This is a genomic window from Rhodohalobacter barkolensis (genome assembly GCF_002834295.1).
Lineage (GTDB): Bacteria > Bacteroidota > Rhodothermia > Balneolales > Balneolaceae > Rhodohalobacter > Rhodohalobacter barkolensis.
In genome coordinates this window covers 1-57,671 of record NZ_PISP01000003.1, presented here as the reverse complement: position 1 = coordinate 57,671, position 57,671 = coordinate 1, and the positions used below count along the sequence as shown (strand labels likewise).

General features: G+C 43.2%; 46 protein-coding genes (1 of these 46 running past the window's edge). 26 read left to right on the top strand and 20 right to left on the bottom strand.

Features of this window, described 5'->3' with window-relative positions; genetic code table 11:
• Both CWD77_RS10245 and clpB read left to right on the top strand, forming a co-directional pair.
• Positions 1-421, top strand: partial view of a hypothetical protein gene (locus CWD77_RS10245; protein WP_101073486.1) — the 3' portion only. 29 nt of this gene lie to the left of the window's left edge; 421 of the gene's 450 nt are visible here — the last part of the coding sequence; its start codon lies beyond the left edge, outside the window; its stop codon occupies positions 419-421.
• A 253-nt stretch (positions 422-674) separates the two neighbouring features.
• Complete coding sequence (clpB, locus tag CWD77_RS10240; protein WP_101073485.1) at positions 675-3,311, top strand: ATP-dependent chaperone ClpB; 2,637 nt, start codon at positions 675-677, stop codon at positions 3,309-3,311.
• A 157-nt stretch (positions 3,312-3,468) separates the two neighbouring features.
• Here clpB and CWD77_RS10235 read toward each other — a convergent pair whose 3' ends face one another.
• Positions 3,469-6,222: a TonB-dependent receptor gene (locus CWD77_RS10235; RefSeq protein WP_101073484.1), complete on the bottom strand. Its 2,754-nt coding sequence runs from the start codon at positions 6,220-6,222 to the stop codon at positions 3,469-3,471.
• On the opposite strand from CWD77_RS10235, the gene CWD77_RS10230 reads away from it, so the two are divergent.
• The gene (locus CWD77_RS10230) at positions 6,223-6,405 is read left to right on the top strand and encodes a hypothetical protein (protein ID WP_101073483.1); all 183 of its coding nucleotides are present in this window, start codon (positions 6,223-6,225) and stop codon (positions 6,403-6,405) included.
• Positions 6,406-6,612: 207 nt separating this feature from the next.
• Here the strand turns inward: CWD77_RS10230 and CWD77_RS10220 are convergent, their stop codons facing one another.
• Together CWD77_RS10220 and CWD77_RS10215 are read right to left on the bottom strand one after the other, a co-directional pair.
• Positions 6,613-7,713 (bottom strand): aminopeptidase, encoded by a 1,101-nt coding sequence (locus tag CWD77_RS10220; protein ID WP_101073481.1) that lies wholly within the window; start codon positions 7,711-7,713, stop codon positions 6,613-6,615.
• Between the two features lie 4 nt (positions 7,714-7,717).
• Positions 7,718-8,341, bottom strand: a complete 624-nt coding sequence (locus CWD77_RS10215; RefSeq protein WP_101073480.1) for an ABC transporter ATP-binding protein — start codon at positions 8,339-8,341, stop codon at positions 7,718-7,720.
• 148 nt (positions 8,342-8,489) lie between these two features.
• Here CWD77_RS10215 and CWD77_RS10210 point away from each other — a divergent pair, with 148 nt between their 5' ends.
• Positions 8,490-10,196, top strand: a complete 1,707-nt coding sequence (locus tag CWD77_RS10210; protein ID WP_101073479.1) for a hypothetical protein — start codon at positions 8,490-8,492, stop codon at positions 10,194-10,196.
• 22 nt (positions 10,197-10,218) lie between these two features.
• Positions 10,219-11,769: an acyl-CoA carboxylase subunit beta gene (locus CWD77_RS10205; protein WP_101073478.1), complete on the top strand. Its 1,551-nt coding sequence runs from the start codon at positions 10,219-10,221 to the stop codon at positions 11,767-11,769.
• Positions 11,770-11,779: 10 nt separating this feature from the next.
• On the opposite strand, the gene CWD77_RS10200 is transcribed toward CWD77_RS10205, so the two are convergent.
• Complete coding sequence (locus CWD77_RS10200; protein WP_101073477.1) at positions 11,780-12,217, bottom strand: CBS domain-containing protein; 438 nt, start codon at positions 12,215-12,217, stop codon at positions 11,780-11,782.
• A gap of 149 nt (positions 12,218-12,366) precedes the next feature.
• Between CWD77_RS10200 and CWD77_RS10195 the strand changes: the two genes are divergently transcribed.
• Both CWD77_RS10195 and CWD77_RS10190 read left to right on the top strand, forming a co-directional pair.
• A complete protein-coding gene (locus CWD77_RS10195) occupies positions 12,367-13,713 on the top strand; it encodes a replication-associated recombination protein A (protein WP_101073476.1) in 1,347 nt (448 codons plus the stop codon).
• Positions 13,714-14,100: 387 nt separating this feature from the next.
• Positions 14,101-14,664 carry an NADPH-dependent FMN reductase gene (locus tag CWD77_RS10190; protein ID WP_101073475.1) on the top strand — a complete coding sequence of 188 codons (564 nt, stop codon included), beginning with the start codon at positions 14,101-14,103 and terminating at the stop codon, positions 14,662-14,664.
• Here the strand turns inward: CWD77_RS10190 and CWD77_RS10185 are convergent.
• From CWD77_RS10185 to CWD77_RS10165, 5 genes are all read right to left on the bottom strand, one after another.
• Complete coding sequence (locus tag CWD77_RS10185; RefSeq protein ID WP_101073474.1) at positions 14,650-15,354, bottom strand: response regulator transcription factor; 705 nt, start codon at positions 15,352-15,354, stop codon at positions 14,650-14,652. The genes CWD77_RS10190 and CWD77_RS10185 overlap by 15 nt on opposite strands.
• A complete protein-coding gene (locus CWD77_RS10180; RefSeq protein WP_101073473.1) occupies positions 15,347-17,071 on the bottom strand; it encodes a sensor histidine kinase in 1,725 nt (574 codons plus the stop codon). Before CWD77_RS10180 ends, CWD77_RS10185 begins: the two co-directional genes overlap by 8 nt.
• 160 nt (positions 17,072-17,231) lie before the next feature.
• The gene (locus tag CWD77_RS10175; RefSeq protein WP_133120216.1) at positions 17,232-19,256 is read right to left on the bottom strand and encodes a M1 family metallopeptidase; all 2,025 of its coding nucleotides are present in this window, start codon (positions 19,254-19,256) and stop codon (positions 17,232-17,234) included.
• A gap of 51 nt (positions 19,257-19,307) precedes the next feature.
• Positions 19,308-19,688, bottom strand: a complete 381-nt coding sequence (locus CWD77_RS10170) for a response regulator (protein WP_101073471.1) — start codon at positions 19,686-19,688, stop codon at positions 19,308-19,310.
• A gap of 131 nt (positions 19,689-19,819) precedes the next feature.
• Positions 19,820-21,244: a GWxTD domain-containing protein gene (locus tag CWD77_RS10165; RefSeq protein ID WP_101073470.1), complete on the bottom strand. Its 1,425-nt coding sequence runs from the start codon at positions 21,242-21,244 to the stop codon at positions 19,820-19,822.
• 147 nt (positions 21,245-21,391) lie between these two features.
• On the opposite strand from CWD77_RS10165, the gene pyk reads away from it, so the two are divergent.
• Both pyk and porW read left to right on the top strand, forming a co-directional pair.
• The gene (pyk, locus tag CWD77_RS10160; RefSeq protein ID WP_101073469.1) at positions 21,392-22,831 is read left to right on the top strand and encodes a pyruvate kinase; all 1,440 of its coding nucleotides are present in this window, start codon (positions 21,392-21,394) and stop codon (positions 22,829-22,831) included.
• A 34-nt stretch (positions 22,832-22,865) separates the two neighbouring features.
• Entirely contained in the window at positions 22,866-25,439 is a 2,574-nt protein-coding gene (porW, locus tag CWD77_RS10155; RefSeq protein WP_101073468.1) for a type IX secretion system periplasmic lipoprotein PorW/SprE, read from the top strand.
• A gap of 8 nt (positions 25,440-25,447) precedes the next feature.
• Here porW and CWD77_RS10150 read toward each other — a convergent pair whose 3' ends face one another.
• Positions 25,448-26,542, bottom strand: a complete 1,095-nt coding sequence (locus tag CWD77_RS10150; RefSeq protein WP_101073467.1) for a quinone-dependent dihydroorotate dehydrogenase — start codon at positions 26,540-26,542, stop codon at positions 25,448-25,450.
• A gap of 98 nt (positions 26,543-26,640) precedes the next feature.
• Here CWD77_RS10150 and CWD77_RS10145 point away from each other — a divergent pair, with 98 nt between their 5' ends.
• From CWD77_RS10145 to CWD77_RS10130, 4 genes are all read left to right on the top strand, one after another.
• Complete coding sequence (locus CWD77_RS10145) at positions 26,641-27,912, top strand: anthranilate synthase component I family protein (protein ID WP_101073466.1); 1,272 nt, start codon at positions 26,641-26,643, stop codon at positions 27,910-27,912.
• 112 nt (positions 27,913-28,024) lie between these two features.
• Positions 28,025-29,500 carry an AAA family ATPase gene (locus CWD77_RS10140; RefSeq protein WP_206017999.1) on the top strand — a complete coding sequence of 492 codons (1,476 nt, stop codon included), beginning with the start codon at positions 28,025-28,027 and terminating at the stop codon, positions 29,498-29,500.
• A gap of 171 nt (positions 29,501-29,671) precedes the next feature.
• The gene (locus CWD77_RS10135; RefSeq protein ID WP_101073464.1) at positions 29,672-30,157 is read left to right on the top strand and encodes an Lrp/AsnC family transcriptional regulator; all 486 of its coding nucleotides are present in this window, start codon (positions 29,672-29,674) and stop codon (positions 30,155-30,157) included.
• Complete coding sequence (locus CWD77_RS10130) at positions 30,141-31,358, top strand: trans-sulfuration enzyme family protein (RefSeq protein ID WP_240596765.1); 1,218 nt, start codon at positions 30,141-30,143, stop codon at positions 31,356-31,358. The genes CWD77_RS10135 and CWD77_RS10130 overlap by 17 nt, the downstream gene beginning before the upstream one ends.
• Before the next feature lie 73 nt (positions 31,359-31,431).
• Here CWD77_RS10130 and CWD77_RS10125 read toward each other — a convergent pair whose 3' ends face one another.
• Positions 31,432-32,442, bottom strand: a complete 1,011-nt coding sequence (locus tag CWD77_RS10125) for an acetamidase/formamidase family protein (RefSeq protein ID WP_101073463.1) — start codon at positions 32,440-32,442, stop codon at positions 31,432-31,434.
• Positions 32,443-32,624: 182 nt separating this feature from the next.
• Here CWD77_RS10125 and CWD77_RS10120 point away from each other — a divergent pair, with 182 nt between their 5' ends.
• Positions 32,625-33,905, top strand: a complete 1,281-nt coding sequence (locus CWD77_RS10120; RefSeq protein WP_101073462.1) for an acetamidase/formamidase family protein — start codon at positions 32,625-32,627, stop codon at positions 33,903-33,905.
• 134 nt (positions 33,906-34,039) lie between these two features.
• On the opposite strand, the gene CWD77_RS10115 is transcribed toward CWD77_RS10120, so the two are convergent.
• The 3 genes from CWD77_RS10115 to CWD77_RS10105 are packed head-to-tail and all read right to left on the bottom strand — an operon-like array spanning position 34,040 to position 35,905.
• A complete protein-coding gene (locus CWD77_RS10115) occupies positions 34,040-34,852 on the bottom strand; it encodes a TPM domain-containing protein (protein ID WP_133120215.1) in 813 nt (270 codons plus the stop codon).
• Positions 34,845-35,306 (bottom strand): TPM domain-containing protein, encoded by a 462-nt coding sequence (locus tag CWD77_RS10110; protein ID WP_101073461.1) that lies wholly within the window; start codon positions 35,304-35,306, stop codon positions 34,845-34,847. The genes CWD77_RS10115 and CWD77_RS10110 overlap by 8 nt, the downstream gene beginning before the upstream one ends.
• An 11-nt stretch (positions 35,307-35,317) precedes the next feature.
• Positions 35,318-35,905, bottom strand: a complete 588-nt coding sequence (locus CWD77_RS10105; protein WP_101073460.1) for a LemA family protein — start codon at positions 35,903-35,905, stop codon at positions 35,318-35,320.
• A gap of 168 nt (positions 35,906-36,073) precedes the next feature.
• Between CWD77_RS10105 and CWD77_RS10100 the strand changes: the two genes are divergently transcribed.
• Positions 36,074-36,784, top strand: coding sequence for an HAD family hydrolase (locus CWD77_RS10100; RefSeq protein WP_101073459.1), 711 nt, complete (start codon positions 36,074-36,076; stop codon positions 36,782-36,784).
• 68 nt (positions 36,785-36,852) lie between these two features.
• On the opposite strand, the gene CWD77_RS10095 is transcribed toward CWD77_RS10100, so the two are convergent.
• Positions 36,853-37,494, bottom strand: coding sequence for an outer membrane beta-barrel protein (locus CWD77_RS10095; RefSeq protein WP_101073458.1), 642 nt, complete (start codon positions 37,492-37,494; stop codon positions 36,853-36,855).
• Between the two features lie 172 nt (positions 37,495-37,666).
• Here CWD77_RS10095 and CWD77_RS10090 point away from each other — a divergent pair, with 172 nt between their 5' ends.
• Positions 37,667-38,860 carry a phosphoglycerate kinase gene (locus CWD77_RS10090; protein ID WP_101073457.1) on the top strand — a complete coding sequence of 398 codons (1,194 nt, stop codon included), beginning with the start codon at positions 37,667-37,669 and terminating at the stop codon, positions 38,858-38,860.
• 123 nt (positions 38,861-38,983) lie between these two features.
• On the opposite strand, the gene CWD77_RS10085 is transcribed toward CWD77_RS10090, so the two are convergent.
• Complete coding sequence (locus CWD77_RS10085) at positions 38,984-41,092, bottom strand: ComEA family DNA-binding protein (RefSeq protein ID WP_165779131.1); 2,109 nt, start codon at positions 41,090-41,092, stop codon at positions 38,984-38,986.
• Positions 41,093-41,102: 10 nt separating this feature from the next.
• Entirely contained in the window at positions 41,103-41,930 is an 828-nt protein-coding gene (locus CWD77_RS10080) for a hypothetical protein (protein ID WP_133120214.1), read from the bottom strand.
• A gap of 39 nt (positions 41,931-41,969) precedes the next feature.
• Between CWD77_RS10080 and porD the strand changes: the two genes are divergently transcribed.
• Positions 41,970-42,890, top strand: a complete 921-nt coding sequence (porD, locus tag CWD77_RS10075) for a type IX secretion system protein PorD (RefSeq protein WP_101073454.1) — start codon at positions 41,970-41,972, stop codon at positions 42,888-42,890.
• 77 nt (positions 42,891-42,967) lie between these two features.
• Here the strand turns inward: porD and CWD77_RS10070 are convergent, their stop codons facing one another.
• Complete coding sequence (locus tag CWD77_RS10070) at positions 42,968-46,588, bottom strand: invasin domain 3-containing protein (protein ID WP_101073453.1); 3,621 nt, start codon at positions 46,586-46,588, stop codon at positions 42,968-42,970.
• A gap of 161 nt (positions 46,589-46,749) precedes the next feature.
• Here CWD77_RS10070 and CWD77_RS10065 point away from each other — a divergent pair, with 161 nt between their 5' ends.
• Genes CWD77_RS10065 through rfbB form a run of 4 tightly spaced genes read left to right on the top strand, consistent with a single transcriptional unit; the run spans position 46,750 to position 49,916 of the window.
• The gene (locus CWD77_RS10065) at positions 46,750-47,457 is read left to right on the top strand and encodes a sugar phosphate nucleotidyltransferase (RefSeq protein ID WP_101073452.1); all 708 of its coding nucleotides are present in this window, start codon (positions 46,750-46,752) and stop codon (positions 47,455-47,457) included.
• Position 47,458: 1 nt separating this feature from the next.
• On the top strand, positions 47,459-48,325 hold the full coding sequence (gene rfbD, locus CWD77_RS10060; RefSeq protein ID WP_101073451.1) for a dTDP-4-dehydrorhamnose reductase: 867 nt from the start codon (positions 47,459-47,461) through the stop codon (positions 48,323-48,325).
• Positions 48,322-48,870, top strand: a complete 549-nt coding sequence (gene rfbC, locus CWD77_RS10055; protein ID WP_101073450.1) for a dTDP-4-dehydrorhamnose 3,5-epimerase — start codon at positions 48,322-48,324, stop codon at positions 48,868-48,870. Before rfbD ends, rfbC begins: the two co-directional genes overlap by 4 nt.
• 38 nt (positions 48,871-48,908) lie before the next feature.
• Positions 48,909-49,916 carry a dTDP-glucose 4,6-dehydratase gene (gene rfbB / locus CWD77_RS10050; protein ID WP_101073449.1) on the top strand — a complete coding sequence of 336 codons (1,008 nt, stop codon included), beginning with the start codon at positions 48,909-48,911 and terminating at the stop codon, positions 49,914-49,916.
• Between the two features lie 7 nt (positions 49,917-49,923).
• Here rfbB and CWD77_RS10045 read toward each other — a convergent pair whose 3' ends face one another.
• Positions 49,924-50,520 (bottom strand): Dph6-related ATP pyrophosphatase, encoded by a 597-nt coding sequence (locus CWD77_RS10045; RefSeq protein ID WP_101073448.1) that lies wholly within the window; start codon positions 50,518-50,520, stop codon positions 49,924-49,926.
• 81 nt (positions 50,521-50,601) lie between these two features.
• Between CWD77_RS10045 and CWD77_RS10040 the strand changes: the two genes are divergently transcribed.
• Positions 50,602-51,066 (top strand): EVE domain-containing protein, encoded by a 465-nt coding sequence (locus tag CWD77_RS10040; RefSeq protein ID WP_240596763.1) that lies wholly within the window; start codon positions 50,602-50,604, stop codon positions 51,064-51,066.
• Positions 51,067-51,157: 91 nt separating this feature from the next.
• On the opposite strand, the gene recG is transcribed toward CWD77_RS10040, so the two are convergent.
• Positions 51,158-53,224: an ATP-dependent DNA helicase RecG gene (gene recG, locus CWD77_RS10035; RefSeq protein WP_101073447.1), complete on the bottom strand. Its 2,067-nt coding sequence runs from the start codon at positions 53,222-53,224 to the stop codon at positions 51,158-51,160.
• 190 nt (positions 53,225-53,414) lie between these two features.
• Here recG and rpsL point away from each other — a divergent pair, with 190 nt between their 5' ends.
• The 4 genes from rpsL to tuf are packed head-to-tail and all read left to right on the top strand — an operon-like array spanning position 53,415 to position 57,669.
• Complete coding sequence (rpsL, locus tag CWD77_RS10030) at positions 53,415-53,789, top strand: 30S ribosomal protein S12 (protein WP_101073446.1); 375 nt, start codon at positions 53,415-53,417, stop codon at positions 53,787-53,789.
• Between the two features lie 24 nt (positions 53,790-53,813).
• The gene (gene rpsG / locus CWD77_RS10025; protein ID WP_420821212.1) at positions 53,814-54,284 is read left to right on the top strand and encodes a 30S ribosomal protein S7; all 471 of its coding nucleotides are present in this window, start codon (positions 53,814-53,816) and stop codon (positions 54,282-54,284) included.
• Positions 54,285-54,312: 28 nt separating this feature from the next.
• Positions 54,313-56,457: an elongation factor G gene (gene fusA / locus CWD77_RS10020; protein WP_101073444.1), complete on the top strand. Its 2,145-nt coding sequence runs from the start codon at positions 54,313-54,315 to the stop codon at positions 56,455-56,457.
• Between the two features lie 24 nt (positions 56,458-56,481).
• Positions 56,482-57,669, top strand: coding sequence for an elongation factor Tu (gene tuf / locus CWD77_RS10015; RefSeq protein ID WP_101073443.1), 1,188 nt, complete (start codon positions 56,482-56,484; stop codon positions 57,667-57,669).
• Positions 57,670-57,671 lie beyond the last annotated feature (2 nt).

Here is a 57,671-nt window from a genome sequence, read left to right as displayed (position 1 = left end):
TGTACTCGCAGTCATTTTTTCCATTGTTATGGCAGGTGATGCTTTTTCTCAACATTCAGGTTACAAAGTATTTACTGAAGAGTTATCTGAAAAATTAGAAACCAGCCTGGTTTATGGCCTGTCCTCTGATGTAAATGGAGTGGTAGAGTCCGCGCTATTCGATATGTTGCATTATAGAATTGTCTATCCGGAGTTTTATTCTGAAAAAGTATTGAACAGAGCACAGGAAATTTCTGAAAGTACTGAATCAGGTGTACTGGAATCCAAAGCAGAAATGGTGATCTATTTTTATAGAAATCAAAACAGCTTCCCGGATTCGGAAAAGCTACTGGCGGAAGTTGATCATTTGAACAAAGATAAAATATTTGAATACCTGAGAAACGGTGAAAATTCCGGCCGGTATACTACTACTCAAGAGTAATAGCCTAATCTTTGGTCATAATTTATTGGGGTAATCCAAACCGCCTGTTGCTTTCGACTCGATTGTGGCAGGCGGTTTCTTTTTTTAAATGAAATTGAGGCAGGACTGTTTAAGAGAATCCTGCCATTCATCTCTCAAAACGGTCATTTAAGCTCATTCAAAATGTGTGAACTGTAATTCCGACAGGTTCTATGCTGCAGGTACGGTTTTAGCTTCACATCTTTATAAAAAGAAAGTTCAAACAGGAGCATAGATGAATTTCAATAAATTTACGATAAAAGCTCAGGAAGCTGTTCAGGCGGCATTGGAGATCGCTCAAAATGCGAACCATCAGGCTGTGGAGCCGGCGCATATTTTAAAAGCGCTCCTATCCGATTCGGAGAATGTTACCATCCAGGTTCTGAAGAAGATAGGTGTATCCACATCAGGATTGCTGGAACAGCTTGAGAAGAAAATTAAAACCTTCCCGGTTGTAAAAGGTGCATCGGTATCCGGGCAATATCTTTCCAATAACACAAAGGCACTCTTCGACAAAGCTCAAACAGAAGCGACAGATCTTGGTGATGAGTATATCAGTTCAGAGCATATCCTTCTGGGTCTGATTGGAACCTCTTCCGAAAGCAGTGATTTGCTGAAATCGCAGGGAGTAAAAAAAGATCAAATTTTAAAGATTTTGAAAGATGTTCGGGGCAGTCAAACCGTAGACGATCCCAATGCAGAGAGTCGCTATCAGGCGTTGAAAAAGTATGCCAGGAATTTAAATGAACTGGCAGAGAAAAATAAACTGGATCCGGTAATTGGCCGCGATCAGGAGATACGTCGTGTGATGCAGATTCTCTCCCGCCGGACTAAAAATAATCCGGTTCTGATTGGTGAACCCGGTGTTGGTAAAACAGCAATTGCTGAAGGACTTGCCCTGCGAATTGTTCGAGGTGATGTACCTGAAGGATTGAAAACGAAACAGATTGTTGCCCTGGATATGGGAGCGCTAGTGGCCGGGACTAAGTTCCGCGGTGAGTTTGAGGAGCGCCTTAAAGCTGTGGTTAAAGAGGTGATGGATTCAGACGGTGAACTGATTCTCTTTATTGATGAGATTCATACCCTGGTAGGGGCAGGAGCCACTGAGGGTTCAATGGATGCGGCAAATATTTTGAAACCTTCACTGGCCCGGGGCGAACTGCATGCAATTGGTGCCACCACGCTAACCGAGTACAGAAAGTATATTGAGAAAGACAAAGCATTGGAGCGCCGACTTCAAACTGTATTTGTCGGTGAGCCATCAATTGAAGATACGGTGTCGATTTTACGCGGACTTCAGGAGCGATATGAAGTTCACCACGGTGTGCGAATTACGGATGCGGCCATTGTTGCAGCGGCCGAACTATCACACCGGTACATATCTGACAGGTTTCTGCCTGATAAGGCCATTGACCTGATCGATGAAGCCGCATCAAGACTTCGGTTACAGATTGACTCTATGCCTGAAGAGCTTGACAGTATCGAGCGGCAGATTCGTCAGCTCGAAATTGAGCGTGAGGCATTGAAGCGCGAAAAGGATGAGGCCAAACTGAAATCGAATGAGAAAGAACTGGCCGATCTGGAAGAGAAACGCAAATCGATGCGGGCACAGTGGGATCATGAAAAAGGATTGATCCAGAAAACCCGGGAGCTGAAACAGGCCATCGAAACTGCACGTAATCAAGCCGATAAAGCAGAACGTGAAGGCGAGTATGAGAAAGTGGCAGAGCTGCGTTACGGAACCATTACACAGTTGGAGAAGGATCTTGAAGAAACAAAAGCCAAGTTGGATGATGTTCAGGAAGGTCGGTCTCTTCTGAAGGAGCAAGTTGAGGCTGAGGAAATTGCAGATATTGTTTCGCGATGGACCGGTATTCCGGTTACCAAGATGCTTTCCAGCGAACGGCAAAAACTACTCAAGCTGGAGGAAGAACTCCATAAACGGGTGATTGGTCAGGATCAGGCCATTGAGGCGGTCTCTGACGCCGTACGACGTGCAAGAGCAGGTCTGCAGGATGAGAATCGCCCGATCGGTTCATTTATGTTCCTGGGATCTACCGGTGTGGGTAAAACAGAGCTTGCCCGATCATTGGCTGATTTCCTCTTCAATGATGAGGATGCCATGATTCGGATTGATATGAGTGAATATATGGAGAAACACAGCGTCAGTCGTTTGATTGGTGCGCCTCCGGGCTATGTCGGTTATGATGAAGGTGGTCAGCTGACCGAAGCGGTTCGCCGAAAGCCATATTCTGTTGTGCTGCTTGATGAAATTGAAAAAGCACACCCTGATGCCTTTAATATTCTGCTACAGGTTTTGGACGATGGACGCCTGACCGATAATAAAGGTGTAACGGTCGACTTCACGAATACCATTGTGATCATGACCAGCAATATCGGTTCTCACCTGATCTCTGAGCAGATTGAGAAGAGCGGGGGAGAAATGGATGATTCAACGTACACAGAACTGCAGGACAGGTTGTTTGAGCAGCTGAAGAAAACCATACGGCCTGAATTTTTGAACCGGATTGATGATGTGGTTGTTTTCCATCCGCTCGATCAGCGACATATCCGACAAATTGTGGATATTCAGCTTAAAAGGGTTGAGGGTATGCTGACTAAGAATAACGTATCCCTTTCTGTATCGGATAATGTGAAAGACTGGCTGGCTGTTCGCGGTTATGACCCGGTATACGGTGCCAGACCATTGAAGAGAGTGATCCAAACTCAAATCGTAAATCAGCTGGCTAAACAGTTGATTCAGCGGGAGGATGACTCGCAGGGAGTTGAGTTTGAAGCTACAGTAAGTAAAGACGGGAATAAACTGGAGTTCGCTGAAGTATACAGTGACGCGGAAGCGTGGGCAGATTAAATAAACCCGGCAGACCGCTATACGCGGATATAATGATATAGATTTAGGGTCACCCGTCTGCCCGCACAAAGCGTGCTGACGGGAGTTTGATCCAATAAAAAACCTCCAAGGTTTTCGAAACCTTGGAGGTTTTTGTTTTATGGGTCAGGCCCGGGAATTAGATATTAATTGTAAGTCGGGAATAGACATAACGTCCTTCAAATCCTGAAGGCGAAAATCCGGAATACTGGAAGATTCCGTTAAAGCTGTTACCCTGGAATGTTTTGTCCGGATAGACATCAAAGATGTTGTTTCCGCCTAATGAGAATCGAACGGTTTCACTGATGTTATAAGTGAACTCCAGATCTGTCGAAAATACATTTCCGTACACCTGGTCTTCATCAGGGTTTGCTCGAAGCACTTCAATTTCACCGTATCGGACAGCGCGAAGCATCACCGACCAGTGGTCACGAGAGTAGTTGGCCATAAAGTTGATGTTGCTGCTTGGCTGACCTACCTCGAACCGCCCAATCTCTACACGCCCAAACAACGGTACGTCTGTAAGGCCCTGAAGTTCGGAGGGCGTATCGATTTCATCTTTATTGGTAATTTCAGTCTCATTGAAATTCATCCCCAGTGTAAAGCGCAGGGTTGAATTATCGGCGAGATTGAAACCGTATCGAGCGATGATATCTATACCCTGTGTTTCCGTATCCACAGCATTTGTGAAATATCGCCCGCCTGTTGCATTAATTCCCTGATTCTGCAGGAATGTTGCCAGGTCTTCACCGGTAAAGTTTTCGGTGAATACTACTCGATCGTCTATGGTAATGCGATAGACGTCGGCTGTTAGAGAGAAATTACCGCGTTCGAACGTGGCACCTGCACTCAGGTTTACAGAAGTTTCAGCCTCTAAAGATTCGGCTCCCAAAGCTTGCGCGGCAGTAGAATTTACAGGGAAAGTTCCCACTTCAAAAGGTGTTCCATCAATGAATACGGTAGCGATGGATGTAAAGTACGATTGGGCAAGCGATGGAGCACGGAACCCTGTGCTGGCGGCTCCCCTTACAGCGAGTCCTTCCACAAGTTCAAACCGGGTCGAAAGCTTACCTGTAAGTGTATTTCCAAAATCGCTGTAGCTTTCAAATCGTCCGGCTAATCCCAGAGTCCACGGATCAATGATGTCCGTTTCCAGATCGGCATAGGCTGCGATACTGTAACGATCTTCATTCTGTTCATTACGCGGTGAGAATCCTGGAAATACCTGTGCACCGGGTGCAGCTCCGTTCCCGCCATCGGCATATGATTCTGCATCACCTCTGATGATTCTATAGAGTTCGTATCGAAATTCACTACCCAAAGCAATACTCAATGGCTGGGCGGTTCCGATATCAGCTGTTCTCACAAAATCAAGATTTGTGGTTGCCTGATCAAATGCCAGTGTTCCGGCTTTGAACGTGGTAGGGCTGCCAACTCCAATGGATGTGTTCACCGAGTTGGTTACACCGTATTCCAGAGAGTTATGGCCATAAACCTGACTGAAGTCGTAACTCCAGTCACCGGCTCGTCCTTTTAAACCGGCAGCAAAAGATCCATCATATACATTGGATGTGATTAAAGGTAGAAATCCATCGGGATAGTATTCGGGGACATTTCTGCCGTCCAGAGCACGCCGATAAAATCCTCCGGTTTCACCTTCACGCAGGCTGATCCCGCCAAAGGCATAAAGTTCAACATCATCGGCAACTTCCATATTACCGCTAAAAAATCCACTCACATCCAGAAGATCACCTGAACCATAACGGTGGTTGATGCGATCAAACGTAAATTCACGTGGATCGGGATCACCATTCACTTCCGGATAATTTGGTCTTGGGTCAATTCCGGCCCGATTTGTAATTCCCCGATCACGATACTGGCCTGATACATAGAGCTGACCATTGTTTGGGAGTTCAAAACCGTATCCAAGATGGAGGTTTACAGTTTTTCCATCATGATGCCATACATCTTCTTGGCCCGGGTAGTATGGAGAACTTTGAAAACCGGCAGTTGATCCACCATCTGGCAGAGCTTGATTAGGGGCGTAGCCTCTCTCTTCCTGAGTCAGGTTTTGCCCGTAAGAGAAAGAGGCATCCAACCCTGTAGAATTTTTAAGAACAATATTGATTACACCCGCAATGGCATCAGATCCGTATTGAGCCGCCGCTCCATCCCGTAAAACTTCAATTCGTTCAATCATATTCACAGGTATGGAGTTCAAGTCAACACCGGTAGCACCGCGACCTACAGAACCATTTACATGAAGAATGGCGCTTGTATGTCGTCTTTTCCCGTTAATCAAAACCAGGGTTTGATCCGGTCCTAAACCGCGAAGTGTGGCCGGACGAACATGATCTGTACCGTCTGTAATGGAAGATTCAGGGGAGTTAAACGATGGAACCAGCGCGCGAATCACGGCTGTAGTTTGAGAAAAACCAGTCGCCTGCACTTCTTCGGCACTGATTACATCAACAGGTACGGGTGATTGTGTGATGGTTCGGCCCTGACGACGTGTACCCAAAACAACGACTTCATCCCCGCCCACAGTAGCCGTTTCTAGAGTGATGTTTACCGTGAGTGTTTCACCTGACAATATTGAGATAGACTGACGATTCGTTTGATATCCCAGAAAGCTGACCTGCAGTGTGTAATCGCCGGCCGGCGCGTTAATTGAATATTCACCATCGGGATTTGTTGATGTACCAATATTTTCACCAACCAACACTACATTGGCACCCGGTAACGGATTATTGTCGGTATCTGAAACGACACCTTCTACGGTTCCGCGTTGAGCAAATGCTTGTGTAGCTGTAAACACAAACAGGAATGCCAAGGAACTAACTACCTTTAAATAAGTGCGATACGTTTTGTTTTGTAAGAGCTTTGGTATCATATGAAGAGATATTTAATTGCGATTTATCTGTTGAAGCAGACTATTGGAATACAGATGAGGCAACTCCCAAATGGTCTTACTTCTTCTATACAGACTGCAGAAATGTACCCTGATGCAGCCGGTATTTTTATAAAAAGCAGATTTCAAGATAAATCGTTCAATCCAAAAGCGTATAAAGACTAATAAGGTTAGGGGCTTGAAAGAAGTAGTTAATAAAAATAAGCAAAGAGGGTGCGTAAGGAAATCTGTTCAGCCGGATTTAAAGTGGGGGTTGAAATTCCTTTATCCGTCTGACCGCCTAAAGCGTGCTGACGAGAAAATTAAATTCAATAAAAAACCTCCAAGGATTCTGAATCCTTGGAGGTTTTTGTTTTTAAAGCTGACCTTTTGCTAAACCAAAGATTCAGGATTTAACCCTTTCAGTTCGTCCTTTACAAATTGTCTTCCTTTTCGAATCAGCTCTCCATCCAGGTACACATCCGCTCCGATGCAGACCAGATCCCAATGGATATTACTCTCATTTCCATTGGGAGCAATTTCGTAGTCATTTCCAAGGGTAAGGTGATTTGATCCATAGATTTTTTCATCAAACAGGATGTCGTACATCGGCTCGCTGATAATCGGGTTCAGCCCAAAACTAAACTCACCGAATCGTTTGGCACCTTCATCCGTGTCGAGAATTTCTTCAAGGGCAGAGTTATTTGATGAATCAAAATCTGTGACGACACCATTTTCAACTTCAAGCTTTACAAATTCAAACGGCTTTCCTTGGTAGACGGATGGGGCATAAGTGATGTGGCCATTAATAGAGTCGATGATGGGTGACGAAAACAGTTCGCCGTCCGGAATATTCCGTTTCCCGAAACAGGGAATCCAGTTTTGCCCTTTTACTGAGAAACTGATATCTGTTCCTTCTCCCTTAAGTTCAATGAGATCTGTTTTCCGAAGAAGTTCTTCGAGCGGCTTCATAGCCTGCTCCAGTTTGTTGTAATCGAAAAGGCAGGCTTTATAGTAAAATTCTCGAAACTTCTCGGTGGGCATTTTGGCGTTCATGGCAAAAGCTGCGGATGGATATCTCAGTACAGCCCAATTTGTGTGATTTACACGCTCTTCGAAGTGAACCGGATTCAGGAATTTCTGTGAATAGGCTCGGTTCGATTCTTTAGGTACCTCAGAATTTTCGTAGATATTTTCAGCTGCCCGGATACCGATAAAAGCATCCATCTGTTTCATCAAAGGCAGCTGGTCGGTCTCGGTTTGATTTTCCCAAAAATGATCATCACCCTTTTCAAGCAGCAATCGGTTAATTTCAGGATCCTCAATTTTGATAAAGGGATGCGCTCCTTTGTTTCTAACCTCTTCGGTGAGCGCCCGAATTAATCCGATACCGTTCAGCCCCACAAGCTGAAGCATAATATTTTCTCCCTTTTTCAGTTCTACACTGTGGTTAAGAAGTTGCAGAGCTAATTTTCGGTCTTCTGAAGTATACATAGAGTTAATTTTTAAGATTGTTCAGGTCGATTTGATGGTCGCACATGTCGAGTTCATCCGTTTGATTGGAGGCGATGATAACCATTCGTTCATCTTCACGAAAAGATTGAACAAGGGATTGAATTAAAACTTTACCTTTTTCATCCAGGTTTGAACCGGGTTCATCCAGCATTAGAATGGATGGATTTTTTATTACGGTTGATGCTAATTTTACCCGTTGCTGCTGACCTGTTGAAAGGTTACCGTAGAGGGAATTACGAAACTTTTTTACTTCGAATCGGCTCAATAGGGCATTAAGATCTTCTATAACAGAGTTTTTTTGAAGATTCACTAAAAAACGTAAATTTTCTTCGACGGTTAGTTCTTCATATAGTTGAATATATGGAGCTGCAAAACCGAGATAGGGACTAATTGCTTTAGGTAAAAAATCAGCACCATCTATATTCCAGAAAATATTTCCGGATGTAGGTTTTAATAAACCGGATAACATTTTTAAAAGTGTTGATTTACCGGACCCATTTGAACCGGCGATCCCCAAAACGGAGGATTGGTAGTGAAAGTCGATGCCCGTAAGTACACGCTTTGTACCATATTTTTTTTCAATATTTTGCGCTTTAATCTCAATCATGATTGGAAGGTAAATTTAAAGAGATGCAAAATGAAGAAAAAAGAGAGGTTTTATGAAATTGAATCAAAATTGGTTGCAAAGTTATTGAAGAAAAGTTTTTATAATAGAGATCTAAATACATTTACAGAATAAGTAAATATAAAAGGATATGGAGCGAATAGTACGCCACATCACTGAGAAGCTGACAGCTCAGCTACCCCGATTCAGAGAGTTTTACACCCCGGACGATCTTCAGGTTCTGGACATTCCTCCTTTTATCACAGAGAGAGTGATCCTTGAAATGCACCAAAATTTGAGTGAATCCGTAGGTCCGCCTGAAACAGAATGGGCGGATATGGATGGTGATTCAGTTCGATTTGCATGGAAAAACTTTCTGGAAGCGATTAAAGCAGAAGTACGAATGCCTTCATCTTATGCGGCTCCTCTTTTGGAAACCGCTGTTGCCGATGCATTGGAACTGGCAACACAACCTCGCAAAGCTATTCCGGAAATTCTATTTGGCAGCGACACCTCACTCTCGATTGAAAAACTGAAAAAGAGAATTCGATATGTAACAATCGGCAGACCGCTTGCGGCCGCATTGATCCGTTACATGGAAAAGAAGAATAAAACCGAGTTGGTTATAGATGATTGTAAAAAAATCATTGGCCAGATTGATGAAAAATTAATCTCCTCCTTTAATTCCCTGGATTGGGCAAAGGAACTGGAGCCTCTTTTTGTTCTGGCCGGCCCATCCGTAGATACAGATCTGTTTCGGGTCTATTTTGAAGATAAAGGGCGTAAAAAAATCTCCAGGGTTTTTGATCGGCTGAATAAGTCACTGAATCGTACCGAATTTATTGAAGTTATGTCTTCACCCGAGCAGCTGCTTGATGAGGATGAAGATGTTGTAAAAACTCAAAAACCTGATACCGACAAAAAGACTGGACCTAAACCTCCGGTTCAGGAAACGCAGGTTACTGAGAAAGGAGATGATGAGAACGAAGATGCCGAAGATTCTATTCTGAACTCATTTCAGAAACGAAGAGGGGATTCACTGCCGGAAGAAGACGAAGAGGCAGAAATTTCCAAAGACAGTGATGAGTCAGAAGAGGAGCTTCACTCAAAATTTCGATTAGATCAGGAAGATCAGGAGAATGAGGAGGAGAATCTCTATAAAGAGATGAATTTGAAGAAATCATCCTCCGACTACAGAAGTGGGAATCTTACCCTTGATGAAGAGGAGGAAGATGAGGATCCCAAAAAACTTCACACCGATCTTTTAAGTAAGTGGAAGGCTATTTCCGGCGATGATAACGATGATGAAGATCATGTGGATGAGGATAAAACTACATCAGAATCTGAAGTAGAAGACTTGGCCGAAACCGATAGACCTGATGACGAAGATGATACAGGTGTGAAGTCGATTGAGCTTTACAACGAAACCGATGATGAAGAAGACGTGCCAATCTGGAGAGCGTTTTTAGAAAGAGAAGATCTCAGCAGTGTTGCTTCAGAAGAAGATCGCAGGAAGAAAAAATCGGATAGAGATGACAAGCTTGAAATGGCTGATAAACTCGCGGATCGCTTTTTTGGCAGTTACGATGAAGACGCTGACGAAAGTCTGGAAGCAACGGCAGAAGCGTTGATTGAGTTTTTATCTGATGAGAAAAATCGGTTTATAAGTGAAATCTTTAGCGGATCAGAAAAGGCTTACGAAGAGTCTCTTGAAGACATTGCGCTTTTAGATGATTGGAAAAGTGCATCGAAGTTTATTAAAGATGAGATTTTCAATCGTAACCATATCGATATATTCGATGAAGTTGCTGTTGATTTTACCGACAGACTTCATACCTTTTTCAAGGAGCGAAAATAATAAAGAATTTTAATTGCAGATAATGTCTGAAAACGAAAAAGTAGAACGGCTATTCAAACTTAGGGAAGAATCAAAAAAGGGTGGCGGAGAAAAGCGGATCGAAAAGCAGCATGAGAAGGGAAAGCTCACTGCCCGTGAACGTATAGATATTCTGCTCGATAAAAATAGTTTTGAAGAGATAGACGCCTTTGTAACTCACCGAAGTTCTGCGTTTGGGCTCGAAGATCAACAGTTTCTGGGCGATGGTGTAGTAACCGGGTACGGGAAGATTGACGGCCGGCCAGTTTATGTATTCAGTCAGGATTTTACAGTTTTTGGCGGATCACTTTCAGAAACACATGCCGAAAAGATCTGTAAAGTAATGGACTTGGCTATGAAAAATGGCGTTCCTGTTATTGGATTGAATGATTCTGGCGGTGCGAGAATTCAGGAAGGCGTGAGTTCACTTGGTGGATATGCAGAGGTGTTCTGGAGAAACTCAATGGCCTCCGGTGTTATTCCTCAAATTTCAGCGATTATGGGGCCCTGTGCCGGCGGGGCGGTTTACAGTCCTGCACTGACAGATTTTGTATCGATGGTGAAAAATACCAGTTATATGTTTGTAACCGGTCCAAACGTGGTCAAAACCGTAACTCATGAAGAGGTTACTTCCGAAGAGCTTGGAGGAGCTTCGGCCCACGGTGTAAAATCAGGAGTGGCACATTTTGCAGAAGAGAATGATGCCGTTTGTTTGAAAAATATTCGAAAGCTGATCAGCTATATTCCGCAAAACTGCGAAGAGAAAGTCCCCGGTATGCCGTCTAAGGAGCCCGATGCTGCCAAGGCCGGTGCATTGGATGATCTGGTGCCTCTTAACCCTAATAAGCCATACGACATCAAAGATGTGATTGATGGGGTAATGGATAAGGATACATTTTATGAGGTTCACGAACGGTATGCGGATAACATTGTGGTCGGTTTTGCGCGACTGGATGGTCGCACGGTAGGGATTGTGGCTAATCAGCCACTTTCATTGGCGGGAGTATTAGATATTGATGCATCACTTAAGGGTGCTAGATTTGTACGATTTTGTGATGCTTTTAACATTCCATTGGTTGTGTTTGAGGATGTACCCGGATTTTTGCCCGGTACGGACCAGGAGTGGGGTGGAATCATCAAGCATGGAGCTAAATTACTCTATGCGTTTTGCGAGGCAACTGTGCCCAAAATGACGGTTATTACGCGTAAAGCCTATGGCGGCGCGTATGATGTAATGAACTCGAAACATATTCGGGCAGATTACAATATTGCATGGCCAACTGCAGAAATTGCCGTGATGGGAACCAAAGGGGCTGTCGAAATTATATTCAGACGAGAAATTGCGAAAGCTGATAATCCTGAAGAGAAGCAGAAAGAACTTGAAGACCGTTACAGTGAAGAGTTTGCTCATCCCTACAAAGCGGCAGCCAGGGGCTTTATCGATGATGTGGTACTGCCTTCGGAAACCCGGGTTAAATTAATCAAGGCGTTTGAGCTGTGTCATAATAAAGCAGATCGTGTGCCTAAGAAAAAGCACGACAACCTGCCTCTTTAATTGAATTCAGTTAGCCCGGGTAGTTGCCGGCGATATAATTTCGAAGTGAGTTGATTTCAACTTTTTGGTTATCAATTACCGACTTTACAACATCACCAATCGAAATAATACCGGCCAGGTCGCCATTGTCTAATACAGGTAAATGGCGGATCTTTTTTTCAGTCATAAGCTGCATACAGAGGTTGATGCTGTCTGAACTGTTAACACAAAAAACGGACCGAACCATAATATCTTTTACAGGTGTAGATGTGGATGTTCTTCCTTTCAGTATGATTTTGTTTCGGTAATCCCGTTCAGATATGATCCCTTTTATTTTACCCTCATCAACAACCAAAAGAGCTCCGATATTTAAATCGGCCATTTTTTTGATGGCATCATAAACCGTTTCATTAGGATGAACGGAGTAAACCTTTGAACCCTTTCGGTTTAAAATATCTTTAACTGTCATATAACCTCCCTTTTTAAGTTAAGTACTAACTATCAATAAGCAGATTTTATCCATTATGCAAGGATTTACTCATTTTTAGTTGAATATCTGCTCAGCGAATTTGCAGTGTAATTTTACTATCATCTGCTAAAGAATAAAATTTTTGGAATATGAATCTATTTGAAGATGACTCCGGTAAGGCGGACGAAAAACCTGATTATGAAAATCAACCTCTGGCAACCCGAATGCGTCCGGTATCGCTGAAGGAGTTTACAGGACAGGATCATTTGGTAGGTGAGGGTAAGATGCTTAGGCGAATGATTGAGAGTGGTGTCATAGGGTCATTAATTTTTTACGGTCCTCCAAGTTCCGGAAAAACAACTCTTGCTAATGTTATTTCAAAAGAGATAGATGCCCGTTTTGAGGTAATCAACGCTGTATTGGATGGGATTAAGGAGTTGAGAAACGTGGTGGCAAAGGCAGAGCATCAAAAAAAAGCAAACGGACGAAAAACGATTCTTTTTGTGGATGAAATTCACAGATGGAATAAAGCACAGCAGGATGCCCTTCTGCCACACCTGGAGTCAGGAATTATAACATTGGTTGGAGCTACAACAGAAAACCCATTCTATTCACTTGTCAATCCATTATTGTCGCGCTGTCAGCTATTTGAGCTGCATCCTTTAACGAAGGAGAATGTGATGGTTATGATTGATCGGGCATTGACTGATCAAGAAAGAGGGTTGGGCTATATGAAGATAAACGTTGCAGCAGAAGCGAAAGAGCATTTTGCTGAGTACGCAGGGGGTGATGTAAGGAATGCACTCAATGCCCTCGAAGTGGCGGCACTATCAACAGCCAGGGACGAGGGTGGTGTTGTAAATATCACATTAGATATCGCCAGGGAGTCCATTCAGAGAAGAAGTGTTCGGTATGATCGATCAGGTGATGAACACTATCACTATGCTTCAGCATTTATAAAATCGATGAGGGGCTCTGATGTGGATGCTGCACTATACTGGATGAGTGCAATGCTGGATGGAGGTGAAGATCCCAACTTTATCTTTAGGCGAATGCTCATTTTTGCATCAGAGGATGTTGGAATGGCAGATCCCTATGCACTTACAGTCGTAAATGCTGCACACGAATCCTTCATGAAAACAGGGATGCCCGAGGGGTTATACTTTCTGGCGCACACAGCAATATTTTTGGCTTTATCTGCCAAGAGTAACAGCACCAAGTCAATTTTTGAGATAAACAGCATCATTGAAAATAAAGGTGTACTGAGTGTCCCTGATCATCTTAAAGATAAAACAGCAAATAAACTGGCTTCTCGATATTTGGATGTAAAAAATTCATCAGAAGATTATAAATACCCTCATAATTTTCCACACAACTGGGTTCCTCAGCAATATCTTCCCGATGATCTGAAAGACAAATCCTGGTACAGCGCGGATGGTTCAGGTAGAGAGAAAAAACTTTGGGAAAGGCTTAAGAAAATTAAGGGCGAAGAGTAAGGGGTTTTAAAAATAGCAAAGCCGGAATTATCCATTCCGGCTTTGCTGAGTATTGGAGCTATTGCTCGATGTCTACCATAACATGAGCTCTTGAATAATTTCTGATATAACTTATCAAGTCTTCAGTCAAATGATAAAGTGAAATAGCCTGTTATACAAATTAAATTAAGTTAAAAAATCATTACGCAATTATTATTTAGTTATATGGATCAGAAAAGCGCTTTTTTTAAGTCTAAAAAAGTTCTCGCTCATAGGTTTCAATACTGATTTATGGCAAATATAAGAGGTGAATTATCAGCAGATTGGTTTAATCTGTGCGAGACTATTGAACCAAATTTGAAACAGATATGTTGAAGACTTAAATAAAAGTTTCAACAACAAATACACATGAGTTTAATACACATTTTGTCTTCAACAGACAGACCAAATTCTAACGCACTTAAAGTATCAGGGTATGTAGAAAATTATTTGGCTGAAAAAGCAGAAACGAAAATCTTTTCCCTGATGGATTATCCTTTTGAGGATGTTGTTGGTGGGAAGTATGGACAAACACCCGATTCCGTTAAAGAGTTTAATGAGGAATTTTTAAAAGCTGACGGTTTTCTTTTTGTGATTCCGGAGTATAACGGAGGTTTTCCGGGTGTCTTGAAGTTATTTTTCGACTATCTTCCATTTCCCGACGCGATGGAGATGGTTCCGGTAAGCTTAATTGGTGAGGCGGCCGGAGCTTTTGGCGCCCTCAGGCCGGTAGAGCAGTTTGAGCAACTTTTAAAGTATAGAAAAGCTTATATCTATCCTGAAAGAATGTTCATTCAGCGTGTAAATGATACATTCGACCCTGATGAAGGTTTAAATAACGATGTGCTTCAGAAGCTTCTTTTAAGCCAGTTAGACAGTTTTCCTGACTTTGTGGAAAGAATAAATTCTTTGGGCTTATCAGTTGACGCGTAGCATGTAACCTACTCCGTGAAGAGTTACCAGGTAACGTGGGTCATCGGGCTGCATTTCAATTTTAGCTCTCAATTTTGAAATATGAACATCTACAGTACGTGTGTTGGTACTGTATTCATATCTCCATACATTTTCCAGTAGATCGTCTCTGGAAATTGGCTTATTTGCTTTAGAGACTAAATATTGGATCAGCTCAACTTCTCTGGTGGAAAGTTCATGCTCAACACCGTTTGGTTTGATGACTTTTGACTCTTTCAGGTCTATTTTTACATCTCCCAGCTTCAGCATTTCGACGGGACCTGTTTTGGAATATGCATTGGCGCGACGAAGACGGGCTTTAATTCTGGCTAAGAGCTCCTTAACCCCGAATGGTTTTGTCATGTAATCATCAGCTCCGATATTTAAACCCGCTACTTTATCGATCTCCTGATCACGAGCTGTAAGCATGATAATGGGAAAGGTGTATTTCAACTCCCGAACTTCTTTACAGATGTCATAACCGCTTGTCCCCGGCAGCATGATGTCCAACAGCATTAAATCAGGTTCAACGGATTTGACAGTGTCTACGGCTTTATCTCCCTCTTGGACAACAGTCACATCATAACCCTCAGTTTCCAGAGTGTCTCTAAGTGTAAATACGAGGCTGGGCTCGTCTTCTACGATGACAATTTTCTTTTGTTTTTCAGACATATTGTTTTGAGTCTATGTTTTTAATTTCATCGCCGACAGAACCGGTGCTGAAGCTTGTGTCAAAGTCGTCCTGACCTTTAATGAGCGCCGGAAAACTAACTATAAATGTTGAGCCTTTTCCTTCAGTACTTTTAACCTGGATTGTACCGCCATTCAATTCAACCATATTTTTTACAATGGCCAAACCCAATCCATGACCTTTAGTTTTTGCAGTCAGGCTATTTTCAACACGGTAAAATTTTTCGAAAATGAGTCGTTGAGATTTTTTAGCAATCCCATCGCCCTGATCCGCTACGGATATTTCTACAAAATCATTCTTCTCTTTCAGGCTGATATCAATCTGTTTTTTGTCTGAACTGTACTTAATAGCATTTTCAGTTAAGTTGTTCAGGATCGTTTCAAGATGATCCGGATCGATCATAACCAGTGGAAGATTTGGATCGCTGTTTAAATTAATCTCAAATCCTTTGGATTGAATGTAGTTTTTATTGGATTGCACAAAATCTGTGACAAGAGCATGTAACTGGTGGGGTGCCTGTTCAACAACGGATTGTCCGGAGTCAACTTTTGCAACATCCAGTAATTTCTCGATCATTTTCCGTAGTCGGACCGATTCATTATAAATATGCTCACCGTAACTTTTTAGTCGCTCTCCATCTTTAACCCGCCCGTCAGATATATTTTCGCCGGCTGCCTGCATAACGGCAAGCGGTGTTTTTAGTTCGTGTGTAATGTTTGCCAAAAAGCCAGCCTGACGTTGAGCAAGTTCCCGTTCGCGCTGAGCGTTTATAAACATGAATACCAAAGCTCCAAATAAAACAACAACAGCAAATACCAATACTATCAAGTTACGGGTAAGAGAAGCGTTGGTTGCTGCAACGGTAGGCGACTGTAAAAAGGACGCATGGAGAACCCAGTTTTCCAGCATTTCAGGAAAACGTTGTCTCATATCAATTTCATGAACATCCCGGTTGTAGGTAAACTGATCGTCACTGCTGGATAAAATATCATCCTGAATCCAGTCGCGAAGCCACACAACGATACCGGTTTTGTCTGTTGGCCCAAACTGCTCTTTTAACTGTTTTGCAATCACTTCATTGATCAGATAATCTCTGTTGATTGTAAAGTTTAAATGCCCGATTACGGATCGCTTTTCTAAATTAATGAGAGCGAGGTTCATACTGCGATGAGCATCGAAGGTTACTTTATTGTTGAAACGGTAATCATCAATCAATGCTTTTACCCTGGAATTGGAGATCCCAAAGCCGTCACAAACTAAATCGGGTACATCCTGAACCAGGGTGAACATTTTTAAATCTGCATCAAATTTGTAAAGCGGCTGATCGCTATCATAGCAAGCATCAGAGTCGCTGGGGTTGTAGTAAATATCGTCATACAAAGGCTCTTCTGAAGCCATGACCAATACTTCAATAAAATGAGTTGGGAAATTTCCGCTGACCGACCAGCTGTTTTCGAGTTTTTCGATATCTAATTTTCGAAGCTCTCTGAAGGGACCGCCAAACTGATGACGAACCTGTAGCGTGAACTCGTCAAGCTGACTCTTTTTATTGTCTTTTGCAGACTCAATGGTAGACTCTCGCAGGGCGTAAAGGGAGTAAACGTTCATTACGGTAAGTGCCAGCACTGCTACAATTCCCAAACTCAGGAACAGCCACCTCACAGTATTGCGTTTACGCATTTTATTAAAAAACGGCATAGTTTATGATTGTTTTCAGAACTTAGTCAAAATAGAAACAACGGTTCTATTCTACACAAGATATAATACATTTTTACAAATGACAGATTCATCAAAAAAGATCGAGAACCTCTTTATTCAAACGAAATGGGAGTGAAAATATTCACTGAGCCATTATCTTTTACTGTGAAGCTTTCCAGACATTATTTGATGAATTAACATCAGGGAAATGATTTTGAGGGTCAATTTCAACTCTTGTGATCTCAGAATCTGATTCAATCGTAATTTCTTTCGTTCTGTAGCCATCAAGCCAATGGTCCACGTCTATTCGTTCTTGAAGTACATCTCCATTCGAAAGCGTAATTTCAAGCAAAACCGGCATGGGTACATCTCCTTTGTCTTCAATGGTAATGGTATGTTGATTACCTGAAGATGTAACGTTTGCTACAGATTGATCAAGAGTCCACGTTTCGTAGTACCATGCTCGCCAGAACCACGACAAGTCTCTTCCGGATACATCTTCAAACGTTCTGAATATGTCCCAAGGGTAGGGGTGCTTGTATTTCCATCTTTCAATTAACTCGTGATGAGCTTCTAAAAACAGCTCGTTACCCAAAACTCCCCGAAGAGCAGCTAAAACGGATGCCGGCTTAGGATAGGATGCTACGCCATATGCAGGTCCGGGATAGTGGAAATCAGACCATCGCATCATTTCACCTTCAAGATCGGAGCCTGCAATCTGCAGATATCCACCAAAGATGTCATTGTTATCGAATCTGTCTCCGTAAAAATCTTTATTTGCTTCGTTTGTATGGAAGGTAGTATAACCTTCATCAATCCATGTATAGCGCCGTTCATTCGTGCTAAGAATCATAGGGAACCACATGTGCGCCAATTCATGAGCAGTAACACCATAGAGCGGAACAGCACCTGCATTATTATAATCTCCGATGATAGTCATCATAGGAAACTCCATACCTCCTCCGATAATATCAGCTCCCTCAACGGAAGTCATATGCGGCCAGGGATATGGAACCGTGGTGTAATCAGACAGGAACTGAATAGAGTGTTGTGCATAAGTGGCCTGCTCTTTCCAAAGAGGTGCTTCTTCTCTAAAAAACGTATTTATTCTGGAGTAATCTGTTTGTCCATCATCGTCAAGATCTCCAACATCTGTTCGGGTAGCGTCCCAGCGAGATTCCAGTGTAGCACTAAAGGCAACATCTCTGATCTGTTTGGACGAAAACTCCCAGGTGAGCATGTCCTCATCTGTTTGAATTGTGGCATCAGACAGCTCATCAAAATCTGCAATAATTATGGGTTCATCGCTATTACCGGCTTGATTGTATCGCTCAAGTGTCCTTTGCGATAGGGTTTCTTCGGGATTCAAAAACTCACCTGTTCCCATTACCAGCCACTCTTTCGGCATGGTTACTGATAGTTCATAGTTGGCAAAGCCATGATAGAACTCCGCATTTCCAACAAACGGATCTTCCATCCAGCCATAGACATCATCATAAACGGCAATTTGCGGATACCAGTAAGCTATGAAATATAGATTATCCCGGCTTCTCCCCATTCTGCCGGAAGCGCCTTCCTGAGGTATTTCAAATGACCATTCAAACTCAAAATTCATGGATTGACCTGATTCCAATACACCATCAGGAAAGATGTAAAGACGTGTTCCTTCTAAAATGTAACCGGATGCGTTTTGAGTCCACCTCTGGAACATGGAAATTGGCTCAAAGTCCTGCCCATTTACATGAACCCTGGATAAATCACTTCCACCGGTGATTTCAGTCATTTCTTTTTTTGGAGTACCCTCTTTATGAAGGTTTTGTGCTAATTCTACAACAATTACTTCAAGATCATCAGGTGAGTTATTGATGTACTCTACACTGGACTCTCCATAAAGTGTATGCGATTCGGGATCGATTTCAGCCGAGAGATCGTAGGTAGCGTAATTTTGCCAATAATTCTCACCGGGTTGGCCACTACTGGTTCGAGTACCGTTTTCTACTGCTTGCAGATAAGCATCCGGAACTTCAATTGGGTACGGGATAGGCCTTTCTGCTTCCGATACCGTTATTTTGGATGATTCTGAAGTGTCTTCAGATGGGGATTGAACTTGTTCGGAAGTTGCACAGGAAAGGCTGAAGATAAAAAGTGCAGAAAACAGTGCACTAAAAAGAGATTTCTTGATCATGTTAATACTGCTTAAGAGTTGCAATGATGGTAAAAGGTATACTTTTGAATCTTATGAATCAGAAAGGATTCCCGCTTTAGCCAAGCTGGCCTTCAGTTCATTATATTCAATGGGTTTGATTAAATAGTCAGCGTAATCGGTCTGTTTTGCACGTTCTTGATGGACTTTATCGGAGTTACCCGTAATATAGATAACCGGTACTGAAGAGAATTTTCGGATTTCGAGCATTGCTTCTATACCGTCCATTTCTCCTTCCAGTGAAATATCCATGAGTATAAGGTCGGGATTCACTTCCTTTGCTACTTCAATGGCTGTTTTTCCATAAACCAATTCTCCTTCCGTTTCAAAGCCAAGTTTGTCCATATAATTTTCATAGAGGAGGCTTAAGATGAGATCATCCTCAACGATTAGAACCTTTTTCTTATCAGACATGCGCAGATACGTTTATTGAGATTATCCAAAGATTGTAAGCTAATATAAAATTCTTTTATACAGAAAAAAGGTAAAGAATTTTATTAATAAGTTATTGAGAGAAAAGAGACTAATTAAGCTTATTCCATCTTTTATAAGCGATTTGTTAATATGCCGCCTGTAAGCCATAATTGAACTTGCCTGTACTGCACATTAAAGTACCCCTGATTTCTCTGAAGCAAATAGTTGTCGAATGGGAAAAACTCGTTTTTCAAATTAGGTCTCTGAAATGTAAAGTTATACTGGGGGTCGTTTCTATCGTAGGAATAGGACCATTGCATGGTGTTCAGGTATCGGTCTACATACCAGGGTGGGCCAAATAGTACGTATATCATTCCCATATCTGTTTTCCAGCCCTCTTTGAACGTGGTGAACTGTTTATTGGCTTGTTCTACCCGGTCGTAGTAAAGATTAATGACAGACCGGGCCTGATTCATATTTCTGACATTAGAGAGCCAGAAACGATCAACGGCTTCTTTTAAAGAATCCGGATCTTGAATTTCCATCATTCGTTCATGGTCTCGCCGATCCATCAGATAGATTAGCGGCTCTGCAAGCTCACGGGCAGACATTACAGAAGGATAATTTTCACCTACAACCGAAAAGTCGCGCCCGCGATACAGTGTCTCGCCATCAATATCTGTGGTTTCAACTTCAAAACGATAGGTACCTCGCTCAAGAAGTGGATATTTAAATTCTATGAGTACGCTGCCGGGCTGATCCAGCCTTCTAACGTTGGAATCAATTTCCTCAGCACGCCGCATGTCTACACCAATATATGGAAGCGATGAAGGACTGTAGTTGTTGAAATTCATAGGCCGGGCATACGATGTGTCGGCAGGATATTTGAGCAAACGGGCATCAATGGTTAAAGGATCGTCCAAATCATTATTTGTAACCTGAAACTCAAATTTCAAACTGTCAATCTTGGCAGGGATGGTATACGTGGTTATTGGAGAAAATTGCTCTTGAACTAGTTCCAGATTTTTACCGGACAATCTGATGGTTGTAAGGTTGATTTCAGGATCCTCTGGATTGGGTATAGTTGCTTCGCTTTCTTGGCTCGAAGCTCTTCCTGAGGATTGATCCAATACTGTAATATTAACTTCAAATGTGCCGGGTACTACTTCGATGATCTCTTCATTGGTAAAGACTTCCTGACTGATATATGTCCCTTCAAAATCTGATTCAATTTCAAAATCACGCCGAACTGTTTTTGTGAAATCGCCATCTAATTGAAGTATCCGGATTTCGAGAGTGATATTTGCCAGACGTTTATCATCTTCTGTGCTGTAGATCAAACTGCCCAGAACTACATCTGTGGTAACATTGATTAAGGGTTGATCCTGTTCACTTAAAAAACCTATGGAAGAACTTCTTAACTCCGGGTAACCATCTTGAAATTGAAATAATGAACCTCTCTCCACATCGGGATTTGATGAACGAACACATCCTGACAGCATAATCCCCAAAAATAGTAGTAGTCCCGTAAGTAATTTTTTAAGATGCGTATTCATAGACTTATATTTTTCTTTTTAACCCGACGAATTCTTGAATCGTTCTTAACTTTCACGTTAATAACATCAAAATGGGTTTATAATTGCTTACATTAAGCAACGTTTTAATATCTATATAAAAAATCATTCTTAAACAACCACATATTTATGCTAAGCGGTGCGCGCAGAACGAAGATTGTATGCACGTTAGGTCCCAGCAGTAATACCAAAGAGGATATCGAAAGACTCTACAGGGCTGGGATGAATGTTGTACGAATTAACTTTTCTCATGGAACTCACGAAGGACACAAACAGACCATTGGCTATGTTAGAGAAGTTGCCGAAAAGGTAGGTTACGCTATTCCTGTTTTAATGGATCTGCAGGGTCCGAAAATAAGGGTAGGTCAAATGAAGGATGGCGCTCAGGTTATCAAAACCGGCGACATGGTCAGGCTAACTTCCGAAGAAGTGGTAGGAACATCAGATTTGGTGCCTATAGATTATCCGAACCTGGCGGATGACTCTCAGGTAGGGAATCAAATTTTGATAGATGACGGACTGCTTGAGTTGCGAATTGTGAAAAAGGGGAGTGATGGTATATTAGCCAAAGTGGTTGTCGGTGGTGTGCTTAAATCTCGAAAGGGTGTTAACCTTCCGGATGTTGATATTTCGATGTCTTCGTTGACTGAAAAAGATAAAAAGGATCTTGAATTTGGCTTGAAAGTAGGAGTGGATTATGTCGCGATGTCCTTTGTGCGATCTGCACGGGATATTCAGGATGTCATTTCAAGAATCAGAGCTGCGGGCAGTAATGCTGCTATCATTGCCAAAATTGAAAAGCCTGAAGCGGTCAATGTAATTGATGACATCATTGAAGAGACAGATGGCATTATGGTAGCTCGCGGAGATCTGGGAATTGAAATACCCAGTGAGCAGGTTCCGCTGGTTCAAAAGAAAATTATTGAGAAGTGCAGGGTTGCCGGTAAGCCGGTCATTACAGCCACTCAGATGTTGGACTCCATGATTAACAACCCTCGAGCAACACGAGCCGAAAGTTCGGATGTTGCAAATGCCGTTCTGGATGGGACGGATGCGGTTATGCTTTCAGGAGAGACAGCTGCAGGTAAATACCCTGTAGAGGCGGTTAAAACCATGGATAAAATCATCAAGTCTGTTGAAGGAAATGCGGCAGGTTTGTATTACAGCCTTAAATACAGAAAACCGGATTGGAAAGAGAAGCAGATTATTGAATCGCTAGCCTATTCATGTGTAATGATAGCGGATAATATTGAAGCGAAAGCGATCAGTACAATTACACATTCCGGGAATACCGCCAGACGCATCGCTAAATTCAGGCCCCGTGTACCGATTGTAGCGTTTACGGAAAGCCTCATTGTTCGCCGACAGCTTAACCTTGTTTGGGGCGTGCAATCTGTTCGCTTAAATGAGATTTTTGACACGGATATCAGTGTAAAACTGATGGAGGATTACCTCAGGGAAAATGGTTTTGTAAACAGCGGTGATCGGGTGATTATCGCTACCGGCATGCCTGTAGCTAAAAAAGGCCGTACTAATATGATTAAGGTTAGTACTATCGATAAGGAGTAGATACGCAAAGAGGAATGGCAACGTTACGTAAATTGTGAAAAAGCATCTATATATCGTTCTGTTTGCCTTCCTGCTAACCGGCTGTGTTTCACCGTTAAAGCAGAGCTGGAACAACTTTACTGCATACTACAATACATTTTATAATGCTAAACAATCGTTTAGTGAAGGAGTAGAACTTAATAAGAGGCAACAACCGGAAATTGATCCTTCCCGGCCCATTCGAATCCATCCCTCTCCAACCGATGCCGGTCACCCGGAGTTTGAGCGCGCAATCGAAAAAGGTGCTTCTATTCTTCGTGATCATTCTCAATCGAGTTACGTAAACCGTGCAGTCTCGTTAATTGGGCAATCGTACTTTTATAGGCAGGAGTACTTTTCAGCACTTGAAAAGTTTCAGGAATTAAGTCAATTGTCTGATGGCGAAGAACTTCAAAAGGCGATTTTATGGCAAGCCCGAACCTATCTGGAGCTCGAGCTCTATGGTGAAGGAGTTCGTTTTATAAATCAGGAACTGGACTTTATTGATGAATGGAATCCGGCGATATTGGCCGAGCTAAGATCGGTTAAGGCTCAGTTACACGCCTCGAACGGTGAATGGGGTGAAGCTTCAGAAGCACTTCATAGTTCTGTTGGTAGTCTGGATGGGAATCGTCTGAAAGCCAGAGCATATTTTTTACATGGGCAGGTTTTGGAGCGAATGGGTAACAACTTTCAGGCTTTAGCTGCATATCGACTGTCGTCAGAGATCATTTCAGAATACGATATCGAATTTAATTCGAAGCGAAAATTGGCTGAAATGTATCGTAAAACCGGAGATTTTGATTCTGCCCTTCAACAATTCAGAAGTTTGGAGAGGGACGATAAATTTATCGACTATCATGTTGAGTTACGGTATGAACTCGCCAGAACATATCAGGAAATTGGAGAGGCGCAGGCATCTGTAAATCGATATAAGCGAGTTCTACATGATCGATTCGATCCACCCTCGAATCGTATAAAAGCTAAATCTTACTATGGTTTGGCAGAGATTTATCGCGATCAATACAACGACTTTCAGATGGCGGCTGCTTATTTTGATTCGGCCAACTCTCAATCGGTAGACCTCACCGAGATGTATGAAGATGTTGATGCCGAAAATATTGCAAGGGCTTTTGGCGAATATGCCTCATTAAAACAGGAAATCAGTAGAATTGACAGTCTTCTGCATCTGGCATCACTTGATCCGGCTGAGTTGGATTCTGTTTTGAAACGGGTTGAGGAACAGCAACTCGCTCAAACCGAAGCAGATCAACAGGCAAACATGGTTGTGTCGGCTAATGAAAGTGAACAGCTGGCAGACGTAACAGAATCCGTAGAATTTGGATTTTTGAATAGCAATGATCCCACGCGGCAGGCTCAGGCCAGCATGCGCTTTAGGTCAATTTGGGGGGATCGGCCTTTAACGGATAACTGGCGTCGCGAAAGTGCCATGATTGTTTCTATAGCTGATGAAGTTGATGAACAGACAAACCAAGCCCAAGAGGCTGTGGCGGCAAATAATAACGGTGCGGCGGGATTATCATCAGAAATAGGTGTAGATATTTCTGAAATTCCTTTTTCGCCCCAAGAGGAACTGATTGTGCAGCAAAACCGGGAAGGTTTAACTTATCGTCTTGGGAATTTATTTTTTCTGTCACTAAATATGCCGGACAGTGCTCGCGTCTATTTTTCAGATGTAATTGAATCTGAACACAACCCTGATTTAACCCCCAGAGCGATCTATTCTATGATTGAATTGGAAATAGAAGAGGGAAACCGGGACCGGGTTCAGGAGTACTCAGATTTACTGTTTCAAAAGTATCCCGAGAGTACTTTCTCAAAAAGACTGGCCGACAGATTGGGAATTGGTCAATTGGATGAAAATCGGGATTCGTTAAATACGACTGAAGTTTTATACTCTTCACTAAGTCGAAATATTGCAGACACTTCATATGCCGAGAAAGCCAAACAGCTTAAAGAGCTCGCAGATGAAACACCGGATGAGGAGAAAAAAGTTATCATTCTGTTTGAAGCTGCTGAAAACTATTTGAAGGCTGCCCGGGAAGAGTCTGAAAATGGTAACGTGGAATTTGATTACGAAAGTGAATATTGGGAAGAAGCCGGGGAATTACTTCTTCAAATTGAAGAATTAGCTCCTCAAAGCGAACGGGCAAAAATGGCGGGTTTGCTGTTGGAAGAAATTCGGAAAACTGAAGAGGCTGCAGCTTACGAACAGGGTGAAGAAGGTGTTGTAATCGAACGATTTCCTGAAGATCGCTATCCTTCAGATCCTGCAGGTGAATTGCCCGTATGCAGAGATGTTGGAGTACAGCTAAATCTTGCAGGCGGTGAGGCACGGATAATAGATGAGATGAGCTGGAATAAAGAAGTGAGAGATAGTCTGCCGGATACGATCTCCTATCGGTTTGCCATCAATCCTGATGGATCCATCGAAGAGTTCAATTTACTGACAGAAGGTGTATCACCTGAAGCCGAGGGTGATTTAAACCGTGCAATTCAGAATCTTGTATTCGATCCGGTTGGCGGTGATCACTCCATTCGCTGTAAAGTTAATTTCCCGATTCGTTAAAAATCAAATTAACTCTGTAAATCCGGAGACTTTGTTCTGATCTGATAGATATGTTCCAGATCATGTGTTAACAGATAATCAGCAATTTCTCGGTTTATCTGTTTTACAACAGATGGACCTTCATAGACTAAAGATGTGTAAATTTGGATCAGATCAGCCCCGGCTTTTATTTTTTCAATAGCATCTTTGCCTGAACTGATTCCGCCAACTCCAATAATAGTTTTCTCTCCTTTGGTTTGGCGGTAAATCTTTCTGATGATTTCAGTACTTTTTTTACGAATTGCTTTTCCGCTTAAACCGCCTCTTCCGATGGAATTGATTTCATCAGACGAAGTTCTCAGGTTCTCCCTCAAAGACGAGGTATTCGTTGCCACATAGCCGCTAATAGCGTGATTTTCACTTACCGATATCAGTTCAGAGAGTTGAGCATCGTCTAAATCGACTGAAAACTTAATCAATACCGGAGGAAGGCTGGAATCTTTATTGAGCTCCAGTGTTTGTAGCAAGGATTCGAGCACTTCAGGATCTTCAAATGTTTTTCCCTCAGCAGTATTCGGGCAGGATATATTCAGGGTGATGTAATCAGCGATCTCCTTTACAAGCTCAAAGCTGGTATAGTAGTCCTCAAGTGCTTTTTCCCCATAAATATCCGGATTGTGTGTCTTGGCGATATTGACTCCGACAGGGATGTTTAAATCAAGATTTTTTAACCGTTTTGAAATCGTTTGAGCACCATCGTTGTTTAATCCCAATCGGTTGATTAGTGAGGAATCTTCTGGTAGACGAAAACTTCTTGGTTTTGGATTTCCCGTTGAGGGTAAGGCGGTAACACTGCCTATTTCCAGAAAACCGAACCCCAGCTTTTCCATGATGGGAGCCATGGTGCAGTTTTTGTCAAATCCTGCTGCCAAACCTACCGGATTCTTAAAATTTAAACCCCAGATATTTTGGTTTAATGATGGATTGGAATATGAATAGAGGGTTTTTGCAGCACGAAGAAACATCCCCCTTTTGCTATAATTAGTGGCTGTCTTCACTGCAAGTTCGTGGGCATAATCTGCAGGAAGCTTAAATAGTAAAGGCCTGACTAAAAATTTATACATACATCAAATTAATGAATATTGGGATGCCTAAGGTAAACAGAGATTAAGAGGATTGAAACAGGTATTAAAATGCCAGAAAAACTTTTTATACTTGTTGAATGGAAAAAAGGACTTCGGATATTATCGACAAAATTGCGGACTACTACCGGGACGAGAAGTATATTTTGCTGGAGTCTCAGATGCCGGATCATCCGTCATCTGAAGTAAGTTATATAGCCATAAGGCCGAAAAGCGAGATTTTTGGTTATGGAAGCGTGATTACGAAAAGAAGCGGAGATACAGAGCAGGCAATCGATGATAATCCATGGCAAGCGATCCGTACCTATCATGATGAAAGTGAAGGAACTGTTTTTGGGTATTTTGGATACGAATTGAAAAATTATATTGAATCGCTTGAATCAAAAAACATAAGCTTGCTCGAAGTCCCGGATTTCTATTTTATGGAGCCGGAAATTTTGATTCAGGTGAAGGGCGGTGAGGCAAGCTTGGTCCGGGGAGAAGCCGACCTGAAACGTTTGCAGGACCATGAGCCTGCAAGACCAACCGGTTCAATAAGTGAGATTAAACTTCTTGAGAGAAAGAGTACATACATCCGGAAAGTGAGGAAAATTCAGCAAAAGATTCGGGAAGGCGATTTTTATGAATTGAACTATTCCTATCCTATGGAGGCCTCAATTACAGGTAATCCATTTTGGTTATATCAAAAAAGCCGGGAGATCAATCCGGTGCCATTCGGGGCTTATATTCAGGCAGGGGATTTTCAGGTTTGCTGCGCTTCACCGGAGCGCTTTTTAAAAAAATCGGGAAGCAAAATCATCAGTGAGCCTATTAAAGGGACAGCACCACGTTCTGATGACCCGGCCACGGATCAGCAATACAAAGAGGAGTTGTTAAACGAAAAGAATAAAGCAGAAAATCTGATGATTGTGGACCTGGTTCGGCACGACCTCTCCATGATTGCTGAAACGGGTTCTGTCCGGGTTTTAAAGCTCTTTGATATTCAGACGTTTGGAACGGTTCATCAGCTCATATCCTCAGTTGAAGCACGGACTTTGGATTATGTGCACCCTGTGGATGTGATCAAGGCTTGCTTTCCGATGGGTTCGATGACCGGCGCTCCAAAAATTGAAGTGATGAAAACCATCGAAGATTTGGAAATCTATCGCAGGGGGATTTACTCAGGGGCTATCGGTTATATCACTCCTGATGGAGATTTTGATTTCAATGTTGTCATTCGTTCAGCCATGATAAAAAAGGGGAAGCTGATCTACCCCGTTGGAGGGGCAATAACAGGAGATTCTGATCCGGAAGCTGAGTGGGAAGAGACCCATATTAAAGCCCGTACAATGTCGCAGATTGCAAAAAAATAATTAGCTGATGTTGAAATTGTTTAATGCTCAATTGAGTTATAGAACACTGTAGAGTTAAGAAACGGAATTATTCTTTTTCTGATAAACAATTCATCAAATAAAATTATTAGGCATGAAGACACTCGGCGAACTTAAGAAGAGCGGTTATAAACCTGTTTCTGTAAAAGATGAATTGAGAAAGAATATGATTCTCAAAATGAAGAGTGGAGAAGAGCTCTTCCCGGGGATTTTGGGATATGACAAAACGGTTCTTCCTCAGCTGCAAAATGCGATTTTGGCTCGCCATGATATTATTTTACTTGGACTGAGAGGGCAGGCAAAAACCAGGATTCTTCGCCTTTTGGTAAATTTTCTGGATGAAAAGGTTCCGGTGATTGAAGGTTCAGAAGTGAATGATGACCCGCTGAATCCAATCTCGAAATACGGGAAAGAGATGGTGGCAAAGCATGGAGATGATACTCCGATTTCCTGGCTTGCACGGGAACAGCGATATGGTGAAAAACTGGCCACACCCGATACAACCGTTGCCGACCTGATTGGTGATCTGGACCCGATTAAAGCGGCTTCCAAAAAACTGACCCTAGCCGATGAAGAGGTGATCAATTTTGGACTGATACCGAGAACCAACCGCGGAATTTTTGTAATTAATGAGCTGCCGGATCTGCAGCCCCGAATCCAGGTGGCACTGCTCAATATCATGCAGGAACGGGATATTCAGATCCGGGGATTTAATGTCAGGATTCCCCTGGATGTGTCGCTCGCGTTTTCTGCCAATCCGGAAGATTATACAAACCGCGGAAATATCATTACACCGTTGAAAGACCGAATTGATTCACAAATTATCACGCACTATCCGAAAGAGCTGAAGATTGCTTCAGAGATCACGCGACAGGAATCGTGGAGCCGGCGCAACGGTGAGGTTGAGGTGGAAATTCCCGAATTGTACCGAAATGTTCTTGAATATGTGGCATTCGAAGCGCGCGACAGTGAATATATTGATCAGAAAAGTGGCGTTTCTACCCGGATGACCATTACAGCCATGGAACAAGTGGTTTCTGCTGCGGAGCGAAGAGCGATAAGCAATGGAGAATCGAAAGCCAAACTTCGTGTGACTGATCTCTACTACATGATTCCGGCATTGACCGGGAAGCTTGAGCTTGTTTATGAGGGAGAGCAGGAGGGAGCCGTCAATGTGGCAAAGCATCTGTTAGGAAAAGCAATCCGAAGAGCATTTCTGGATGTTTTTGAAGATCCATCGGGTAAACAGAGCGAGAAGCAGATTAACCCTTACAAAGAGATCCTGGATTGGTTTGCTGATGGCAATGAACTAAGCATCCCTGATCTGATGAGTGAAAAGTCTTATCAAGAGGTACTTAAATCTGTTGACGGACTTAAAAAATTGGTAACAGAAAAGAATTCGTTGCCTGAAGAAGATCTCTATGCGGTGATGGATTTGATCATCGAAGCACTTCATCAATTCTCAAAACTTGGAAAGGAAGATGTGGATGACCACCGTTCCTACTCCGATATGCTGGGAAGCATGCTTGGCGGCATGGGAGATTTTGATGAAGATGATTTTGACCTCTGATTAAAAAATCAAACAGCTTATAATAACCCTTGAAAGCTGAATTTGGGGAGTGATATACTGTAGTTTTATCCTTCCGGAGAATCTAATCTGAAGATTTAATACCTTTCCGTCCTTTTTAACTTAGAATTATATTCTTTAAATTGACTTATATCAAAGAATATAATTCTAATTATGTCTGTAAAGTTGGATGATATTGACAGGCAGATCATAGATCTGCTGCAAGAGAACGGCCGGATGCCCAATAATGAACTGGCAAAACGGGTCGGCCTGACTACCACTCCAACCTTGGAGCGTGTAAAACGTCTTGAGAGAGAGGGCGTAATTAAAGGATATACGGCCTGGATTGATAAGAGCTCAATTGATAGGGGCCTGACTGTGTTTTGTAATATCAAACTTTCTGTTCATCAGCTTGGAAAGATGGAGGAGTTTTCGAAGCACATTCATGGTGTACCCGAAATTCTGGCTTGTTACAATACCACAGGAGAATATGATTATCTGCTGCATGTAGTGGTGAAAGACACAAATGAGTATGAGCGATTCCTCCGGACAAAACTGACTCAAATTCCCGGAGTAGAGAGAATTTATACCGGCATTGTTCTGTCGGTGATTAAAGAACAATCTAAAATAACGGTGATGGAAAATGGAGACTCTGTATAAACAGAAAGCGACGATGGAAACAATTTGTGCACAAGCGGATCATCCCGATAAAGATCCGTACGGTTCGCACGCAATGCCTCTTTATCAAACTTCAACCTTCACTTTTAAAAACGTTGAAGCCGGCAAGCGATTTTTTGCACACGAAGAGGGTGGAGCAACCCACAGCTATTCGAGATTGGGAAATCCTACTGTGGAGAAAGCAGAAAAAGTTATAGCGCAGCTGGAAGGAATCGATCTGGATGAGAAAACGGAAGGAATGATGTTCGGCTCCGGAATGGCAGCCATTACAACCGGACTGATGGCGATTGCCGGAGGGAAACGAATTCTGGCTCAGGAAGCGCTATACGGATGCACGTCTCAGTTTTTACAGGAAGAGGCCGGACGGTATAATATGGCGGTAACCAACCTTGATCCGAATAATCTGGATCAATTGATGGATGCATTTCAGGAACACGATGATATCGCGCTGGTCTACCTGGAAAGCATCGCCAACCCAACTATGAGAGTTTGTGACCTGGAGATTATTACTCAGATTGCCCATCAGAACGGTGCAATGGTCATGGTGGATAACACCTTTGCGACACCGTACCATATTCGACCTCTGAACTGGGGTGTGGATTTGGTGGCACATTCAACAACGAAATATCTTAATGGTCATGGAACCGTTGTAGGCGGGGCACTGGTTGCCAAAGAGGGGTTTTTTGCTGAAACGGATATGCATATCTACCGGAAGAATTTCGGGGGTATATCCGGACCGTTTGATGCCTGGCTGACGCTGATGGGTTTGAAAACTTTTCCACTGCGAATGAAGCAGCACAACAGAAACGGGTTGAAAGTTGCCGAGTTTTTGAATAATCATCCAAAAGTGAATCAAATATGGCATGCCGGTCTGGAGAATCATCCCGACAAGGAGATTATTGATAAGCTGATGATCAACGGCTATGGCGGAATGATCGCCTTTGAATTGAAAGGCGGTCTGGATGCCGGCGTTGAGCTGATGAACGGTGTGAAGTTATGCTCTCTGGCTGTGAGCCTTGGAACGGTGGATTCACTTATTCAACACCCGGCTTCGATGACACACTCTGTTGTTGATCCGAAGATTCGTGAGGAAGCAGGAATTACCGATGGTTTGGTACGCCTGAGTGTCGGGATCGAGTCAGCCGACGATATTATTGCGGATTTGGAGCAGGCTTTGGGGTGAGAGTTATTAATCCAAATTTTAAAACCCTCCAAGAGTTTGGAACTCTTGGAGGGTTTTTAATTTAATTAACTTGTTATTCCATCCCGATCACTTCTTTTGGCATATGCATGGTTACCAGCATGTGTGGCACATCCACCACTTCTGCGATTTTTAGATCTCCGGCAAGTGATGCCAGCGCGTATGCATCGTACCGATCCATACCGTGTTCAGCCACCAGGTAGTCGATCATATATCGGGTGGCTTTTTCTGCGGCTTCGTCTATTGTTTCACCAAAAGCGGTTACGGCATAGTAGTCGTCCGATTCATATTCCGGTTCCGGAATGGATCGTCCACCTTTCAGAACTTCAACTTCATAGACTATTCTCATGGGGGCTTCAATAGCTGTTCCGCAAACTTCGCCCATTCCCTGAGCCGCATGCGTATCCCCAATGGAGAAAAGAGCTCCTTCAACAAATACCGGGAAATAGATTGTAGTCCCTTCTACCATGTGTGGGTCATCCATATTCCCGCCGTTGTAGCGCGGAGGAATGGTGGAGAGCATTTCGTCTGTATCAGGTGCAACTCCCATCACGCCCGGAAATGGCTTGAGCGGAATGCTGATCTCATCTGAAAATCGAGCGCTGCTGCCGCCATCTTCAAACGTGAATGTTTTAAGCCAGGGCTGATCAAACTCATCTGCCAGGAAACCAAATCCGGGAATGACGGCGGTCCAGCCCCAATCGCCCAGTTCAATGTTGTGAAGAGTAACTTTGAGTACATCGCCGGGTTCGGCCTCTTCAACATACACGGGACCTGTGAGCGGGTGGATTGGATCAAAATCGAGATTATCAAGATCCTCTACAGTGGATTCGGGTGTAAGCTGACCGTCGGAGGCCTCTTCGGTGTACACTTCAATAACAGAACCTGAAGGAACGGTTAAAACAGGTTCAATCAACCGGCTCCAGCGACTATGGGTTTGATCATTCGTCAGTGAATATTGAGGTTCGGGGTAGTCTCTTGTTTCTGACTTTTCTGTTTGACTCTGTTCAGTTCTGCAACCGGCAAGGAGTCCCGCAATGAGTAGGGAAAGTAAAAGTCGTGTCATGGCTGATAAATTATATTAAGGTTGGTCTGATGAGAGAATATGCGAAAAAAGAAGAAGAGATTGTAAAAACCCGGTAAAACCGATGCGTGCCATGAACGAAGCGTATATTCATCAAGGTTATTAATGTATAAAGTAGCTGTATAAAGATAGAAACGGTCATTAAAAATGAGTAAGGAGCAAACATGATTTATGTCAATGAGTTTACCGATGGAATTTTGAATCCCAATGAGGAGATGCGATACAAAGTGAAGGATGGAGGGTTGATTCTTGCAAATACGGCTCCCGGTTGCTGGGGACCAATGATCACTCCAAAACTAAAAGGCGGACACGAAGTAACCAAACCGGTTTATGTTGAAGGAGCTGAAGTGGGTGACGCGATTGCTATTCATATACAGTCGATTCAAGTAACATCCATTGCAACTGCATCGGGAAATGATAAAACCGTTGAGGGGCATTTTTTGGGAGATCCGTTTGTTGCTGCTAAATGTCCGGAATGTGGAGAAATGAATCCAGATACAGAGATTAAGGGGATTGGGAAAGACGCAATTCACTGTAAAAATTGTGGTGCGGTCATTACTCCTTTCGTTTTTACCAATGGGTACACCATGGTTTTTAATGACGAGAAAACAGTAGGGATTACTTTGGATAAGACCGGTTCAGAAAAAGTGGCGAAAAATGGTCATCACTACATGGAAACTCCCGAAAACTCCATTCAAAACCCGATTGTGTCACTGGCTCCAAGTGATATCGTTGGCATGGTTGCCAGAATGCGTCCGTTTTTGGGCCAGCTGGGTACAACTCCCGCTAGGCCATTTCCCGATTCACACAATGCAGGAGATTTCGGCCAGTTCCTGATCGGTGCACCGCACGATTATGCACTGACTGCCGAAGAGCTGGAAGATCGAACCGATGGCCACATGGATATCAGCCGTGCCCGCGAAGGTGCTATTGTAATTTGTCCGGTGAAAGTTCCGGGAGGTGGTGTTTATCTGGGTGACATGCACGCTATGCAGGGCGATAGCGAAATAGCCGGCCACACAACAGATGTATCCGGAGTTGTTCAGTTGAAGGTTGATGTACTTAAAAATGTAAAAATAGATGGACCGATCATCCTGCCTGTTGAAGAAGATCTGCCACATTTGGCCAAGCCATTCAGCGAAAAGGAGAAACTGAACGCAAAACGACTTGCTGAACAATGGGGAGTGAAAGATCTGGAAGAGGCGCTGCCGCTTCAGTTTGTAGGAACCGGTGCAAACCTGAATGATGCTACCGATAACGGCATGAAACGTGCATCCGAATTGCTTGGGATTTCAGTACCTGAATTAATGAACAGGATAACCGTAAACGGCAATATAGAGGTAGGCCGGCATCCTGGTGTGGTGACGGTTACGTTTCTGGTGCCTAAAAAATTACTTGATAAGGCCGGAATTTTGGATATGGTTGAGAGACACTACCAAAATTAGATAGTACTTCAATTAGTCTCTCGGTGTAAATATTACAACCCTCGTTATCGATAGTCACAACGGGGGTTGTATTTTTTTGCAAAGGGTTTTGTATTTTATTCAGGCTGCTTGAAAATAAGTAAGCTACCTTCTTTCTACCAACCTCCGCCGGCGCCACCGCCTCCGGAACCAAAACCGCCTCCACCCCCGAAACCGCCAAAACCTCCGCCTCCACCGCCAAATCCACCGGAAGAACGACCACCTCCGCCGAATCCACCTCCCCAAACAACAACTCCGCCTGAGCCGATTGTATGGCGTTTTCTTCGGCGCATACCTTTTTTCGGTGGGCCGCCAACAGCGCGGACAATGGTGTAAATCACGAGCAGAATAATAATTAAGGCAATGATGTCAAGGCCGGGAGAGTCGTCATTCTGCATCATTTCAACGGCATCATACTCACCGGCGGCAAGCTGCATAATGGTTGTGCTTGCATCATCGAGTCCGCTATAAAAGTCGTTTCTTCGGAAATTAGGCCTGAGAATTTGATCAACGATTCGTCCGGCCATGAGATCTGTTACGGCTCCCTCGAGTCCGTAACCTACCTCAATCTGCATCTGTCGATCGTCCACGGCAACCAGAATTAACACACCGTTTTGGCGTTCACCTTCCCACATCCGCCAGCTGTTGAAAATTCTATTGGCAGCTTCTTCACGGGTAACTCCCTGTAGATTATCCAAAATAGCAATGGCAATCACATTGGATGTACTGTCGCGATAGGCGCGCAATTTACGTTCGAGCTGCTGTTCCTGATTCGAATTCAAAACATCGGCATAGTCGTTGACGTGCCCGGTGGGTGTCTGCGGAAAGTTTTGAGCGGTTACTTCACTATTACCGATTATGAAAAATAGAATCAAAAATAGAATCAAAAATAGAATGGTGAATATTGCAGCGGGGTGTCGATTAATCATCGTCTTTATCAACTCTGTTATCCTTAAAACTTATCTCGTTACCCAGTTCATCGGGATCATCTCCTGCACTTGGGAAATGTATTTTGAGCTTTTCCCCGATATCCCCGACAACCTGCTCAATTCCCTGCTCAAAGTTTTCTTTTTTGAATTCAGAAATCAGACTGTCAATCTCATCTTGCCAGAAATGGTCGTCAACCAGCTTGCTGATTCCTTCATCCCCAAAAACGGCTACTTTTTTATCATCGGTAGCAATGTATAGTATTACTCCGTTTCGGGCTTCTGTTTGATCCATACCCAGCTCATGAAATAGTACCTTTGCACGTTCAAGCGGATCTTTTTTACACTTGAATTCAATGTGTACTCTTATTTCGCCGCTTGTATTCTTTTCAGCTTTTTCAATTGCTTGTACAATCCGTTTCTCATCTTCTTCGGATAGAAATTTTCTTGCAGGCATAGTAGTAATGATTAATCAAATGAGACTTCAGGGGCTTGTTCCGCACCTTCAATAGCTTCGAAATAGGCTTTTTGCTGGTGGCCGAATATTCCTGCAACCAGATTAGCAGGAAAACGGCGAATGGAGGTGTTGTATTCCTGAGCAGCTCTGTTGAATCTCATTCGTTCAGTAGAAATACGATTTTCTGTACCTTCGAGTTGAGTTTGAAGATCACGGAAATTTTGCGTTGCCGTTAGCTCCGGGTAGCGTTCAACAGTAACAAGCAGCCTGGAAAGTGCACCGCTTAACTGCTGCTGTGCCTGATCAAACTGCTGAAGTGCTGCAGGGTCATTCAGATCCCCGGCGCTCACGTTGATAGATGTGGCACGGCTTCTGGCTTCGATTACCTGTGTGATGGTTTCCTGCTCAAAATTAGCCGCTCCCCGGACAGTGCTGACAAGGTTTGGTATCAAATCTGCCCTGCGCTGATATTGGTTTTCAACCTGTGCCCAAGCCTGATTCACTCCCTCTTCTTTTTCAATCAGTGAGTTATTCAAGCCAACCGCGTAAATCACGATAAAAGCGATAACCCCAGTTCCAATCCAAGTCTTAATATTCATTGATTTTAGGTATTTAATTTCTGGTTACAAGATTAGATGCGAATATACGAAACTGATTTGGGTTTGATTCATGTTAATTGACTGTATCATCAATTTGTTATAAAAGGCCGTACCTTACAGCCTAATTAAAAAACTGCTTAACAGAATAAATTTTCTTTTACCTCACTCATGAAACCATCTTTTGTCTATTTTGACCTCGACAATACACTTTTAGATCACATATCTGCGGAGGGAAAAGCACAGCAAACCACTTACGATAAATACCCCGAACTTCAGCAAGTATCCATCGATGATTGGCTGGCGAGATATCAAATCGTTAACCACAATCTTTGGGAAAGTTATCAAAGAGATGAAATTAACCGTTATGAGCTGCAGCAGGCTCGTTTCAGGGATACCATGGAACAGCTTGAACTGGATACCGGTAGAAGTGAGGAGATTGGGCATTTCTACATGAATAACTATCGGGAGTTTTGGTCCTGGGTTGAAGGCGCTCAAACTGTATTAGAACAGGTAAGTTCGAAGGTGAAATCCGGAATCATTACGAACGGATTTAAAGAGACGCAGGAGCTAAAATTTGAGAAATTAAATCTGAAGGATTACTGCAGTCCTCTATTGATTACTGAAGAGATCGGTAAGTTAAAACCACATCCAATTGTGTTTGATGTGGCAACGGAGAAAGCCGGGGTTGCGCGAGAAGAGATTCTCTATGTGGGAGATTCCTTTTCATCCGATATTGTGGGTGGAAATAATGCCGGTTGGAAAACAGCTTGGTTTACGGCATTAATCGACAAAGAGGCCTCCCGAAATGGCAATACAGATGTATCAGCAGATTTTGAATTCGACAATTTTGCAGAATTGCTTGACTATTTGGATATGTGATGTAGTACATCTTTCAAAAAAAGTAGAATCGAATGCCTGCTGAACTACCTTGATTTATAAACCCCGATTTAGTTGAAGTAGATTCGAAACCCGAGACCGGCGCTTAATCCGCTGTTATATAAGGATCGATCGGTCGTGTAGTATGTCCTTTCAGACGTTTCTCCGTTCGGGCCTACTGTCTCAACGCTTGATTCCTGCCTGACACTGCTCAGAACGGCTCTATAGGTTGTTTGTAAAAAGAGTGAAAAGGGATCTGCCAGTTGATATTCCAGGGAAATGAACCCGATGAACGATGCGTGGGTATCATCGGAGCACTTATTGTCTACATCAAAGATTGTGTCGAGGATGGATCGCCAGGTGGTTCGGCAGGATCGATCCGCCATTTTAAACTCCTGAATACCCACACCCGGTTTTAAACGAAGATCATCGGTTATCTGAAATACCGCCGCGGCTGAGAGTCCAATCACATAAGAGACGGCAGCATCGTAACCGCGGCTGTAGAGGAAACTGTATTCCATTCGTGTGTAGTCCTCATCAAAATAGGAGGCTTGCAACCCGATCGATCTGTTGTTCGCGAAATTCCGGTCGTTAACGGTCAGATTCGGAGCGTAGCTTCCGGTTAAACTCAGACTAAAACCTGAGTGGGATTGTCCGGCCGCTTCATACAACGGAATTAATATGAAAAGTAGCAGAAAGTAGTGAAATTTCATGGCCGATCGTTTCGATTAAACGCCGATTCACTGTATTTTAATAATAGGAACGCCACAGTCATCAAGCGAACGATTTAGATAAATTCTCTGATTTCTATAATGTGGCAACAGTGAACAAGTTTGAATAAATAGAATTTAGTAAATCAGATTAAAAAAAAACAAATAGATAACAATGGCTAAACTAACTTTAAAGGATGTAGAACTGAAAGGCAAAACAGTTCTGATGAGAGTGGATTTTAATGTGCCTATTAAAGAAGGAAAAATTTCTGATGACAATCGAATTACCCAGGCTTTAGATTCTATCAATTATGTGGTGGAACACGGTGCGAAATTAATTCTGACAAGTCATTTGGGGCGTCCGGCCGGTGAGCCTGATCCAGAATTTAGTCTAAAACCGGTAGCAGATCATTTAAAAGGATTGGTTGACGTGCCTGTTCATTTTGCCGTTGATTGTATCGGTGAGGAAGCGGATGCCGTAATTGAAGCAGCAGGTGAAGGAGAAATTGTGCTGCTCGAAAATGTTCGGTTTCATGCAGAAGAGAAGAAAAACGACCCTGAATTTGCTAAACAACTTGCCAAGCACGCCGATCTTTTTGTAAATGATGCTTTTGGAAGCAGCCACCGCGCACATGCATCTGTTGCCGGGGTTACTGAATTTTTACAGCCTTCAGTATCCGGGTTCTTGCTGGAAAAAGAGATTAAATACTTAGAAGAAAGTGTTAATAATCCTCAGCGTCCATTTGTGGCTATCCTGGGTGGCGCGAAAGTATCTGACAAAATCGGTGTGATTGAAAATCTTCTCACCAAAGTGGATTCCATTATTATAGGCGGCGGTATGACGTATACTTTTCTGAAAGCGAAAGGTTGGGAAATTGGAAACTCATTGGTCGAAGAAGATAAAGTTGAGCTGGCCGGAGAGTTAATGAAAAAGGCCGAAAAAGCAGGTGTGAATTTTATGTTACCGCTCGATTCGGTAATTGCCAAAGAGTTCAAAAATGATGCAGAGCATAAAGTTGTGGATTCAGACGAAATTGAACCGGGCTGGATGGGCCTGGATATTGGTCCGCAGGCATGCTTGGCATTTGGGAATAAAATCAAAGCGGCACAAACCGTGGTTTGGAATGGACCTATGGGTGTTTTTGAAATGGAAAACTTTGCAGAAGGGACATTTACAATAGCTCAGGCACTTGCTGATGCGACAAAAACCGGCGCTACAACGATTATTGGCGGCGGTGATTCTGCATCCGCAATTAAAAAAGCCGGTTTGATGGATCAGGTATCTCACGTCTCAACCGGTGGCGGCGCAAGCCTTGAGTATCTCGAGGGGAAGGAACTGCCGGGTGTTGTGGCATTGACGGATAAATAAACCAACTATTCGTGGCACGTTTAAAACCGTGCCACGTATGTTATCCATTTTTTTATCGCGAGGATAAATCCTGCGCTCGTATGATAAACCCATGAATGGGTTTTTAATATTTGGCAGATTCCTTCAAAATCTAACTCTGGCTTGAATTCCAATATCACTTTTCCGGTTGCCGTCAATCTGCAGGTTACCGCTGCTGATGACATCCCGGTTTTGATAGACTGTAGTGGATAGTTTCAACCAGAAATCGAGCCAAGACGATGCACTGTAATTTATCAGCATATACATCCTCTGACCACGATCAAACAGCATCGTATTGGATAAAACAAAGAGCAGGTCGTTTTCGAACTGATACACTCTGGAATTAAAATCATCGGTATTAAAAAGTGTTGCTCTAGCGTCAACCCGAAGATTTTGGGATACATAGAATCGAATATCCTGAAAGACTAAGTAGCCACGGCTTGACCCATTTCCGGTCGATTTTGAACGGGACATATCAAACCGTGTTCGAAGTCTCACCGATGGAGTAACCTGATATTCTGCCTGAAATCTGGCTCCGGTACGTCTGTTTGCTCCCAAGATTCTAAACTCTCGGCCAAAATCATCAAAATCTGCATACTCTTCTTCTCTCACTTTATGTCGGAAAAGAGCATAGAACTTCAATGATGGGACCGGATTGAATTCGAATAGTGAAAGCCAGTCGTACCCCGAAGTGGGTTGCCGCTGCTGAAAGCGTGCTGAAGGGAAGCGAAACTGATCAATGTAGGCACTAACCTGAACTTTGGAGCTCAGTTCGTGTCGTACTCCAAAGTAAAAACCTTCTTCATTGCCTGGATCACCGGACTGTTCACCAAATCCCGCCCCAAAAATAGATTGCAGGGTTGGTTCGTAATACCGATAAACGGCTACAGCATCGGTTCGATTTCCAAGCTCCAGCTCGGCACCGCTGATCACACCATAACCGCCATTATCAGTATAAGCGGCTTCGCCAAAAAGCAGAGCGGGACCGGCCAGTAGTCGATAGTCAGCAGAATAGCCGCTAATTGTTTGCCCTTCAAAATTGTTGATTTGCCAGGGAAGGTTCCCGGTTTGTATGGGTTTGTCGAATCGATTGTGATAACCTGATATACCGAAAAATCCATATGGAATCTGAACTCTTAATCGACCACCGATTGTTTCCTGTTCAAGATTGAATCTCCTTTCTCTCTCATTGAGCGTTCTGTGATATCCGCTTTCAGTCGGAAAGCGTACATACGTGTCGTTAATTTCTGATGCTGTGCGCTTGCGATTAGAATAAAAACCGGATAGCTGCAGCCGACCGCCGTATGTTGCAGCTACGCCCCTGAATCCCGTCATCTCCTGGGCTGAAGTAAATGGACGAATTCCACGATCGTTTTTATTGGGTGTTCGGATCACCTCACTGCCCTTACCAAATGCTCCACCACTCCATAGCAGTAATCCCTGACCAAATGAAACACTATAATCACCTATCACTAAACTTTTAAGACGGCCATTATCCATGAGTGCAACGTGCCAGGAAGAGTAATCAAAATCTGCCGGATGATTTAGGGGTTCGCCGGGATCTTTGTCCTGGGTTAGGTTAAGGGAGAGATGATTACTGGTGAATCTGAACCGTTGATAGTACTTAAAAGGGCTGCCTACAAATCCTCCTGAAGTATCAGGACGCTGAAAACCGTGCTGCTCTTCAAGCGTCTGCTGATATCGGGTGAAATTTTCAAATCGGCTGTTCTCAGTCCAGTATTTTGAATTTAAATAGAGATCTCTGCCGCGATCCAGTCCCGAACTGACAGCGATATAGGGTAGGATTCGATCCAGTGTTGCCTCTCCAATTCCCGTTACATTTAACAGATCATTGATAGACTGAAATGGTGCTTCTGTTTCACGATACTCGACAATATTTTGGGCCAGACGAAAATTCAAGCCCGGTACCTGAAGTAAATCATCTACATCTGCCCGGTTTATATTCAAGGGGTTATTTGCCAGATTCTGAAGAAATTCAAGAAGCTCTTCAAGGTTTTGTTCTGATTCATCACTGTCAAACTCGTCAAGAGCTCGCTCAATATCTTGTTCGATGCGAGTTTGTGTAGAATCTTTTTGCTGGGCTTTTACAGGTTCAGATGGATAGAAAACGGTTGAAAAAATCAGTATTGAAATGCAGTATATACCGACTATGCGTTTGTCAAATGTTCGATATGTTCTGTTTGTGTTTTTCATCCGCATTCATTCAAATTCGGATTGATAGATCAAGGGCAGGACTCATACCGAGCGGATTATGCTGCTGAACCGCAAAATTTATTCCCCATCGATTGGAACCGTATCCGAACCCGAATGAGTAGGTAGAAGGCTTGGTTGTAATACCTGCCCGGGCATAAAAAGCAGTGAAGAATTCATACTCAATTCCTGTTCTGAAGGAGAGGGGGAAGTGGATATCCTTGACAATTTCTGAAACGATCTGAGCCTTTTCTGTGGGGTTGTAGCTTAATCCTGCTGCAAGTTCTCTGGGCAGTTCTTCATCGGTGTCTCCATAAGCCGGCTGATTTACATTCGTTGCCCGGGCTCCAAGCCAGAATGATTGAGTTATCTCTGCTGCAACTCCCAGGTTTAGCCCTATGGCTCCGGCTGAACCGTAATTTTCACCTTGAAAAACATGAATATATGAGAGAGATGTGCCATAGTGGATTTTACCTTCGCTATTCTTGTAGGCAATACGAAACCGATTTTCACTGAAAAGATTGAATCCGTATCGATGTATTCCGATTCCAAAAACACCGATCTTTGACGGCATATTGATGGATGCAGCCATATCTGTTATTTCTGCAATCCCTGCATATCGAAAACCGTAAAATGAAAATTGGTTACCATCCGTTGGTAACAGGGCTGAATTGTTAAATACGGCCCATTCCGAATTTGGAATGGACACACCGATTTGCCCCATTGAAATGGCTTTGGCCCCTATAACAGACTGTGCCTTTAAAGGAGAAGTAAAGATTACCCATAAAGCCACAGAAATTGTTGAAATAAAAAGGGATATTATTGAAGTCCTCTTTATCATTCTCAATTGATTTCGTTTTACAACTTATATTATCTGAATATGAAGGATAAACTTCAAATCATAATTATTGTTAAACTTCTGCTTCTGTTGGCTTTAACTCTCAGCTCGGAAAGTTTAAATGCACAGGAGCTGAATTGCACCGTTTCGATAAATGATCGACAGATCAGTGGATCATCCTATGATTACATTTCAGAACTGGGTCCGGCACTGGAGAGATATCTAAACGAAAACAGGTGGACGGACGACCGTTATCAAGAGCATGAACGTATTCTTTGCAATATTCAGATCATCCTTACAGACTCTGATAGTAATTCGAATTTCACGGCCGAAGCGGTGATAACGGCCAGCAGACCTATTTACAATTCCAACCGGCAAACGAACCTTTTTGTGATCAGTGACAGCAACTGGAGGTTCAACTACACCAGAAATAAAAATCTGATTTTTGATGATCTGCAATTTGATGAGTTAACCACCTTCATCGATTTTTATACCTACATCTTATTAGGTTATGATTACGATAGTTTTTCAGAGCTTGGCGGAACCTCATTTTTCAACAATGCACAAGAAATTTTTGAAATAGCTCAAAATACGGGAGCTCAGGGATGGGGCAGGTCCATCGGAGCGCAAAGAAACCGATTTGGTTTAATTAATGATATTACGAACCCATCATATAGAAATTTAAGAGCGGCGTACTACAGGTATCACCGGCTCGGTCTTGATCAGTTTACTGAAAATCCGGAAGAGGCCAGAAATGAAATTGTTGAGGCTTTGGATGAGATCCGGGAGACCAAACGTGTGACAAGCAATAATTACCTGTTTGATATCTTCTTCGGAACCAAGTCTGTAGAAATAACAGCCGCTTTGATGGATGCAACGCCTTCAGTGCGCACAGCTGCTTATAATATTCTAAGTGATGCAGATCCTGCCAATACTTCGGAGTATAGAAAGTTGATGGAGTGATTTTATGTGGTGTTTCTCTTTTTAGTCTGTAAAAGAGTAAAATTAAGGGGCTCTGTTTACTTATACTTCCTATACATCTATTTGATCAGAGTCATTTTATTTGTGAACACTCCATTGGATGTGACTAATCTTGTGATATAAACACCGCTTGATAAGTTTGATGCATCCCAAACCCTCTCATAGCTACCTGCAGAAAGGGTTTCGTCAATGATTGTAGCTACTTTACGACCAAGCATATCATAAATTTCAAACTTAACTTCACTTTGTATTGGAAGATCAAACCGAATCCGGGTTGAAGGATTAAACGGGTTCGGATAATTCTGTTTTAATTCGAATGAGTTTGGCAGATCTGCAGCGTCAGATCCCGGATTTATATTTAATTCGAATTGTATGTGGCTATCTTTGTCTCTGGTTATAACTTCATATCCTGTTTTATGACGAGTTCCATCTGAATGTTCTGCAAGATGACTCATGTCTACTCTAACTTTTTTCGATTCTCTGACATTGTACGTTTGACCTGTTTGAAGATTTACCAGCTCAACTTCCCAAGCCTCCGGAATATTTTCAAAGTTTGAGAAATTAAGTTCGATGTCATCAGATATTGGGAATCCATCTTTATAAGCGTTAACACTGAATGGAATGGTGATGCTAGATCCAAAGCGGCGTGGCAAATGATTGGTTGCAAGCCGATCGTTACGATTTGTCAGGGAGTAAACCTCCAAGTAATCGCTTACTCCGGGGGGTGGTAAGAGTTTGTATGCATCGGATTCATCTAAACCATAACTGGCAGATTCGCTGAAAGAAAAATGTGCCGTGGACTGATATCTCCTGGAATATCTGGCGTTGATACTAATGAGAGGTGCATTCTCCTGCTGAGTAGCTTTTCCTGAAAATGAACCGCCAAACGTTTTTGCATCTTCACTTACAATAAGCTCAGGATTTTCATCTGCTTTTATCCAAAAACTTTGGAAAGGTGCCAGAATACCATCGTCGATATCCCCAACACTGCCGTTCCAGGTTAAATACTGATTCGTATTGGGATCCCAGACATAAATTGTAGGATCTATATTGGTTTTTGTCCATGAGGGGTGATCCCAGTCGATAGCCGCTCCATATGGATTTCCAACCATATTCCATCCGGTATCTGCTTCTGCGGTATAGGTAACGTTCAGGTCAATCTGACCACCGGTGCCTTCATTTTCCAATCCATTTACATCCAGAAGGTAGGGTAGCGGATCGTTGTATCGATTGTCGCTTTCCACATCACCAAACATGTAGACAAAATAGCCTCGGCCCGGCACTATTTGATTTGAAGCACTCGTCGGAGCCCGCCATCTCTGGTTATCCGTGCCTTCAAATGATTCTTCATACCAAAGTACGTTGGGTTGTAAATCGCCGGAGAGTGAAGCACCGGTATACCCTTGAGTAAGAACACCGTTTAAAAAATTATCAAAGTCTGCAGCAATAGGTGAGGATAGCATTCGGTACCCGGGCTGTCCGTATATTTCCAGTTGATAAGTGAGCTCCCCGGAAGTGACATTTTTATTGTTAGCGATTAAGGAAAGTCCGTCTCCAATTACGAATGCACCGTCGAGCAGGTTAAGCGTACCATTTACCCGGTATGACTGATTGGCAAGTACGTTGTTGCTATTATCAATGGTAAGATTGTTCACATCTGTTGGGAGGGCATCCCCTGTGATTTGCTCTGATTGGCCGTTGTACACATAGTTTGCCTCTTCGCCAAAAGTACGGGTGTTGGTTTGAATATTTCCGGCTGAAGCAGTAGTTGAAATACCGTCCGCTGAACCAATTTCTAAAGTTGAACCATTTTCGAGAGTAAATTCGCCCGTACCCGAAATCACAAAATTTTCAGTCGATAAAATACCGGCTCCGTCGCCTGTGTTAACCACATTCAGCTCGCCGGGCTCGTTGAGCGTGAAATCTTGAACGAGTGAAATATTGTGATCTGTGCTATTGCTGCCACCAATAAAGATGATGTCGCTGGAACCGGGTGCAAATCCTGCGGGGTCGCCATCATGGCCGGTGAAAGACCAGGCGTTCGGATTGTCGAAATCACCGCTCTGAATGCTATAGTAAACAGTTCCAGAGGCCGGAGTTAGTTCGATCTCAGCGGTGTCGGTTATCGTATCTCCGTCAATAGTTCCGGAAATTGTGACTACGCCCGGGGTATTTGATGATGTAAATGTAGAACTGTAAGTCCCATCGGCGTTGTCGGTTACCGGACTTAAGGTTCCATCTGTTGCAGACAGAGTAACGGTTGCCCCTCCATCCGTGATATTAACTCCATCTTCGTCAACGGCTTGAACGGTGATATTAGAAGTTGAACTACCGTCAGCTACTAAGATGTCGGGATCAGCTGTAATTGTGGTTTGAGTTGGGTCGGGTTGTGCAGGAAGCTCAAATGTGATGATAATTTGGCCATCGGCTCCGCTGGCGCTGTTTCCATTTCGTCCACCGCCCCCACCGCCGCCGCCGGGGACTTGGCCGGGTTGAGCTTCTTGATCTCCTACGCTTCCTTCACCACCATTACCAGTTCCTATACCGCCATCTCCACCATTCTCTTGCGCGCCATTTACACCATTACCACCATTAGAGTTAGTAAACGCAGACCCACCGCCGCCGCCGCCTGCTCTTGTAGGTGGTGGATTGCCAGTGGTCTGTCCATTTCCACCGGTACCTCCGGAAAAAGATACACTACCAATGCTTGAAGTTGCGGTACCGCCTGCACCGCCATCAGATTGATTCCCGCTGCTTCCTCCACTGGCAAGAACCTCATTTCCATCACCAAAAAATGAGTCACCTCCTGCATTTCCGGGAGTTCCGCCAAGACCTACCGTAAAGTTATAAGTGTTTCCCGGAATTACACTGATTGTTTGCGTTGAATATGCACCTCCGCCTCCACCACCTTTCGAGGAATTACCTGCAGCTTCAATGCTACCACCACCTCCGCCTCCCCACACTTCAACGGTGATCTCAAATACATCTTCGGGTGCGGTCCATGTGCCAGAGGTGGTAAATATGTTTTCTTCAGTGGGCGCGGGTGGTGTGAAACTAAAATTGGTGACCTGGGTTTCGGCTCTTCCAAACTGTTGATCTGTAGATCGCGCCAGGAAACAGAATTGATCTCCGGCATTTATGGAAAAACTCACATTGCCCGACTGAATATCTGCACCGTTATCGTCGGTTAATTGAGTTGTATTTCCATTAACGATGTAACCAAACGGGTCATATTGAGGTCCGTCAACGTCATCGGATTCATAGTTCCAGTCAAACTCCAAAACCCCCTCATTTCCACCCGGAATTGTGATACAGTAAGTAGAATTATTCTCTGTACCCGACTGATCGTCTGAACTAATTAAGCTTATTGAATTCGGCGCATCACCTGTATCGACACTCCCGTCACCGCCATCAGGATCAAAGGTCCAATTTGCCGGAGCAAACTCGTCTGCAAAACCGTTTACCGGAGTTGTGAGAGATTGAGTAGTAGGGACCTGCAGGTTCATCTGCTTAGAAGCAGTACTGATTTTTAATTCAGCTGGCATTGGCTGCCAGTTTCTGGAGCTGCTAATTGTATCCTGTACGGCTCTGTCCTGCGCGCTGGCTTGATTAAAAAGCCCTCCGATGAGCAGAATTGAGAAGAGAGAGATTAAAATTTTTATGGACTGAGAGTTTCTCATACCTTTTAAAAGAGTGAAGCCCAAGTGCAAATGGGTATATTTAAAGATACACAGTACGGCCTGTTCAACAGAATTAGAATGATTTTATTTGATCGTTAAAGATATAATTAATTTTAATGGATTACTGTAGGCTCAAAGCTACTCAAACGGAATAAAAATCTATGAAGGGAATCATATTAGCGGGGGGAACCGGATCGCGGCTTTATCCCCTGACCAAAGTAACCAATAAGCACTTATTGCCAGTTGGTAATAAGCCGATGATCTACTACCCGATTGAAAAACTGACGAATTCGGGAATTGAGGAAATTTTAATTGTCACGGGAACCGAGAACATGGGAGATGTGGTGAATTTGTTGGGTTCAGGTAAGAATTTTGGATGCCGGTTTACATATAAGGTTCAGGACGAAGCAGGGGGGATTGCCCAGGCGCTTGGTTTGGCAAGGAATTTTGTTGGGGATAATTCTATGACTGTAATTCTGGGTGATAATATTTTTGAGGCAGATTTAAAGGATGCCATGAAAAAATTCGATAGCCACGGAGCTCAAATTCTGATCAAAGAGGTTGATGCTCCTGAACGCTTTGGAGTTGCTGAAATTGACGGGGATCAGATCAAAGGGATTGAAGAGAAACCGGCCCATCCGAAATCCAAATTTGCTGTAACGGGTATTTATATCTATCCGCCGGATGTGTTTGATATTATTGAAACCCTCGAGCCATCCAATCGCGGTGAACTGGAAATTACAGATGTAAACAATCACTATATCCGACAGGGGCGCATGAAATATTCGGTACTGAAAGGGTGGTGGACCGATGCCGGCACTCCGGATTCCTACAAGAGAGCTAATGAGCTTGCCGCTAAAACCTTTTGAAATGAAGTTTCTCATCACAGGTGCAAATGGACAATTGGGAAAAGAGTGGGTTCGCTTTTTAGAATTGAAAGGGTTGCCTTTTGATGCTTTTGGCTCCTCAAAGCTGGACATCACAAACAGGGAAGAGGTCAGAAATCGGCTCAAAGAGTGTCGGCCTGATGTTGTGATTAACTGTGCTGCCTACACTAACGTGGACGAAGCTGAAGATCAGACAGAGCTGGCATATTCTGTAAATGAAACTGGAGTTGAGCATCTGGTCAGTGCCTGTATGGAATACAACTGTAAATTGGTTCACTTCAGCACGGACTATGTGTTTCCCGGTAACTTTGAAGATGGGAGTAAGTTTCCCGAAGGTTATCCTGAAGATGCTGAAAAGCGACCCGTCAACGCTTACGGCAGATCTAAACGAGCAGGTGAAATTATTATTGAAAAGAGCCCACTTGACTGCCTGCTCATCCGGGTTTCGTGGCTATGTGGACCATTTGGTAACAATTTTGTAAAAACCATGCTTCGTCTCGCGGAAACACGGAATGAACTTTCTGTTGTAGATGATCAAAAAGGAAGCCCGTCTTTTACGTTTGATGTGGTTGAAAAAACATTTCAGTTGTTGAAAGATGGTAAATCCGGAATCTATCACATTAGTTCAAAGGGAAAGATTTCCTGGGCCGATTTTGCGGAGGAAATATTCAATCAATCGGATTTAAAAGTGAAAGTGAATCGGATTCCTTCATCAGAATTTCCTACGAAAGCAAATCGCCCTGCTTTTTCGCTTCTGTCCAATCAAAAACTTGAAAAAGAGGGATTAAATGTGCTTGCTTGGAAAGCAGGATTATCAGTTCTTTTAAAGAAACTAAATCATCCATTATGAAATTTGAAGAGACATCGCTGCAGCACGTCTGGCTAATCAAACCCGACAGATTTAAGGATGAAAGGGGAGAGTTCCTGGAAACATTCCGGGTGGAGTTGTTTAAAGATCACGGGCTGGAGTTTGAGTTTGTCCAGGATAATATTTCTGTATCCAAAAAAGGGACGGTGAGAGGGTTGCACTATCAATTGCCTCCTGCCTCACAGGGGAAGCTGGTGATGGTTCCGAAAGGTAAAATACTGGATGTTGCAGTTGATATGAGGCAAAATTCACAAACCTTTAAACAACACTATGCAACGATATTGAGTAGTGAGAACCGGCATATGATGTTTATCCCTACCGGTTTTGCACACGGTTTTTCGGTACTCTCGGATGAAGCTACCGTATACTATAAGTGCAACGATTACTATAACAAGAAACTGGAACGGGGTGTGAAGTGGGATGATCCCGACTTGAATATTGATTGGAAGGTTGAAGCACCTATTCTCTCAGAGAAAGACAAAAATCTCCCGTTATTAAGTGAAATGGATGAACATGATCTGTTTTAAATAGGCAAGTGTGAATTTTCGAAAATAAACCAAGAGAAATGAAATTAATTGTAACCGGCGGTGCAGGATTTATCGGCTCAAACCTGATACTCTATCTGCATGAAAACTATCCCGATGTTGAGATTTTGAATCTCGACAAACTCACATATGCATCAGATATTAACTATCTAACTCCCCTGAAACAATCGGGTCGTTACCATTTCAAAAAACTTGATCTTGTTGACCGGATAGCGGTAATGGAGACCGTTAAAACATGGAAACCGGACGGTGTGATTCATCTTGCGGCAGAATCTCACGTGGATAACTCCATTCAAGGCCCTGAGCCGTTTATCCTGTCTAATGTTGTAGGAACATTCAATATTCTGGAAGAGTGCAGGCAATTCTGGAATAGTGAGGCATCAACGGTTTCAGGTCCCAAGCGATTTCTACATGTATCTACGGATGAAGTGTATGGTACGCTTGGCGATGAAGGATCCTTTACGGAGACTACTCCGTACGCGCCAAATTCTCCTTACTCTGCATCTAAAGCGGGCAGCGATATGATTGTGCGATCCTACTTTCACACCTATGGAATGAACACGGTGATTACAAACTGTTCAAATAATTTTGGTCCGCATCAGCACGATGAGAAATTGATTCCAACCGTGATAAGAAAGGCACTGGAGAAGGAAGAAATTCCGGTTTACGGCTCCGGAGAAAATGTTCGGGACTGGCTTTTTGTGAGAGACCACTGTAAAGCATTGATGAAAATCTTTGAAGAGGGAAAGGCGGGTGAACCCTATAATATCGGCGGGAAAAATGAGTGGAAAAATATAGATCTGGTTCGGCTGATATGTGATATTTTGAATAACGAAGTTGGCGAAGGCCCCGATGGGGATTATAAAAACCTGATTACTTTTGTGACCGATCGTCCCGGGCATGATTTTCGATACTCGGTAGATATCTCAAAAATCAACAGTGAACTGGGATGGGCTCCTTCTTCCGACTTTGAAGAAGAACTTGCAGAAACGGTTCGATGGTATATCAGGCGATATTCAGAGAAGTAAAATTCACTCAATCAAAGATAACCTCGGTGTGAAACTCACCATACTCTCCAAACGGATCAATATCATCAGGGAGTGACTCAATAAATTTTCGATTGAACGTCATCCCGGGTTTTATCCTGTTTCGGTGAGATTCAGAAACAGATCGCAGCTTAACGGTAACTTTTTTCTGTTTTTCAAGGAGAGTTAAAAGCTCCTCAGTGGACTTTTTCCATATGGGGAAATGGCATTTGAATCCAAGATTTCCAAATTCTTTTACCCGCCACTCTCGGATATCCTGCAAATGAATATCCCCAAATATCAAATCAGTAACCCGGTATGGGGCAGATGTAAACTCGATTTTAAGTGTTGACAGATAAGAACGATTATCAACCGGGTGAGAAAGTGGAATGGTGATGAGCGGAAGCTCAAGTTTTAATGCCTGTCGTTGAATCCGGCTGATCGGTATCTCCTGAAATGGCACCACTCCTGTTTCATCATCATAGGTTGTGATCAATATCGGCTCGGGATTTTCATTAGATTGCCACTCCAAAAGTGCCAGGTAAGAATCCTTGCCGCCACTCCAGAACAGTACAGGTTTTTCAGGCTTTTTATTTGTTGATTGCATGGCTAATTTCTACGGAATGATCGGGTTAATACCCCTGTTTGAATCACAAAGTTAAATATCAAACTACAAAAAGATTTATCGATGAGTAAAAAACAGTATTGGCTAATGAAGTCTGAACCGGATGCCTACAGTATCGACGACCTTAAACGTGATGGCCAGATTCGCTGGAGCGGCGTGCGAAATTACGAAGCACGCAACATCATGAGAGACAAAATGAACATCGGAGACCGGGCGTTTTTCTATCATTCGAATGTGAAACCGCCTGTGATTGCTGGCGAGATGGAAGTTTGCACAGAGCCATATCCCGACCCGCTCCAGTTTGATCCGGATAGCAAATACTTCGACCCAAAAAGCAGTGAGAGTGATCCGCGATGGCAGCTGATTGATGTGAAATTTATTCAAAAATTTGAGAAACCTGTCACGCGTGATGAGCTTAAGGAGCATGAAGATCTTTTAGAAATGCAGCTTTTTAAACGGAACAGACTTTCTATAACCGAGGTGACTGAAGAGCAGTATAAAAAGGTTTTAAAATTGGCAGATGAATAATTGCCACGGAATCACGGAAGTGCACTGAAAATTATGAAACGTTCCGTGCTTCTGTGGCAAAATTTGTGGGTAATGGATCTTTGCGCTCTTTCTACCCAATCCCAAAAAACTCAGCTTTTGTCTTAAAGTAGGGCTCGAATACTTTCTTCAGGGACTTGTGTTCAGGTTTGGAAAGTTCGTTGTCTGTTCGAACAATTTGCCACGCATCATTTTTAGCCTGCTCCAATGTGATTCGATCTTCCAGAATATCCCCGTATTTAAATTCAGGGAGTCCACTCTGCTTCGTGCCGAGAAAGTCTCCGGGGCCACGAAGTTTTAAGTCTGCCTCCGCAATTTTAAATCCGTCGGTGGTGTCGATCATCATCTTCAGGCGATAGCGTCCGTCTTTGCTCAGTTTCTGTCCGGGCATCAAAATGCAGTAACTCTGTTTTCTGCCACGGCCAATTCGTCCCCTAAGCTGGTGAAGCTGAGAAAGCCCAAATCGCTCGGCATGTTCTATAATCATGATGGATGCATTCGGTACGTCTACTCCCACTTCAATTACTGTTGTGGAGACGAGTATATCTATTTCACCTTCGGAAAAACGTTTCATGATGCCATCCTTCTCCTCAGGTTTCAACCTTCCGTGAAGCAGACCGATCCGGAAATCGGGAAATCGCCGCTTTAGCTTTTCAAAACCCATGGTGGCATCTTTCAAGTCCATCGCTTCAGACTCTTCAATCAGCGGGTAGACAATGTACGCCTGATCTCCTTTCTTGATGCTTTCTTCGAGAAAATTGTAAACCCCCGGGCGCTCCTTATCTGTTCTTACAGCTGTTTTGATCGGTTTGCGTCCACCGGGTAAGCCCTCAATGATTGAGATATCAAGATCACTATAGATGGTCATAGCCAGTGAGCGAGGTATGGGTGTGGCCGACATCACAAGCAGGTGAGGATTGTTTCCCTTCAGAAGCAGCTCATTTCTCTGTTTTACTCCAAATCTGTGCTGTTCATCGATCACTACCAGCCCAAGGCGGTTAAACTCAACCTTATCCTGAAAAATAGCGTGTGTTCCTACAGCAATCTGGCAAGTTCCGCCGGCAATATCACTTAAAATATCTCTGCGAAGGGGGGCAGACTGGCTGCCGGTAATCAACCTGTGATTAATACCCAGAGGCTCCAGATACTCTTTGATGGTGTGGTAGTGCTGCTCGGCAAGTATTTCGGTTGGGGCCATGAGTGCCGCCTGCATACCGTTATCCACGGCCATAAGCATGGAGCCGATTGCCACAACTGTTTTTCCGGCGCCAACATCACCCTGGATTAGCCGATTCATCTGCTTTCCCGACTGAAGGTCTACACGGATATCTTTCAAGGAATTCTTTTGCCCCTCGGTCAGCTTAAACGGAAGCTGATTGTTAAAGAAATTTTTAGTGAGTTCTCCGGGCTTTAAAATTTTACCTTCTGCTCTTGATATGCGAATGTTTTTGATTTTGGCCATACTCAGTTCAAACAGAAAAAACTCCTCATATTTAAAGCGTTCTAACGCCCGATCAGACTGATTGATGTTTTCAGGTTGATGGATATAGTGAAGAGCTTTATCTCTGATAGGAAATTTGTGCCGCTCCAGGATTTGATTGGGTAGAAACTCCGGTACAGTGGTACTTGATAAAATTTGTTGTACCCAATCGGTAACCAGCTGATTGGTAATATATGCTTTTGAAAAATGCTTATTACTCGGATAGATGGGGATCAGGGATTGAAACTTTTCCACATCATCTGGCCCGGATATTTCATCCACTTCGGGATGTGCCATGCTCATATATCGGCCATACTGTTTTACAGTACCATAAAGGGCAACCCAGCTGCCTTTTTTAAACCGATTGATAAAATATTTCCACCCTTTAAAGTAGACAGCTTTCATCGAACCCGATTCATCACGAATAATCACATCAAGCCGCCGTTTATTTTTGTAGCCGGTAACATTTACGGATTGAACTTTACCAGCTACAGAAACAGGTTCACCGGTTTCACTCAAAAATCCAATCGGTTTAAAATTGGATTTATCAATATATCTGCGTGGGAAAAACATCAGGAGGTCTTCGGGGTGATGGATTCCGGCAGACTGTAGCGCAGCGAGCCTTTTTTGGCTAAGATTATGGAGATCTAGTAATTTCAAATTGATATAATGTTATATAACAATTTATCTATATATTTTGGGTGAATCAGCCGTTTTTGATCAGTTTTGTACACTATATAGGATTTTCGAAACAAAAAGGAAAAATTTTGGATAAATATTTTGCATATGCCGTAGTTAAATTGCTATCTTTATCAGCTCTTGATTTTACGAAACCAAACAGGTAAAACCCGTGCCTACAATACAACAACTTATTAGAAACGGCAGAAGCAGCAAAGTGAAGAAAACAACCTCACCGGCACTGCAAAACTGTCCACAAAGACGTGGTGTTTGCACCCGTGTTTATACAACAACACCTAAGAAGCCAAACTCAGCTCTGCGTAAGGTAGCAAGAGTTCGGTTAACAAATGGCTATGAAGTTACAGCTTACATCCCTGGTGAAGGCCATAATCTGCAGGAACACAGTATTGTGTTGATTCGCGGCGGACGAGTGAAAGATCTTCCGGGCGTTCGGTATCACATTGTTCGTGGAACGCTGGATACAGCCGGAGTGGATGATCGTAAGCAGGGAAGAAGCCATTACGGAACAAAGAAACCAAAAGGTTAACACAGGGACTTTTAATCTTTAGAGATTATGCGCAGAAAAACAGCAGAAAAAAGAGAAGTACAACCGGATCCGATATTTAATGATAAGTTAGTCACCCGGTTTGTGAACAGCTTGATGCGTGACGGCAAAAAGGGCGTTGCAAGAAAGATATTATATCAAGCATTTGAAATTATTGAAGAAAAAACCGGTGAAGAGCCAATTGAAGTTTTTAGAACGGCTCTCTCTAATGCATCGCCGGTTGTTGAGGTGAAAAGTCGCCGTGTAGGTGGTGCGACTTACCAGGTGCCAATGGAAGTGCGCTCAGAAAGAGGCACAGCTCTTGGTATGAGATGGTTGATTCGTGCGTCAAGACAGAGAAATGATAAGTCTATGGCGATTCGATTAAGCCGTGAATTAATTGACGCATCAAAGAATGAAGGTGGTGCGGTTCGTAAGAAAGATGAAACACATCGAATGGCAGAAGCGAATAAAGCATTTGCTCATTTCCGATTCTAAAAAATTTAGTATTTAAACACACAATTTCATGTCTGAAGCAACGACAAAAGCTGATCCGAAAATTATTGACCGAATTCGCAGGACGCGAAACATCGGTATTATGGCACACATTGATGCCGGTAAAACTACTGTAACAGAGCGTATTCTGTTTTACACCGGTAGAAGTCACCGATTGGGTGAAACTCATGATGGTGCTGCTACAATGGACTGGATGGAGCAGGAGCAGGAGAGAGGTATTACCATTACATCTGCTGCTACGCATTGTATCTGGAAAGATCATCGTATTAACATTATTGATACTCCCGGTCACGTTGATTTTACCGTAGAGGTAGAGCGATCTCTTCGTGTATTAGATGGTGCGATTGGGGTTTTCTGTTCAGTAGGTGCTGTTCAGCCGCAGTCAGAAACTGTATGGCGTCAGGCTAACAAGTATAAAGTTCCTCGAATGGCGTTTGTAAATAAGATGGACCGTACAGGTGCAGATTTTTATAACGTGATTGAGCAGATGCGTGAAAAATTAAAGGCAAACCCTATCCCAATTCAGATTCCAATTGGAGCTGAAGAGGGCTTTAAAGGTGTTGTAGATCTAATTAACATGCAGGCTATTGTATGGGATGATGAGTCTTTGGGTGCTAAATATGATGTGGTTGAAATACCTGAAGATCTGAAATCTAAAGCAGATGAATTCCGTAAGTTGATGCTTGAAAACATTGCTGATCATGATGATGAGTTGATGGAAAAGTATCTGATGGAAGAAGAGATTTCAGAAGAAGAAATTAATAGCGCGATCAGAAAAGCTACTCTGGCACGCGATATTACTCCGGTACTTTGTGGAACAGCTCTGAAGAATAAAGGTGTTCAGGTGCTGCTCGATAAAGTGATTGAATATCTGCCAAGCCCGCTCGATGTAGAGGCGGTAGATGGAGTTGATCCAAAGGATGAAACCAAGAAGATGAAACGTAATCCTAGTGTTGATGAGCCATTTTCTGCTCTCGCATTTAAGATTGCTACTGACCCATACGTCGGTAAATTGACATTCTTCCGCGTTTATTCCGGTCAGCTTGAGAAGGGTTCATATATTTTGAACTCAACAACAGGTGATCGTGAGCGAGTTGGCCGAATCCTTGAGATGCACGCCAACGATAAGAAAGATATTGACATTGTACGAGCAGGAGATATTGCTGCTGCTGTAGGTGTTAAAAAGGTGAATACCGGTGATACATTCTGTGATGTGGACAATCCGATTGTTCTCGAACAAATTACATTCCCTGAGCCTGTAATTAAACTGGCTATTGAACCTAAGTCTAAGGCTGATGCCGAAAAACTGACGACAGGACTAGTTAAACTTGCGGAAGAAGATCCTACGTTCCAGGTTACTACTGACGAAGAAACAGGTCAGACAACCGTTGCCGGAATGGGTGAACTTCACCTTGAAATTATTGTAGATCGACTCAGAAGAGAATTTAAAGTAGAAGCTAATGTGGGTCAGCCACAGGTTTCTTATCGTGAAACAATTTCTAAACCTTTTGAGCACCGGGAAGTTTACAAGAAACAAACGGGTGGTCGTGGTAAATTTGCTGATATATCATTCGAAATTGGTCCAATGGAGCATTTCGAGCAATATGCAGATGATGACAAAAATGTATCTGTAGATGAGGATTTTAAATTTGTAAATGAGATTGTAGGTGGTAATATTCCACGTGAATTTATCCCGTCTGTTGAAAAAGGATTCCGACAAGCAATGAAAAATGGTATCCAGGCAAACTATCCCGCACAGAAAATTGGTGTGCGATTGTTTGACGGATCATATCATGATGTTGACTCCGATCAGGTTAGTTTCGAACTCTGTGCTAAATTAGCATTTAGAAATTCTGCAAAAAAAGCCGGTCCACAGCTACTTGAGCCTGTTATGGCAGTAGAGATTACAACACCAGAAGAATTTATGGGTGATGTAATCGGTGATGTAAATGGTCGGCGCGGAATCATCCAGAAAATGGATAATAATGTAGAAGGCTCTGTTGTGAAGGCTAAAGTGCCGCTTTCAGAAATGTTTGGTTATTCAACAGATCTTCGATCACTTACACAAGGCCGTGCGGCATATTCTATGGAGTTCTCTGAATATGTAGCGGTACCTGACTCAAAGGCTCAGGAAATCATTGAACAACAAGCTTAATAACTACTAAAAAAGAATATAATCATGGCAAAAGAGAAGTTTGAGCGGAGTAAGCCGCACGTAAACATAGGGACGATTGGTCACGTAGATCACGGTAAGACGACATTAACGGCAGCGATTACCACGGTAATGGCGAAGACCTACGGTGGAGTTGCCAAGCAGTTTGCGGATATTGACAATGCACCTGAGGAGCGCGAGCGTGGGATTACCATTGCGACGGCTCACGTGGAGTATGAAACCGAAGATCGTCACTACGCTCACGTAGATTGCCCGGGTCACGCCGACTATGTGAAGAACATGGTGACCGGAGCGGCTCAGATGGACGGAGCGATTTTGGTGGTTGCCGCTACCGACGGTCCGATGCCACAGACCCGCGAGCACATTCTGCTTGCCCGTCAGGTAGGTGTACCACAGATTGTTGTCTTTATGAACAAGGTAGACCTGGTGGACGACGAAGAACTTCTGGAGCTGGTAGAGCTTGAAGTTCGTGAACTCTTGTCATCCTATGAATTTGACGGGGACAACATTCCTGTGATTCAGGGAAGTGCCCTTGGCGCGCTGAACGGCGAGTCGGAGTGGGAAGAGAAGATTGTGGAGCTGATGGATGCTGTGGATGACACGATCCCAACACCGGAGCGAGATGTAGACAAACCATTTTTGATGCCTGTTGAGGATGTATTTTCCATTACAGGTCGTGGTACAGTAGCAACCGGACGTATTGAGCGTGGGGTTGTGGAGCTGAACGACGAGATTGAGATTGTAGGAATTGTAGAGCAGCCGATGAAGAGTGTGGTTACCGGAATTGAAATGTTCCGTCGCCTGCTTGACAGAGGAGAGGCCGGAGACAACGCCGGTATTCTGCTTCGTGGAATTAACAAGGAACAGCTCGAGCGCGGAATGGTTCTTTGCAAGCCCGGTTCGATTACTCCACACAAAGAGTTTGAGTGTGAGGTATACGTACTGAGCAAGGATGAAGGTGGACGACATACTCCATTCTTCAAGGGATACCGTCCGCAGTTCTATTTCCGTACAACGGATGTAACCGGAGCGTGTGAGCTTCCTGACGGAGTGGAGATGGTCATGCCTGGCGACAACGTGAAGCTGAATGTGAAGTTGATTCAGCCGGTAGCGATGGAATCAGGGTTGAGATTTGCGATCCGAGAGGGTGGCCGTACCGTAGGCGCCGGAGTAGTAACTAAAATACTTGACTAAAG

Coding starts and splice junctions, on each gene's coding strand:
- clpB (WP_101073485.1), top strand. CDS start 675: ATGAATTTCAATAAATTTACGATAAAAGCTCAGGAAGCTGTTCAGGCG.
- CWD77_RS10235 (WP_101073484.1), bottom strand. CDS start 6,222: ATGATACCAAAGCTCTTACAAAACAAAACGTATCGCACTTATTTAAAG.
- CWD77_RS10230 (WP_101073483.1), top strand. CDS start 6,223: ATGAAGAGATATTTAATTGCGATTTATCTGTTGAAGCAGACTATTGGA.
- CWD77_RS10220 (WP_101073481.1), bottom strand. CDS start 7,713: ATGTATACTTCAGAAGACCGAAAATTAGCTCTGCAACTTCTTAACCAC.
- CWD77_RS10215 (WP_101073480.1), bottom strand. CDS start 8,341: ATGATTGAGATTAAAGCGCAAAATATTGAAAAAAAATATGGTACAAAG.
- CWD77_RS10210 (WP_101073479.1), top strand. CDS start 8,490: ATGGAGCGAATAGTACGCCACATCACTGAGAAGCTGACAGCTCAGCTA.
- CWD77_RS10205 (WP_101073478.1), top strand. CDS start 10,219: ATGTCTGAAAACGAAAAAGTAGAACGGCTATTCAAACTTAGGGAAGAA.
- CWD77_RS10200 (WP_101073477.1), bottom strand. CDS start 12,217: ATGACAGTTAAAGATATTTTAAACCGAAAGGGTTCAAAGGTTTACTCC.
- CWD77_RS10195 (WP_101073476.1), top strand. CDS start 12,367: ATGAATCTATTTGAAGATGACTCCGGTAAGGCGGACGAAAAACCTGAT.
- CWD77_RS10190 (WP_101073475.1), top strand. CDS start 14,101: ATGAGTTTAATACACATTTTGTCTTCAACAGACAGACCAAATTCTAAC.
- CWD77_RS10185 (WP_101073474.1), bottom strand. CDS start 15,354: ATGTCTGAAAAACAAAAGAAAATTGTCATCGTAGAAGACGAGCCCAGC.
- CWD77_RS10180 (WP_101073473.1), bottom strand. CDS start 17,071: ATGCCGTTTTTTAATAAAATGCGTAAACGCAATACTGTGAGGTGGCTG.
- CWD77_RS10175 (WP_133120216.1), bottom strand. CDS start 19,256: ATGATCAAGAAATCTCTTTTTAGTGCACTGTTTTCTGCACTTTTTATC.
- CWD77_RS10170 (WP_101073471.1), bottom strand. CDS start 19,688: ATGTCTGATAAGAAAAAGGTTCTAATCGTTGAGGATGATCTCATCTTA.
- CWD77_RS10165 (WP_101073470.1), bottom strand. CDS start 21,244: ATGAATACGCATCTTAAAAAATTACTTACGGGACTACTACTATTTTTG.
- pyk (WP_101073469.1), top strand. CDS start 21,392: ATGCTAAGCGGTGCGCGCAGAACGAAGATTGTATGCACGTTAGGTCCC.
- CWD77_RS10150 (WP_101073467.1), bottom strand. CDS start 26,542: ATGTATAAATTTTTAGTCAGGCCTTTACTATTTAAGCTTCCTGCAGAT.
- CWD77_RS10145 (WP_101073466.1), top strand. CDS start 26,641: ATGGAAAAAAGGACTTCGGATATTATCGACAAAATTGCGGACTACTAC.
- CWD77_RS10140 (WP_206017999.1), top strand. CDS start 28,025: ATGAAGACACTCGGCGAACTTAAGAAGAGCGGTTATAAACCTGTTTCT.
- CWD77_RS10135 (WP_101073464.1), top strand. CDS start 29,672: ATGTCTGTAAAGTTGGATGATATTGACAGGCAGATCATAGATCTGCTG.
- CWD77_RS10130 (WP_240596765.1), top strand. CDS start 30,141: ATGGAGACTCTGTATAAACAGAAAGCGACGATGGAAACAATTTGTGCA.
- CWD77_RS10125 (WP_101073463.1), bottom strand. CDS start 32,442: ATGACACGACTTTTACTTTCCCTACTCATTGCGGGACTCCTTGCCGGT.
- CWD77_RS10120 (WP_101073462.1), top strand. CDS start 32,625: ATGATTTATGTCAATGAGTTTACCGATGGAATTTTGAATCCCAATGAG.
- CWD77_RS10115 (WP_133120215.1), bottom strand. CDS start 34,852: ATGATTAATCGACACCCCGCTGCAATATTCACCATTCTATTTTTGATT.
- CWD77_RS10110 (WP_101073461.1), bottom strand. CDS start 35,306: ATGCCTGCAAGAAAATTTCTATCCGAAGAAGATGAGAAACGGATTGTA.
- CWD77_RS10105 (WP_101073460.1), bottom strand. CDS start 35,905: ATGAATATTAAGACTTGGATTGGAACTGGGGTTATCGCTTTTATCGTG.
- CWD77_RS10100 (WP_101073459.1), top strand. CDS start 36,074: ATGAAACCATCTTTTGTCTATTTTGACCTCGACAATACACTTTTAGAT.
- CWD77_RS10095 (WP_101073458.1), bottom strand. CDS start 37,494: ATGAAATTTCACTACTTTCTGCTACTTTTCATATTAATTCCGTTGTAT.
- CWD77_RS10090 (WP_101073457.1), top strand. CDS start 37,667: ATGGCTAAACTAACTTTAAAGGATGTAGAACTGAAAGGCAAAACAGTT.
- CWD77_RS10085 (WP_165779131.1), bottom strand. CDS start 41,092: ATGAAAAACACAAACAGAACATATCGAACATTTGACAAACGCATAGTC.
- CWD77_RS10080 (WP_133120214.1), bottom strand. CDS start 41,930: ATGATAAAGAGGACTTCAATAATATCCCTTTTTATTTCAACAATTTCT.
- porD (WP_101073454.1), top strand. CDS start 41,970: ATGAAGGATAAACTTCAAATCATAATTATTGTTAAACTTCTGCTTCTG.
- CWD77_RS10070 (WP_101073453.1), bottom strand. CDS start 46,588: ATGAGAAACTCTCAGTCCATAAAAATTTTAATCTCTCTCTTCTCAATT.
- CWD77_RS10065 (WP_101073452.1), top strand. CDS start 46,750: ATGAAGGGAATCATATTAGCGGGGGGAACCGGATCGCGGCTTTATCCC.
- rfbD (WP_101073451.1), top strand. CDS start 47,459: ATGAAGTTTCTCATCACAGGTGCAAATGGACAATTGGGAAAAGAGTGG.
- rfbC (WP_101073450.1), top strand. CDS start 48,322: ATGAAATTTGAAGAGACATCGCTGCAGCACGTCTGGCTAATCAAACCC.
- rfbB (WP_101073449.1), top strand. CDS start 48,909: ATGAAATTAATTGTAACCGGCGGTGCAGGATTTATCGGCTCAAACCTG.
- CWD77_RS10045 (WP_101073448.1), bottom strand. CDS start 50,520: ATGCAATCAACAAATAAAAAGCCTGAAAAACCTGTACTGTTCTGGAGT.
- CWD77_RS10040 (WP_240596763.1), top strand. CDS start 50,602: ATGAGTAAAAAACAGTATTGGCTAATGAAGTCTGAACCGGATGCCTAC.
- fusA (WP_101073444.1), top strand. CDS start 54,313: ATGTCTGAAGCAACGACAAAAGCTGATCCGAAAATTATTGACCGAATT.
- tuf (WP_101073443.1), top strand. CDS start 56,482: ATGGCAAAAGAGAAGTTTGAGCGGAGTAAGCCGCACGTAAACATAGGG.